The following is a 47,266-nucleotide window of genomic DNA, read 5'->3' on the forward strand; positions in this document are numbered from 1 at the left end:
CCCACATCCGCAAAGCCATCATCGCCCGCGACCAAGGCTGCGCCTTTCCCGACTGCACGATCCCCGCACCCTGGTGCGAAGCCCACCACAGCACCTACTGGTCACAAGACGGACCCACCGGAACAGACAACGGCATCCTCTTATGCAGCCACCACCACCACGTCATCCACAAAGAACAATGGACAATCACCACCGACTCCGGCACGCCATGGTACAAACCACCACCCCACATCGACCCGGACCAAACACCCCGACGCAACCACTACTTCAGACCCACCCGAAGATAAACGCCCGGACATAACCCACTCGGGGACATGAACAACAGGGAATGAAGCGCAGGCCAAGAAAGACAGGGGTTGACTGCCGGCCCGCCAGAAGCAGGGCCCGTCAAGGGGAGAATCGCCGATTAAGCGGGCGTACCGCCGTCGACGTCTGCCGTTGCCTGTTCGCGGACCGCAGCCATTCTTTGGACGACGGTGACAGCCGTTGCGGCGGCGAGAAGGACCAGGGTCACCAGCAAGACGACGGGAGGAAGGCCCAGTCCGGTCAGGCCGGTGACGAGGAGCACGGAGATAAGCCGCTCCGCGCGCTCGGCGATGCCCACATTGGCGTAGAAGCCCAGGGATTCAGCCTTGGCTCGGGCGTAGGACACCACCATCCCGAGCACCAGGCAGGCCAGGGACGCGATTGCGATCGCACTGTTCCCACCGCCCGTGAAGAACCAGATGGCGACGCCGGTGAAAATGGCGCCGTCCGCCAGCCGGTCCAGCGTGGAGTCGAGGAAGTTTCCCCACGGGCCGCTGCGTCCCTGCACCCTTGCCATGATGCCGTCCACGACGTCGGACAGCGCGAATACTGCGATCAGCAGCGAACCCCACCAGAGCTGCCCAAAGGGGTAAAGAATCAGGGCTCCGAGAATGACGCCCGCGGTGCCGACGACGGTAACGGCATCCGGCGACACCCCCATCTTGAGCAGGAACCGGGCCATGGGCGAGAACAGCCCGGTAAAGAATCCGCGGGCATGCCGGTTAAGCATCCGTCTCCCCGGACAGATCCGACTCTTCCGGCCAGGCGTCGGCCACTTGCTGGCGGACCTCGTCAAGGGTCTGGGTCACGGCCTTCGTCTGGGCGATGATGGGGAAGAAGTTACCGTCCCCACCCCAGCGCGGAACCACGTGCTGATGCAAGTGCGCGGCGATTCCCGCACCGCCGGCCACACCCTGGTTCATGCCCAGGTTGAAGCCGGCCGGATTGGCCACCTTTCGGAGCACCCGCATCGCGGTCTGCGTAAGCTCCGCCATTTCGGCGGTTTCCTGCACGGTGATGTCGGTGTAGTCCGGAACATGCCGGTAGGGGCACACCAGCAAATGACCGGGGTTGTAGGGGAACAAGTTGAGTACCACGTAGCAGGTCTTGCCGCGGCGCACGATGAGGGATTCCTTGTCCGTGCGGCTCGGGGCCACGCAGAACGGGCAATCGTCGTCGCTGAACTGGTTCTGCCCGCCCTTGATGTACGCCATGCGATGCGGAGTCCAGAGGCGTTGGAAGGCGTCAGGAACGCCTGCGAGGCCGAAGTCGTCGGTCACTTCGGCATCGCCCGGATAGTCAGCTGTCACGCCCGTGTTCTCCTGCACTTGTCCCCTGCCCCCGTAGTGTCCGGCTGTCAGCTCTCGCGGTTCTTCACGGCGTCCACGATCCTTCGGACGGCCTCGGCAACGGGGACACCGTTGTCTTGGCTGCCGTCGCGGAAGCGGAAGGACACCGCACCGGCCTCTGCGTCCTCTCCGCCGGCAATGAGGACGAAGGGAATCTTGTCCTTGCTCGCGGTGCGGATCTTCTTCGGGAAGCGGTCCGAGGAAATGTCCACCTCGGCACGGATGCCCGCGGCCTTGAGTTGGTCGACGACGTCGAACATGTAGTCGTTGAACGCCTCTGCCACCGGAATGCCCACCACCTGCACGGGTGAAAGCCACGCCGGGAAGGCGCCCGCATAGTGTTCGGTCAGCACGCCCATGAAACGCTCCACCGAGCCGAACAGGGCGCGGTGGATCATGACTGGACGCTGGCGGGTGCCGTCGGCGGCCTGGAACTCCAGTTCGAACCGTTCGGGCAGGTTGAAGTCGAGCTGGATGGTGGACATTTGCCAGGTCCGGCCCAACGCGTCCTTCGCCTGCACCGAGATCTTGGGACCGTAGAACGCGGCTCCACCCGGATCCGGAACCAGTTCCAGCCCGGAAGCCTCCGCTACCTCGGCGAGGGTGCGGGTGGCTTCCTCCCAAGTGGCGTCGTCGCCGACGAACTTGTCTTCGTTCTTGGTGGACAGTTCGAGGTAGAAGTCGTCCAGGCCGTAGTCCTTGAGCAAGCCCAGGACGAAGTTCAGGGTGGTGGTGAGCTCGTCCTTCATCTGCTCGCGGGTGCAGTAGATGTGGGCGTCGTCCTGTGTCATGCCGCGGACGCGGGTGAGTCCGTGGACCACGCCGGACTTCTCGTAGCGGTACACGGAACCGAACTCGAAGAGCCGCAAGGGCAGTTCCCTGTAGGAGCGGCCGCGCGAGCGGAAGATGAGGTTGTGCATGGGGCAGTTCATCGGCTTCAGGTAATAGTCCTGGCCGGGCTTGCGCACGGTGCCGTCCTCGTTGTGCTCCGCGTCGATGTGCATCGCCGGGAACATTCCGTCCTTGTACCAGTCCAGGTGGCCTGAGACTTCGTAGAGGTGGCCTTTGGTGATGTGCGGGGTGTACACGAACTCGTAGCCCGCGTCGACGTGCCGCTGGCGCGAGTAGTCTTCCATTGCCTTGCGGATGATTCCGCCCTTGGGGTGGAACACCGGCAGGCCGGAACCCAGCTCATCCGGGAAGGAGAACAGGTCCAGTTCCGCCCCGAGCTTGCGGTGATCGCGGCGCTCGGCCTCGGCAATGCGCTCCTGGTACGCCTTCAGCGCGTCCTTGGTGGGCCAGGCGGTGCCGTAGATACGCTGCAGCTGCTGGTTGTTCTGGTTGCCCAGCCAGTATGCCGCCGAGGAGCGGGTCAGGGCGAAGGCGTTAGAGATCAGTTTGGTGTTCGGCAGGTGCGGTCCGCGGCACAGATCGCACCAGACGCTTTCGCCGCTCTTGCGGTCCACGTTGTCGTAAATGGTGATGTCGCCGGCACCCACCTCGACATTGACGCCCTCACCGGCGTCGGAGGCGTCGTTCTTCTTGCCCAGCAGTTCGAGCTTGTAGGGCTCGCCCTTCATGGCTTCGCGGGCTTCGTCTTCAGTGACCACCCGGCGGACGAACTTCTGGTTCTGGTTGATGATCTTCTGCATCATCTTCTCGAGCTGCCGCAGGTCTTCAGGGGTGAAGGGCTCGGCGACGTCGAAGTCGAAGTAGAAGCCGTCGGTGATGTAAGGGCCGATTCCGAGTTTCGCGTCCGGGCGAAGCTGCTGCACAGCCTGGGCCATGACGTGCGCGGTGGAGTGGCGCAGGACGTTGAGTCCCTCGGGCGAGTCAATGGTGACGCCGTCAACCTGGGCGCCCTCGGGCAGCACTTGGTCAAGGTCCTTAAGTACGCCGTCGACCCGGGCCACGACAACATCGCGGCGTTCAAAGAAGAGTTCCGCGCCGGTGGTCCCCTCCGTCACCTTTGTCTCTTCGCCATCGACGATGAGGGTGATCTGCTGGGCATCTGACACGGGTGTCTCCTATTCATTGATAAGGCTTCATAGCTTGTGGCGTACGGGGACCACAGCCAGCCATCGTCCATCGTATCCGTTCGGGCTGGGGCAGCCAAAGCCCGCGCAGGCGCGCCGTTTTCCCCACGGAGCCTACGCCGTTTTCCTCATGAAGTTGGAGTGCATGCCCGCACTCGGGCGCCCCCGAGGGCGCCCGATCCAAGCAGCGGCGCCTGATCAAACGCAGCGGCGCCCGACATGCCAGGCGGTCAGCGAAGCCGCTTCAGCGGAGGGCTACTAGTGGCCTACCACGCTTCGCGTTTCGCGCTTCCGCCATGCGGGTTGGTGAAACAGGTGCAAGTGGTGTGCCTGGCGCTCAAGCGACGGGGTCCAGCGTCCGTGGCTTCTATCCTTGACGAGGGCCGTTCCGGCAATCTCCCGGAGTGCGGATATCCCGCGGACGGCCGACTGTTTGGTGGCAAAGGTCGTGGACATGGCAACTAGCTCGCCTTCGCCGTCGCGCAGCGCAATCCTGTACCCATCGTTGGGTCCGTCAACCAGCTCAAAGTATCCAGCCATTGTGTAGCCTCCTTTGAAACCCGAGATAGTAAGGGCACTTACTAGTGTAGCGAGCCAGGGTCCGTTTGGAAGGCCGTTCTTTGGGACTAGGGTGCCTGGCTAAGGCTTGGTTTCAAGCAATGCAAGCAGGGCACTGCCGTCCGGACTGCCCAGCCCGGTGCAGGGATCCCAGCCGGGTCCTGCCTGGTAGCTTCCATTGGAGCCTGAGGTGATGTCATGGAAGCCCGACGCCGGTTGCTTGCCGTATTGGTAAAGCAGCGGCTGGATCAGGCCGAAGCGCTTGTTGGTGGCCTGGGCGAGCCGGGCGACGAGCGCTGCCCACAGCGGTGCCACCGCACTTGTTCCGCCGATCACCATGTCTTTCCCGTCGACGCGCACTTTGTAGCCGGTCTGCGGGTCGGCAACGCCGCTGACGTCGGGAACTCCCCTTCCCCGGTTCTTGGGAGCATGTCCATGCTTGGCGTGCCCCGTGATGCCCGATTGCCAGGAGGGGACCGGAAAGACGTCGCTGAATCCTCCGCCGGTAGCCGAGTGGGGGCCGTCGTTCCAGACAGTTTCCGCGGTGATCACACCCGTTGCCGTGTCCGCTTGAAGCCGCGTTCCGCCACAGGCCAGCACATGCGGGCTCGACGCCGGAAAGTCGGCGTGGTCCTTGTTGTCCGTTGCGCCGTCCGTGCTGCCGTTGTCCCCTGCCGCAGCTGTCACCGTCACGCCGAGGGCGGCGGCGTCGGCCATGGCCTGGTCGAAGGCCGTCCGGGCCTGGCCGGTCCACGCGTCTTCGCTTTGGCCCCAGCTGATGCTGATCGCGGCGGGCGCCGGGGTTGCGTGGGAGGCTGCGACAATCGCATCCAGGAACCCCGCGTCAGTGTTGGGAGCGAAGTAGACCACGATGTTGGCCTTTGGCGCCAAGGCGCCCACCACTTCGATGTCCAGCAGGACTTCCCCGTCGGCGCCGGAGGGATCCTGCCCCGGCTGGTTCGCCCCGCCGTCGACTCCTACCGCGGTGACGCTTGGGGTGGGGATACCGAGACCCTGGAAGTACGTGTCAAGGTCTTGCTGCCCGTACCCGCCGCCCAGCTCGAGGATGGCGACCGTCTGGCCCGTCCCATCGGTTCCCGCAGGGAAGTTGTATATTTTTCCCAGCTGCGGAGGGGTGTAGCTTGTGGCGGCGGCGGCGAGGGGAATGGCGCGGAATTGGGCGCGTGCCTGCGGCCGGTCGTCCAGGCCGAGGACGGCCACGACGACGCCGTCGAGGGCTGCCGGTATTTGGAGGCCTCCGGTGCGATGCCGATGCGTGACAGCAGTACCGTCCGGACTTCGGCTGGTCAGTTCGTCGAGGGACGTCCCGAAGATACCGCTCATCTGCTCCACGGTTCCGGCCAGCCGGATCCTGCGGCTGGCCGCGTCCGACTCCACGACCTCGAGACCGAGATCTGCGAAAGTACGTACAGCGAGGTCCAGGTCCGCGGCCGATGCGCCGTACCGGGACGCCAGTTCCTCCCGCGAAAGGGGGGCGGACGGAATGTCGGCCATCTCTTCCTGGCGCCTCAGGACCACGATCACTTCGATCCGACGGGAAGGGTCAACGGGACCGAGAATTTCCCGGACGCCCGGAGCGGGATTCCTCTCCGATCCTGGCAGGGGAACGTTTTGCGTCTCCCCCGGGCGGCGATCTTCCGGATTGTCCTGCATCGACATTGGTGCCTCCTACGCTCGCGCTAATAGAGCTCCATCCCTGCGATTATGCACCAGGAGCCACTTTGGCACCACGGCACGGAAGGACCCAAGGTGGCGCCGACCCGATCGTCGACGGCTTGAAAAGCTTGGGCGCTGCGGCCACCCACGGTAGCGTGGGGCCTTGGCGGGCCGTGCGACTGCAGCGGCTCAGGCAGCGGCGACAAAGGAGCGAACCATCAGTAGGTCACACCGAACATCAGCCCACGAACCCGACACTGCAGTAGAGCTGAACCCGGTGTTCAGCCGTCCGGGAGAATCCACTATTTTTCCGCGTTTCACCATTCCGGACGGCGAGTCCCTTCCCTCGACCGCCTATCAGGTTGTCCACGACGAAGCCATGCTGGATGGCAATTCGCGCCTGAACCTGGCCACGTTCGTCGGCACGTGGATGGAACCGGAAGCGTCGAAACTGTACGCCGAGACGTTCGACAAAAACATGATCGACAAGGACGAGTACCCGCAGACGGCGTTGATCGAGACCCGCTGCTGGCGGATGCTCGCAGATTTGTGGAACGCTCCGGATCCAGCCAAGTCCGTCGGCACCTCAACGATCGGTTCGTCCGAGGCGTGCATGCTGGGCGGCCTGGCCCTGAAGCGTCGTTGGCAGCACGCACGGCGCGCGGCCGGCCTGTCCACCGACAAACCCAATCTGGTCCTCAGCTCCGCCGTCCAGGTGTGCTGGGAGAAGTTCTGCAATTACTGGGATGTGGAGGCCCGGTACGTTCCAGTATCGAAGGAACACCAGATGCTGGACGGCTACGAGTTGGACAAGTACGTCGACGAGAACACCATCGGCGTTGTGGCCATCATGGGCGTCACCTACACGGGAATCTACGAGCCCGTGGACCAAATCTCGGCAGCGCTGGACGAAATCCAGGAAAAGCATGGCTTTGATGTTCCGATCCACGTTGACGGCGCCTCCGGAGCCATGGTTGCGCCCTTCCTGCACGAGGAAACAGTCTGGGACTTCCGCCTTCCGCGCGTTGCCTCGATCAACACATCGGGTCACAAGTACGGCTTGGTCTATCCCGGCCTTGGCTGGATCATTTGGCGGGACGAAAAAGCGCTCCCGGAGGACTTGATCTTCCATGTCAGCTACCTCGGCGGGAACATGCCAAGCTTCGCGCTGAACTTCTCACGCCCGGGCGCTCAGGTGCTCCTCCAGTACTACCTGTTCCTCCGGCTTGGATTCGAGGGATACAGGTCTGTCCAGGCAACCTCCCGGGACGTGGCTCTGTACCTCTCAAGCGAAATAGGGGCGATGGACGCGTTTACCTTGTGGAGCGACGGATCCGACATTCCGGTCTTTGCTTGGCAACTCGCCGACGGCTACACGGAAAATTGGAACCTCCACCACTTGTCGGAACGGCTGCGGATGAATGGCTGGCTCGTCCCCGCTTACCCCATGCCGGAGGGATTGAGCGAAATCACCGTCCAACGGATCGTTGTCCGCAACGGTTTCACCCGGGACCTCGCCTCCAGCTTCCTGGCTGACCTCAAGAAAGAAGTCGCCTACTTGGACGCCCTCACAGCACCGATGCCCGCCGATGGGCAGACCAAAGCGTTCCACCACTAACCGGCAGCTTCGCCACCGGCCGACTCAGGGAACACCAGTCACTTCAAGGAAGGACGCTTGCCATGTGCCGATTGTTCGGCTTGCATGCAGGGTCGCAGGCAGTCCGGGCCACTTTCTGGCTTTTGGATGCCCCGGACAGCCTCGCTGACCAGAGCCGGCGCGAGCCCGACGGCGCCGGCATAGGCACCTTTGACGCGTCCGGTCGCGCGCATGTCGCCAAGCAGCCCCTCGCCGCATGGGAGGACCACGCCTTTGCGCGGGAGGCCCGGGTCCTGAAGAGCACCACCTTCCTGGCCCATGTCCGGTATGCCAGCACCGGCGCCCACACCATGGTCAACACGCACCCGTTCGAGCAGGACGGGAGGTTGTTTGCCCACAACGGATCCTTCGGCGATCTTGAACGGCTCGATCAGCGGCTGGCGGAGTTCGGGGTCGCGGACCTGGTCAAAGGCCAAACGGACAGTGAGCGCCTCTTCGCACTGATCACGGCCGAGACCAGGCGCGCAAACGGCGACGTCGGAGCGGGCATCACCCGCGCGATCAGCTGGATCGCCCAGGAATTGCCGGTGTTCAGCCTGAACCTCATCCTGACAACAGCGAGCGACATGTGGGCAGTCAGATATCCGGACACGCATGAACTCCACATTTTGGAGCGACCGGCTGCCCACTCGGCCGGGGCGCCGCCACTGGACGCACGCAGTTCCCGGATTCGAGCCCACAGCAAGGAGGCCTCGGGTGCCGGGCACGTCCTCATCGCCACCGAACCGATGGACGACAATGCCCAGTGGCGCGAGCTCCCCTCCGGCGCACTCGTCCACGTCACTCCGGATCTGGCCGTCACTGTCACCCGCCCCTTCCCGGGAGCGCCCGCACATCCCCTGACGCTGTCAGACCTTTCCCCTTCTGCAGCCGCCTCCCAGAAGCCGTGATTGCCGGGCACAAAACTGTGCTTGGCGACCTCCCGTGAAGCTCGCGTGTTCATCACGTCCGCGCGCCTTTGCCGCACATAAGATCGATCCATGACCGCTGAAGTCGAATCCGATACCGCCTTCGTCCCGGCCGTCCAACTCGACGGGCAACTGAGCATCAATGACGTCCTGCTCGAGTTGGGGTGGGAACCAGTGGTGTACCCGTCTGCCAACGCTGACGCCGGAGATTTCCGGATTTTCTAGCCCGACGCCGGACGCCTGATGCCGGGCAGCCGAAGCGTTCGTCCTGAAGGACCAGCGCCTAGGGCCTCGGCCCCCGGCGGCCGTCCTCGCCACCTCGGTCCTCGTCCCTGGCCCGGCGGTTGCCGTCGTTGTCCCGCTCCCGCCAGGTTTCGCCGTCGTGCCTGTCCCGGCGGTCCCCCGCGCCGTCCGGTTCCGAACGCCTGCCCGCATCGGGGTCCAGCTCTTCTGCCCGGCGAAGCCTGTTTTGCGATGCTTCGTTGGCGCGCTCGGCGGCGTTCTGCTTGTCGATTGCCTCGCGGTGCAGGCGTTCCGCCTCTTTCTCCGCCCGGGCTGCGTCGGCGGCCGCCCGGGCGGCCTCGGCGTTGCGCTCATGGGCTCCGATAGCGTCGGCCTGGGCTTTCTCGCGGAGGTCCGCAGCCCGCTTGCGGTTGGCGGCGATCTTCGCACGGCGCCCATAAACGACGACGGCGACGATCACCGCGATGACCACAATCGCCACCACGATCCAAATCCACAGTTGACCGTCCATTGCAGCTCTCCTCGAAAAGTTAATGTGCTTCCGCCGCGCGGATGCTGGTCCCTCGAGTCAATAGCCTTCAGTGAAGCAAGGCAAGTAGCTTGCACTCGTTTTCGCGCCGGCGGCGCCGGTGCGATGACGGAGTTGCGCTACTCCACGCCCGGTGACGGCGACCGAATGCCATAGGACAACGAGGGTTCGTCGGGAGTAGCGAGGGTAAGCACAGCTTCCTCGACGGTCTCTTCGCCTTCCAGTTCCCGCTCGACGCGACGCAGTGCAATCGCTACATCATGCTCCCGAAGGTCGCCCGTAATATCGACCGCCGCCACCAGGTACAGCTTGCGCGGACCGACAAATTCCAGGTGCAGATAGGTCAGGCGCTCGATCTCCCGGTGTTCCAAGACCAGCATCGCCATCGACTTCTCGAGGTCCGGAGTAACGCCCTGACCGACGAGGAAGCGACGATTGCGGTCGATCAGCACCACCGCGATCACACCGAGAAGGATCCCTACGAAAATGGATCCCAAGGCGTCGGGAAGCGGCGATCCTGTGAGCTGATGGAGGAAGATGCCCAGGAAGGCAATGACCAGGCCGATCAACGCTGCACTGTCTTCCGCGAAGACAGCACGCATGGTGGGATCTGAACTCTTGAGCACTTGCTCCAAGGTACGGCGTTCGAGTTCCCGCGCGGACTGACGCGCCTGCCGGAACGCCTGGACAAACGAACCCCCTTCGAGGACGAACGAAATAGCCAACACAACGTAGGCAACCGCGAAATCCCCGGCAGGCTCGGGCGCGAAAAACTGTTGGATGCCGTGCATCACCGAAACCACGGCGCCGGCTGTGAACAGGCCAAAGGCGGCGAACATGGACCACACGTATGCTTCCCTGCCGTAACCCATCGGATGGGCCTCGTCCCGTTCCTTCGCGGATCGCCGCTCCGCAACGAGCAGAAAGACTTGGTTTCCCGTGTCTGCCCAGGAGTGGGCGGCCTCGGCGATCATCGAAGCGGAGCCGCTCAGCACGGCGGCGACTGTCTTTGCCACGGCAACAAGAAGATTTGCGGCAAAGGCGAAGACCACGGTCTTAAGGGTTGAAAATGACTCCTTGACCTTCTGGGTTTCAGCCATGGAACCTACCGTATCCAACAACCACGGAGTGCACGCCTAGCGGTCGCCGACGAATGACCGGAGGGTGAGGGCGTTGCGGACCGCGTTGCCCTCACCGTCATTGTTGAAATAGGCGAAGACCTCCTTGCCCGCCGCCTCCCATTCAGCAATTCGGTCCGCCCACCAGCGCAGGTCCTGATCGGAGTATGAACCTCCGTAAAGGTGGTGGTGATCCGGCCCATGCATCCTGATGTAGACAAGCGGGGCTGTGGCCCTCAGCACGCAAGGAAGCTGCGCTCCGCTCATGACGCAATAGGCCGTTTGGTGCCGTTCAAGCAGCTCGTAGACTGGCTCCTCATGCCAGCTTGGATGGCGGAATTCGACGGCGACCTTAATCCACTCGGGGAGGAGGCCAAGGAAATAGGCCAGCCGCTCGTCGTCGCGCTCCATTCCCGGCGGCAACTGGACCAACAGCACTCCACGCCTGTCCCCTAGTTCATGCCATGCCGAAGTGATCCTGCTGATCCAGGATTCCGGGGCATACAGGCGCTTTCCGTGAGTGAGGCCACGGGGTGCTTTGGCGGAAAACACAAACCCTTCAGGCAGCCGGCGCCGCCAACTGGCGAATGACGTATCACGGGGCCACCGGTAGAAACTCGCGTTGAGTTCGACGGTCTCGAATTGCCGCACGTAGTACCCGAGCCGCTCGCGCGAAGGTGCGCCGGCCGGGTACAACACGTTCTCCCAGTGGTCATAACTCCACCCCGACGTGCCTACGTGTATTCCCATTCGCAGCCTATGGTTCGACGTCGCTAAATAAGTAAGCTGATGATATACGGGATTGATGAGAGGTTGGTCGAAGGCCATGCGCTTCGGGTCGATTTTCGGGCTGATCGTGGTGATCTGGCTTGTCATAGGAGCAATCGCCGCAGGACAGCGAGGCTACTTCAGCGCTGTTCCCGCGCAGTGTTCCCAGTTCGCAACCATCACCCTGAATATTGTTGCCGGCCCCTTGAACTACATGGGATTGAACCCTGTGGCGGGTTGCGAATTGCCGCGGCCGTCGTGAGCGGACCGGAAGATCCCCTGCCACCGGGGGCGGCTACCGACAGCAGGCATGAGTCCGAGGACCAACGGATGGACCGTAACTGGAACGAACTGCTCCAGGAAATACGCGTCCTGCAAACGGGCGTGCAAATAATCGGCGGTTTCCTTCTGACCCTTCCGTTCCAGCAGCGCTTTGGCACGCTCACAGAGATGCAAAGGTGGTGGTTCCTCCTGCTGGTCGTCCTGGCGACCATGACCACTGGCCTGATGCTGGTTCCCGTCAGCCTGCACCGGAGGCTCTTCCAGCACCACGTCAAGTACCGGCTGGTTGCTGCAGGCGACATCATCGTCAAGGCCGTCGTGGCGTGCGTGTCCCTGCTGATCGCAGGATGCGCCGGATTGATCTTCAGCGTTGCCGTGGCCCCCGAGGCCGGCCTCACCGCCGGAGGCAGCATCCTTGCCGCCCTCGTGGTGCTCGTGCTGCTGTACCCCCTGCTTTCCTGGTCCCCCCGCCGCCGTCGCCTAAGGCCAAAAACGGGACCGGGCACACCCCCTGAAAACCAGCAGCAGGACCGAAATTCGCCCTAGTCTAGGCCCTCCGGAGCAATATAGTAAGTTTGCTGATGAACTTCCTGAAAGCCATGGACAAGAGTCCGCCCGGCCTACTAGTTTCAAGAAGGAGGCAAGCTCACGCAACACGTCACAAGGCCGACGAAGAGGGTGATCATGAACCAGCCAGAACCGCAACAACACGAAGCGGAACAAACACCTAGTCCGCAGCCTTATCCGCCCAGGGATCCGCGTGCGGGCTATTACTCAGGATCCTTCCCCCAACAAGAGCAAAAGCAGCCGGGACTGACCGCGCCAATGGATCCCGTGCCCGACCATGGCGAACTCTCGTACACCGGCCATGGCCGGCTGACGGGCAGGGCAGCCCTCATCACCGGCGGCGACTCCGGGATCGGGGCAGCGGTCGGCATTGCCTTCGCCCGCGAGGGTGCCGACGTGGCTTTTACCCACCTTCCGGAAGAGTCCGAGGACGCCCGTACTACCTCCGGCTGGATCCAAGAGGCCGGCACCAAGGCCTTGACCTTGCCGGGCGACTGCCGCACAGAAGAGTTCTGCCAGCAGGCAGTGGAACGTACCGTCGCCGAATTCGGCCGGCTGGACACCCTGGTCCTGAACGCCGCATACCAAAAGAACCGCGAAGGACTCGAGACACTGCCCACCGAGGAGATGGACAGGGTCTTCAAGACGAACCTGTACTCCTTGATGTGGACGGCCCGGGCGGCCATCCCCCACCTCAAGCCGGGCGCATCCATCATCGTCACTGCCTCTATCCAGGCATTCAACCCCTCGCCCGAGCTCATCGACTACGCCATGACCAAGGCTGCGCAAGTGGCCTTCACCAAGGCTCTCGCCCAGGAGCTGGGACCCAAGGGCATCAGGGTCAACGCAGTGGCCCCGGGACCCATTTGGACGCCGCTCATACCTGCGACGGAGTGGCCGGACAAACTGCCGGACTTCGGGCAAAACACGCCGCTCGGCAGGGCCGGGCAACCGGCGGAGCTGGCTCCGGCCTACGTCCTGCTCGCCTCGGACGAGGGCTCGTACATCTCTGGAGCTGTTCTCCCGGTCACTGGCGGAAAGGGCCTTTAGAAGCCGCCCTCGATTTTCCATTCCCGATTTTCGATTCTCTTTCCATCAAAAAAGTCAACCAGCACGGAACGGACGGTATTGACATGGACAAGCAGCACGCAGCCGAGGAAGAGGAAGCCGGAGGCTACGGAACTCCGACGCCGGAACAAGAAACGGCAGGACGCGACGCCCAGCAGGCCAATCAGGGGGAATCCGACGGATCAGCCGCAGTGCCGTCGGCAGATGCCGAACTGGATGAGTCGAACGACGACGGAAACAAGCCAGGGAGCTCTTTCTCGTCCGAACCAAAGGGCGATGCAACAGGCCTTCCTCAGGATCAGTCCCCGAAGGACGACGACGGCGAAACCTTCGACGCCGGCTAAACCCGCCAAAAGTCCACAAACATCCACAGGAACGAGTGAAAGCAAGGAGCACGAATATGGCCACCGTTAATCGAACAATCGACGTAGAGGTTCCCGTGTCCGTTGCCTACAACCAATGGACCCAGTTCGAGTCTTTCCCGGAATTCATGAAGGGCGTCGAATCGGTGGAACAAATCGACGAGACCGCCCTGCATTTTTCCACCAACGTCGGCGGCGTCAAGCGCGAATTCAACGCCCAAATCCTTGAGCAGGTCCCGGATTCTCTGGTCAGTTGGGTCAGCATCGACGGACCGAGGAATGCCGGCACCGTAACCTTCGAACCACTTGGCGCTGACCGTACCCGCGTCAACGTCGAGATCGAATGGGAGCCCGAGACCATCACCGAAAAGGCCGGCTCGCTGGTGGGTATCGACGATATGCGGGTTTCAGCAGATCTCGACAAGTTCAAGAAATTCATCGAAGAGCGCGGCCACGAGACGGGCGGATGGCGGGGTTCGGTGGCCGCCGGCGACGTCGAGGACTCCGGCGAAGCAGCCTACCCTGCCGGGGCCGCATCGGAGCTTCCCGCCGTCGATCCTGATATGACGGCCCCCGCGGCCGCGGAAGCAGCCGACGACGGCGACCCGAACCGCGTCGGCCAGTACACCGAGGGCGACTACGGCACCGAGCGGGTCACGGATCTCCCCACCGAGCGGATCGAAGGCGACTACACCACGGAAGCCCGACCCGGCACGGAAAAAGGGCCGCGTCCGTCGGACCGCTGAGTCCCGGCGCATTCCGTGGGGTCGGCCACCAACAGGCCGGCCCCACGGAAGCCCCCGAAACATTAATGACGAATCGAGGTGCAACCAATGAGCGAGTTCCCTCCAGACCCCACACGCGACCCTAACGTCGACCCCACCCGCGAACCTGGTCCAAGCCCGACGCCGGAGCCGGTGCCGTTGCCGGAACCAGGGCCCACGCCTGTGCCCACCCCGGGTCCGGAACCTCAGCCCGGGCCCCGCCCGGGAACCCCCGAGCCGGTTCCACTGCCCGAGCCGGGACCTTCTCCCGTTCCGGAGCCGGGTCCGGATCTTCCCTTCCCGCCGTCGCGGCCCTTGGGAGAACCGCCCCTCACGCTTGAGTGAGGTCGCTGCCCACGAATTTTGACGTCCGGGATGGAGGTCCCAACCATGACGGTAAAACTCAACAAGAAGGCCTTCGATCATGCGAAAAGCCTGATCAAGGACAACAAGGTGGTTATCGATACCAGGGACGACTGGAGCGAACACGCTCCCTCGACGAAGGACGAGAGCGCCTTCCTGGACAAGAACGGCAGCGCCGAATATTCGAAATGGTTCCTCGGTGTGGACGATGAGCATCCCGAGGGACAGAAAGGGCGCTACAAGTTCCCCTATGGAGACTTCAAGAAAATCCATAGATGCGCCGTCATTTCAGGCGAAAGCCGCGCTGGCCAATACGACCATGACGACATTCGCGACGCCTTGGGGACGTTGCTCAAACGGTTGGACGAGCACTAAGCAGAGAGGGACCGGGCATGTCAGAGCAGAGGACAACTACCGAAGCCCCACGGGAAATCGAAGATACGGATTCCATTCGCGCCTTGGCGACGCAGTTGCGGGTGGACTCCATCAGGTGCAGCACCAACGCCGGCTCGGGTCACCCGACGTCGTCGTTGTCTGCCGCCGACCTCATGGCGGTCCTCCTCGCCCGGCACCTTCGCTACGACTGGGAACATCCGGAACTGCCGAACAATGACCACCTCATTTTCTCCAAGGGCCATGCCTCACCCCTGCTGTATTCCATGTACCGGGCTGTGGGCGTCGTCGGGGAAGATGAGCTGCTGAATACCTACCGCCAGTTCGGTGCCCGGCTTCAAGGCCACCCGACGCCGTTGCTGCCTTGGGTGGATGTGGCGACCGGCTCGCTGGGACAAGGGCTGCCCGTCGCCGTCGGCGTCAGCCTCGCGGGCCGTCACCTCGATAAGCTTCCCTTCCACACCTGGGTGTTGTGCGGCGACAGCGAACTGGCTGAGGGGTCCATCTGGGAAGCCATCGACAAGGCGGCCTACTACAAGCTCGGCAACCTCACCGCCGTCGTGGACGTCAACCGGCTCGGGCAGGACGGCCCCACCGAACTTCAATGGGACGTGGACGCCTACGCCAGGAGGGTCGAGGCGTTCGGGGCCCGACCGCTCATTATTGATGGCCATGACCTCGCCGAGATCGATGACGCCCTGCGCCAGGCCCGCAGCGAACACGATACGCCGACGGTCATCCTGGCCAAGACGATCAAGGGGAAAGGCGTCCCTGAGATCGAAGACCAGAACGGCTGGCACGGCAAAGCGCTGCCGGCGGACATGGCCGAGAAAGCCATAGCGGAACTCGGAGGGCCGAGCGACGTCCACGTGACCACCGGATCTCCCGAGCCCGGCACTCCGGCAATCACTCCGGACTCCCGCGTGTCCATCGCTCTTCCTGATTGGAAGATCGGCGACAAAGTCGCGACGAGGGCTGCCTTCGGCGCCGCCGTTTCCGCGCTTGCAGTCCGCCCCGAACTGGTGGTCCTCGACGGCGAGGTGGGGAATTCGACCCACGCCGGGGATTTCAAGGAGGTGGCCCCGGACCGGTATTTCGAAATCTTCATCGCCGAACAGCAGCTCGTCGCCGCCGCCACCGGCCTCTCGGTCCGTGGCTACGTGGCTTTCGCCTCGAGTTTCGCGGCTTTCCTCGTTTCGCGGCCATTCGACTTTATCCGCATGGCCGGAGTCTCGGAGGTGGACCTCCGGCTCGTCGGCACGCATGCCGGAGCTGAAATCGGACAAGATGGTCCTTCGCAAATGGCATTGGAGGACATTGCCGCCATGCGGGCGGTGCACACTTCCACAGTGCTTTACCCGGCCGACGCCCCGTCCACGGCGCAACTCGTTCGCACCATGGCCGACACGCCCGGAATCTCCTACCTGCGCGCCACACGGGGCGCCTATCCCGTGATCTACGGTCCGGACGAGCAGTTCCCCCTTGGCGGAAGCAAGGTGCACGGCGCCGGACCCGACGACCAGGCCTCATCGGCGCCGGAGTCACGCTCCACGAATGCCTCGCCGCTGCGGAGCAACTGGCCGAATCGGGGATCAAAGCCCGCGTCATCGACCTCTACTCCATCAAACCGATCGACGTCGACACTTTGCGCCGAACCTGCCTCGAAACCGATGGCCGGATCGTTGTCGCGGAAGACCACTACGCCCAAGGCGGCATCGGCTCAGCCGTCCTCGAAGCGCTCGCAAGCGCCAACACTCCCAAGCTCCATTTGGCGCTGCTCGCCGTGAGGGAACTTCCTGGTTCCGGCGAGCCCAAGGACCTGCTCAACGCAGCGGGTATTTCGGCACGCCACATCGCCGCCGCCGCCCGCGACCTTGTTGCGGAATAGAGTCAGACCCTCGCGGCGCGCGGCGCTGAGACCGAACCCCTCCGGACCAGCCGGGCGGAGAACTCGGGCCGGTCCGGCGCGGGTTTCCGACCCTCGATCTGCCGGATCAGTGCACTGGCAGCGGCCACGCCCATTTCGTAGACAGGTTGGGCGATGACAGTCAGCGGTGGGCTGGTCAGGCGGGTCCAGGAAAAGTCGTCATACATCAGGAACGAAACATCGTCCGGGATCGAGAGGCCAAGCTCTTGGATGGCTTCGACGACGCTGAGCGCTATGAGGCCGTCGGATGCCACAATGGCCGTGACGGGCTCGGGCCTGAGAAGGAGTTCGCGGGTGATGTTCCGGATGGAATCCGCGTCGCCCGCGTTGAGTCGCACTTGGTCCTCCGGGAGGGTCAGTCCGATGTCCGTGAAGGCCCGTTGCATCCCCTCCAAACGCTCCGAGATCTGCGAAGAATCCAGAACCATTCCGGCCCGGTACGCAGAGCCGGCCTTCAGCGTGGAGACAAAAGCGATACGACGGTGGCCGGACTCGAGAAGGTACCGGGTCGACTCGTAGGAAATGTCGGCCATGCTCACCGCGATCGTCTCCACGTCCAATCGTTCGGCCTTGCGGTCCAGGAGCACGAGGGGCCGTCCTGCTTCGTGCACGTGTTGCAAGTGTTTTGTTTCAACGGAGGACGCGGGGGCGACGATCAGCCCATCAACGCGCTTGTCCAGCAAGACCTGGACCGCTTCGATTTCCGCGGTGAGTTCTTCATCAGTGTTAATCAAAATAACGTTGTAGCCGCTCTTCTTGGCGATGTCCGTGATGCCCCGCGTCGCGAGTCCGAAGTGGGGGTTCTCGATGTCGCCGACGACCACCCCGATCGTGTTGGATTTGCCGGTGTTCATGCTGCGGGCCAGTTCGTTCGGCCGATAGGAAAGTTCCTCCGCCGCGGCTAGGACACGGCTCCGGACATCTTCGCTGACGGCCCCGTAATTTCCCAAGGCGCGGGCGGCCTGTGCCTTGGACACTTGTGCCGCTTTCGCGACGTCGGCCACGGTAATCTCGCGCCGCCTCGAACCATTGCTGCTCATGCATGCCTTCCGAACGGGCCTTGACGGCCAGTGTGCCTTGGGTTACATTTTTTGCAACCCCATGTGAGTCCGGTCTCAATCCTAGCCACTGAGACCGGACTCAACAAGGGAATTGCACAAGGCTTCAAGGCCGCTTCGCATCTCATGATTGGAAAATTCGCTGTGACTAATCGACTGAACCTCCGCCCCGGGGCGATCGTTGCGGCTGCTGTCGCAGCCCTCTTGGCGCTGAGCGGGTGTGGCGGATCGACCCCTGCCTCGTCGTCAACTGCTGGAAATCCCTATGGCCTGATCGAACCCGGTACCATCCGCGTGGCCAGCCTGGGAGACGCCAAGCCATATACGTTCACGGACGCCACCGGTAACTTCACGGGTTTCGACGTGGAACTGTTCAAGGATGTCGCCCACCGCGCCGGAGTGGACAAAGTGGTCTTCACCGGACAGGACTTCTCGGCGATCCTGCCAGCCGTTGCCAACGGCCAGTTCGACGTAGGGGTGGCTGCCATCGGCATCACGGAAAAGCGTAAGCAGACCGTGGACTTTTCCAACGGTTACCTCGCCGGTTACCTGACCGTCCTGACGAGCAAAACGTCGGGAATCAAGGACGTCAACGGCCTCGGCGGGAAGCGGCTGGGGGTGGTTCAGGGCACGCTGCAGGAGGCATACGCCGTCAAGAACTTCCCCACCGCAAACCTGGTGCGGTTCCCGGATAACAACTCCGCGATTTCCGCCGTGAACAGCGGCTCGGCCGACGCCCACTTCCTCGACTACGAGGCAGCAAAGTCCTACGAACAGCAGTTCGGCCTGGTCAGCGCCGCCGATATTCCCTCCTTTGACGCACCAGCCGGCTTCGCCCTGGCCAAGGACAAGACCGCCCTCAAGGATGCCCTGAACAAGGGACTGGCCGCCGCCATGGAAGACGGCACGTGGAAGAAGCTCTACCAGAAGTGGTTCCCGGGATCCCCGATGCCTACGCAGTACCTGCCCAAGGCTGAGCAGACCGCCAGCCCGGCGCCCAGCAAGTAGTCCAACCATCTTGCGGGCGGGCGGACCAACCGCGGTCCGCCCGCCCAACAGCCACCTAAGTCTGAGAGCAAACCATGGACTGGTTAAGCACCATCACACGAACCTTCTTCGATTTCGGCGCAATGGCCGAGGTCTTCCCGCAACTGATCGGCGTCGGACTCCTGAACACACTGATCATTTCGATCTCGGCGACGATCATCGGCGTCGCGCTCGGTATGGTCGTTGCCGTCATGGGGATCTCGTCCTCCGCTTGGCTGCGCGTCCCTGCCCGCGTGTACACCGATCTATTCCGGGGCCTTCCGGCCATCCTCACCATCCTGCTGATCGGCCAAGGCTTCGCCCGGCTCAGCCAGTCGATCTTCGGCCCCTCCCCGTATCCGCTCGGCATCATCGCGCTAAGCCTCATCGCCAGCGCTTACATCGGTGAGATCTTCCGTGCCGGCATCCAAAGCGTAGACAAGGGCCAAGGCGAAGCATGCCGTGCCCTGGGCATGAGCTACGCCAAGTCGATGCGGCTCGTGGTGGTGCCCCAGGGCATCCGCCGGGTCTTGCCGGCTTTGGTGAACCAGTTCATCGCCATCGTCAAGGACTCTTCACTGGTGTATTTCCTCGGCCTGCTGGTCGGCGAGCGCGAGCTCTTCCGGGTGGGCCAGGACGCCGCCGTGCTCTCCGGAAACCTCTCACCGCTGGTCATGGCCGGTGTCTTCTACCTTGTCATCACCGTCCCGCTGACCCACCTCGTGAACTACTTCGACAGCCGGTTCCGTACGGGACGCCGTCGGCCGAGCGCGCCCAGCAGCGGCCTGAAGGAAGTCACAGAACTCGACGCGGTTTCGCCGCAGATCACCGGGAGCAACACATGAGCGCCAGCACCAGCACAAACAGCACCGCCGCCAGTGTCCAGACATTCCACGGTTCCAGCCTGGAGCTGAGAAACCTGACCATGGCCTACGGGGACGTCGAGGTGCTGCGCAACGTCAGCCTGGACGTCGCACCCGGCACCACCACCTGCATCATCGGCCCTTCCGGGTCCGGCAAGTCGACTCTTCTCCGAGGCGTCAACCGGCTCCACGAACCCAAGAGCGGCGATGTCCTCCTGGCCGGCGAAAGCGCGCTCAAGGTCAAACCGGACATCCTGCGCAGCCGTATCGGCATGGTGTTCCAGCATTTCAATCTCTTCCCCGACCACACCGCCCTTGAGAACGTTGCCCTGGCACTGTGGAGCGTGAAAGGAATGTCCAAGGCAGCGGCCAGGGAACGCGCCCGCCGCAGCCTTGCCGAAGTCGGACTCGCCGAACGTGCCGACCACCGCCCCCGGGACCTGTCGGGAGGCCAGCAACAGCGCGTCGCCATCGCCCGGGCGCTCGCGATGGAACCCGAGGTCATGCTCTTCGACGAGGCAACGAGCGCCTTGGACCCCGAGCTCGTCAAGGGCGTATTGAACCTCATGGCCGGCCTGGGACGCCGCGGGATGACCATGCTGGTTGTTACCCACGAAATGGGGTTCGCCCGGAAGGTCGCCGACCAAGTGGTGTTCATGGATGAGGGTGAAGTCGTGGAGTCAGGCACCCCGGCCGAACTCTTCGACAACCCCCGCAGCAAGCGGCTCCAGCGATTCCTCTCGGAAGTGCTCTAATGGCGGGATCTGCAGAGGCACGCATCCGCACCGCCGTCGTTGGTTTCGGGATTTCCGGAAAGGTCTTCCACGCGCCTCTTATTGCGGCTGACCCCGGCTACTCCCTCGACGTCATCGTCACCGCGGACCCGGAACGCGCGGCGCAAGCGGCAAGGCTCTACCCCGGCGTGCGGATAGTCCCCACCCCGGAGGAACTGTTCGCGCTGGCCCCGGACCTGGACCTCGTGGTCCTCGGCACTCCCCCGCTCACCCACTTCGACCTTGCCGCCACCGCGATTGCCCACGGCCTCCACGTGGTAGTGGACAAGCCGTTCGTCACAACGTCGGCTCACGGAGAAGAGCTTATCGCCAGGGCGTCCGACGCCGGTGTGCGGCTGACGGTATTCCAGAACCGCCGGTGGGACGCCGATTTCCTGACCCTACGGAACGTCCTGCGGGAAGGAGGGCTGGGTGATGTCCGAACTTTCGAGTCACGGTTCGAGTGGTGGCGTCCGGAAGGCTTCGGCAATTGGCGTGACACGGCGTCGCTGGCTGAGGGCGGCGGCATCCTCCATGACCTCGGCGCCCACCTGATCGACCAGTCCATCCAGCTTTTCGGCGCCGTCGCGGATTGCTATGGCGAGACCGCCAACTATGGACCTTACCCGGATGGAGCAGACACTGAAGCATTCGTGTCCCTTCTCCATGTCTCAGGAGTGCGATCCAGGCTGTGGATGAACGGCATGGCTGCCCAGGCAGGACCGCGGTTCCATGTCCTGGGGTCCAAGGCCGGTTATACCAAGTGGGGACTGGATGGCCAGGAGGCGGCTCTCGCGGCCGGCCTGACGCCGTCGGATCCAGCCTTTGGTGTTGAGCCCCCGGCTACCTGGGGCGTTCTGGGGACCGATGGAGACGATCGTCCCGTGCCTGCCCAGACCGGGTCGTACCCCCGGTTCTATGCCGGGCTTGCGACGGCCATCCGTGGAGGTGGCCCCTTGCCGGTGGACCCCGCGGAATCCCTTGAAATCCTCAGGGTCATCGAAAGAATCCACGCTCTCGCGTAGGGCCGATCTTTCCAACTACGACACAGTCCGCCCCGCGCGGCCAACTACCCAAACCCAACGAAAGGGACAGCCATGTCCTCCATGCCCCCTACGAAAAATGTCGTCGTCATCGGCGGCGGCATCCTCGGAGTCTCCTCAGCCGTCAACCTGCTCCGCGAAGGCGCGTCAGTAGTCCTGCTCAGCGAAAAAGGCCTGGCCAGCGAAGCCAGCGGCCGCTCGCTCTCCTGGCTGAACTCCGCCGGGGAACGCTCCACGCCGTACCACCAGTTACGCCTCGCCGGCATCGACCGATACCGCACCCTGTTCGCCGCCGATCCCAGCCGGGAATGGCTGCAATTCGGTGGCGGCCTGATGTGGAACCGCGCGGGTGAGCATGACGCCACGGAAGCCCGCCACGCTTACGAGAAGTCTGTGGGGTATGACTCCAGGCTCCTGCAGGCTGAGGACATTGAACTCGCTACGCCCGGCGTCAATGCCGGCGCAGTGCCCGAGTGCGCCATTTTCAACCCGGGCGAAGGCTGGGTCAGCCTGCCGGATCTGATCGACTTCCTCATGGAGGAATTCCATGCACGCGGTGGCCGGCTCGTCCTCAACGCCGGCAAGGCTTCCGTCATGGTCGACGGCGGCCGTGCCACCGGCGTCGAGACAGCCGCCGGCGAGACGTACCGGGCCGACGCCGTTCTCGTGGCTTGCGGCGCAGCAACCCCTGCGGTCGTCGCGCCGCTCGGCGTCGTCATCCCGAACGGCTCCCCTGTCTCGATGCTGGTGCTGACCAAACCTGTTGACCACGAAGTAAGGGCAGTCATGAACACCCCGCGCGCGGCCGTCCGGCCGAATCCGGGGAACACCCTTGCGCTGGACCACGACTGGCACGAAAAGCACATCACCGAACACGAGGATGGTTCGTTCAGCATCCCGGACGGCATCGTCCAGGAGCTCGCCGACGAGGGGTCCAAGCTCATCGCAGGCAACCCCGAACTCAAGCCGGCGTCCTGGAAAATCGGCTATAAGCCCATTCCGGGCGACGGTGAGCCCGTTCTCGGCGAACTCGGCCAAGTGCCGGGCTGCTTTGTCGCCTTCACGCACTCCGGAGCGACGCTCGGCCTCATCGTGGGTGAACTGCTGGCGGGTGAAATCCTCACGGGAAGAAAACACCCCATGCTCTCCACCTTCCGCCCCGGGAGATTCTCCTAAGGCGACTTGGCAGGATGGCTGGCGCCCGGGAGAACGGGCCCAGCCATCCGGTGTCGGCTCCGCGTCACAAACGGCCGTTTCCGCGCCAAATTCGCTGTCCCGAATATCTAGGGGTGAACAATCCGGTCACCCTTATTATTATCTAGTGGATGGGGGCGAATCCGAACGTACGTGGGACTTGCCGGGATGAAACATCAGGAGCTGGCAGTGTCGGAACCTTTGGAGTCTCAAGACCCACTTGCCGAGCCGGAACCCGTGCTGGTTCCGGGTGACCGCATCGACAGCCTTGCGGCCCTTCGCGGGCAGGCTCAGGAAATCATCGACGAAGTCCTCAGCGGGACCGAGCCCAGTGGCGAACGCCTTCGCGCAAAACTGAGAGCAAGCATCGCCAGGCACCCCGGATTCCCGGAGCTGGCACTGCTTGAGCACCTCATGAACCGGGCGAGCGGCAGTTGACCCGCCGCGTCGCGGCATAAGAGACCGACGACAAGGGACCGACGGCGCACTGGGGGACTCACCTGGGTCTCAGCAGGCAAGATGCGCCGCCGGCCGTTTTGGTCCAGCTCCAATTGTTCCACTCATCGCCTGCCGGGGCCACCTTCCAGGCCTGTCAATCAGTCCTGCTTGCGCGCCCGGCTCGGCTGGACACGCATCGGCTCGCCCGGCATCTTCGGGTAGTCAGGCGGGAACGGCATCTCACCCAGCCCGGCACCGACGTCGCGCTCCCACCATTGAAGCAGGACGTCGATCTTCCCCGCTTCTGAGTTCATCGCACCCCACGGATCGCCAATGGCTTTCAACCTGTCCGGCACGGAGAGGATGGTCAAGCTTTTGGGATCGACCGTCCCAAGTTCGTCCCACGTGATCGGGCATGAAACAGGAGCATGGCCGAGGGCCCTCGGGCTGTAGGCGCCGGCTATGGTGCGGTCACGATTGGCTTGATTGAAATCGACGAACACCCGTTCACCGCGTTCTTCCTTCCACCATGCCGTGGTGACCTTGTCCGGCATCCGTCGTTCAAGCTCCCGTGCGGCGGCGATCACGGCGTGCCTTACGTCCAGGAACTCATGAGATGGCTCGATCGGGGCGTAGACGTGGAGGCCCCGGTTTCCGGACGTCTTGATGAAAGCGGTCAGCCCAGCCTCAGCCAAGACGTTCTTGAGTTCACGTGCCGCTGGAATTGCATCGTCAAAATCTGTGCCGGGTTGCGGGTCCAGGTCGATCCGCAGCTGGTCCGGGTTGTCCGTATTTTCTGCACGTGAAGGCCACGGGTGAAAGACCACGGTATTCATTTGGACCGCCCACACAGCGGCAGCAGGTTCATCGAGGACCAACTGGGGATGCGAGCGCGCACTCGGATAAATAACCTTCACGGAGCGGATGAACTCCGGCGTTCCTTTCGGCGGATTCTTGGAGAAGAACTGTTCGCCGTCAATATTGTCCGAAAAGCGCTGCAGCGAGACCGGGCGATCGCCGTTCGCAGCGATGAATGCGTCCCCGACATCGACGATATAGCGCGCGAGATCCAGCTTGGTCAGTCCCAGCTCGGGCCAGAGGACCCTGCTTGGACTGGAGATCCGCATCTCGCGGGGACCGTTCGGCCCGTCAACGGTGAGGGTGGTTGCTTCGGTAGCCATGGTCACAAGCTACCCCGGCTCCTCGCCCGGTGTCAGCAGCCTGGCGGGATTCCCTGCGCCACGGTCACCGCGACGGTTCGAGCACCATCGCCGAACCGCCGCCCCGCCTGACCGGCTCGGCGGCCGCGATCATCAGCCCGTCGTCCCTGAATTCGATGGCCGTCGCTGCACCGATCTCCGCTGCCGACGTGAACGCGTCACCGGATGGCGTGAACTTGTGGCCGTACGGCGTCAGTTGGCTCCCGTAGGTTGCGATGAAGTCCGGCTCGGCCGTGACCGAGGCCGTGTTCCGTTGGGATGCCCTCGGCGCGGCAATAGCGTCGGAGATGCTCATCCCCAAGTCCACCCTGTTCAGAATGGTCTGCAACACAGTGGTGATGATCGTCGATCCGCCAGGTGAACCCAAGGCGAGGAACGGCGCGCCATCCTTGAGGATGATGGTGGGCGACATCGACGAACGCGGGCGCTTCCCGGGATCAATCCGGTTGGGATCCGCTGCGTTGTAGACGGCCGAGAAATCGGTCAGTTCGTTATTGAGCAGGAACCCGCGCCCCGGCACCACAATGCCTGATCCGCCTGTCTGCTCGATGGTCAGCGTGTACTCAACCACGTTCCCCCACTTGTCGGCGACCGTCATGTTGGTGGTGGAGATGTTCTCGGTGTCCTTTTCGCGGGCGGGCGCAGCCGCCGACGCCGGGCACACGCCGTCGTAAGCGGACACGTCCCCCGGTGCGACGGGCTTCGTGGCCGCGTGAAGCGGGTCGATCCGGCACGCGCGCTCCTTGCCGAACAACGGGTCGGTGAGCGCGGCTGTGGGGACGTCAATGAACGCCGGGTCGCCCACGTACTTGGCACGGTCGGCGAAGGCGAGTGCGCTCGCCTCCAAGTAGTGGTGAAGGGCCGCCGGCTTCGACATCTCCGAAAGATTGAAGCCATCCAGGATATTGAGTGCCTCGCCCACCGTTGTGCCACCGCTGCTGGAAGGGGCCATGCCATAAACGTCGAGGCCACGGTAGTCGACGTGGGTGGGCGCCTGGTCAACGGTTTCGTATGCCGCCAGGTCCGCCGCAGTCATATGGCCCACCGGGACGGGCAGGGTGGTGCTGCTGGTCTTCGGCGGGGCTTGGACGGTTGCCGCTATTTCCTCTGCGAGTGGACCGCTATAGAAGGCGCTGGTGCCCTGCTTCGCGAGGAGCCGGTACGTCGCGGCGAGGTCGTGGTTCTGGAATATGCTGCCGACGGCGGGTGCGTCGCCACCGCGGAGGAACAGCTGGCTCGTGGAACTGAACGCCTGGAAGCGCAGCTTGTTGTCGAGTGTCTGTTGGCGGAACGTCGGATCGACCACGAAACCCCTTGTCGCGACTTTGATGGCCGGCTGGAGGGCGTCGCCGAGGCTCAGTGTGCCCCACCGCTCGAGGGCGCGTTCCCACGTGGCGGCGGTGCCGGGGACGCCGACGGAGACGCCGCTCGTGACGAGCTCCGGGGTGAAGTTGTAGGGCTTGCCGGTCTTCGGGTCGATGAACGCGTCATGGCTCATTGCCGCCGGGGCGGTCTCGCGGCCGTCAATCGTGCTGACCTTGCCGGTCTTCGCGTTGTAGAACACGAAATATCCGCCGCCGCCGATCCCCGCGCTGTACGGTTCGGTCACGCCCAGGGTCGCGGCCGCGGCGACGGCGGCATCAACGGCATTGCCGCCCTTGCGGAGGACCTCGATGGCCGCAGCGGATGCTTCAGGATCAACCGTACTTACGGCACCGTCGTAGCCGGTGGCGGTAGCCGTCTTGTCAATCTGGCGCGGGTCGGCGAAGGCCGGGTTGGCGATCGCGCCGCTCGTCACTCCGAGGGCGAGTACGGCCGTCATGGTGGCTAGTCGGAGTCTCAGGCGTGGCATGATATGTCCCCGATCGAAGTTGTACGAGTTGGCGGTGGGGCCACCCTACTCTTCACGGGTACGGCGCTCAATGGGTTCAGGAAACAGGGGCTGACACGCAAAAAGCGGGAGGGCCGGCTTGGCCCTCCCGCTCCTTGGAGACACGCGCTGGAGCCAGCCTTCAGGCTGGCTGGGAACCCCTAGCGCTTGCCGGCGTCCGACTTGTGCCCGGTGTGGGCAGCGCCGGCCTTGTGGTGATCCTCGCCTTTGGACTCGTGATCCTCGCCCTTGGATTCGTGGTCCACTTTCTTGTGGTCGGCGTCGTTGTCGCTGGCTTCCTTCGTTTCGTCGTCGTCACCGGCGGTTTCAACCGCGTGGGTTTCGAGTGAAGGGGCGGCCTGGCTGGGCGCCGGTGCCGGCGAGCTCGGAGCGGGGACGGGAGCCGGAGCGCTGGGCTCCTGTTCCTTCGGCTCCTCGGTGGCGGGAGCGGGGGACGATGGCGCCGGGGCCTTCGTCTCGGGTGCCGACACAGGGGGCACCGCCGTCGTCGGGGCCGTAGTCGTCGGAGCGGCCGGGGTTGTCGGAGCGGCCGGGGTAACCGGAGCGGACGACGGCGACTGGCTGGCGGATGCGGTGGACGCCGGGGCCGGCACTTCTGCCGTGGTGATGCTGGTGAAGGCGGCGGCGCCGCCTCCCGCTGCGATGGCGCCCGCGGTGATCATGGTGATCACGGCTTTACTGGCTGCAAAGCTGGTCAGAATAGGCATTGGAGACCTCCGGAATTCTCTTCTTGATTGCTCATTGGATATTTCACGGACTGGGTTGCGGTTGCCTCACCGCGCGCTCCGGTAACCGGAGCTCCCGACACCAACGTAGGCACAGGAGCGGGCCAATTTCAGCCCTTTGGGGGGAAGGTCGGGCGTTTGTTCACCGGTTATTCACTTCATAAGGCTACTTTCTATTAATTCGTACCTTTCCCTCGGCCGCGGACGATTACCCTATGGGGAGGAATGTCCATCGTCCCGGCAAAGGGCCCGGAGTGTACGGACTCCGTCGGTTCTAAGAATGCGAGGTGAAACCGTGCCGGAAGGCCTTAGCACTGGCGACAGCGACGCCCTCATAGCGGGCCGATACAGGCTGGGAACGCTGATCGGCCGCGGCGCTACCGCATCGGTGTACCGGGCGCAGGACGAGAGGCTGGGCCGCGACGTGGCGCTCAAGCTCTTCGCTCCCCTGCTGGGCCGGCCGGACGAGCTTGCCCGCCATGAAAACGAGATGCGGCTCCTTGCGACGTTCGATCATCCGTCGCTCGTGACCCTCTTCGACGCCGGCACAGACCATCGGGACCCGGAGAATGCCCGGACCTTCCTGACCATGGAACTGATTGATGGTCCGGACCTGTACGCGAGATTGCGGGACCGGCCGCTGACGCCCCAGGAGGTAGCGCACATAGGGGCGGAGCTGGCGTCTGCCCTGGAATACGTCCACGGGCGGGGGATCATCCATCGGGATATCAAACCCGCGAATATCCTCCTGCCTGGGGTGCCCCTCGGATTCCCCATCCGGGCCAAGCTGACCGATTTCGGAATCGCGCGCATCATCGAGGAAACCCGCCTGACCGCTACAGGCACCATGGTGGGCACCGCCGCCTACCTGAGCCCGGAACAAGCCACCGGCTCTGCCGTTGGACCGGCCAGCGATATCTATTCCCTCGGTCTTGTGCTCCTCGAATGCCTCACCGGAAAGCTCGAGTATCCGGGAACCAGCATGGAATCGGCCGCTGCCCGGCTCCACCGGCCTCCCCGCGTGCCGGCGGCCCTCGGGCCGCGATGGGTTGATCTCCTCGCTGCCATGACCGCCACTGAGCCCTCCGCACGGCCCGGCGGGCTGGAGGTTGAGCGAGCACTGCGGAATGCCTTCAGTTCGGGCGTTCCCGCGGCGACGGGGATGGCTGCACCCACGCAGAACCTTCCCCGTATGCCCGATCGCCCGCCCCGCACAGCCAAGGCAGCCGAGGTGGAAACGGGCCCGTCAGGGCCGAAACCGCCCCGCCGGGCGCGCCGAAGGGCCTGGGCCGGTGGCGCAGCACTTCTCACCGCTGCGTTGGTGATCGTTGGCGTGAGCGCAATCCAGCCGGCCGCTCCTGCCGCCCCGGCCCCGTCGGTCTCGGACACGCCGACGCCCAGCACCACCCCGACGCCGAGCAGCACCCCCACGCAAACGCCGCCACCAAGCGTTGAACCACCGACGCCCGTGGTCCCGGTCGCGCCGGTTCCTGTAGCGCCGGCGCCGCCAGCGCACCATAAAGGAAACGGGAAGGGAAATGGCGGCTAGGACATCAAAAAAGGGAGGGCCGGCATGTGAATGCCGGCCCTCCCTTTTTCTTGCTTTCCTAGATACCGCCGTCGCGGGTATCCCTTGTGACGATGCGGTCTCCCGTCACGGGGTCCACTGTGGCGCGGCTTTCGCTGATTCGACGGGTCCGGCGCGGGCCGAACACGAAGAGGGAAACGATCAAGCCGATGATGCCGACAACAATAAGGATGTAACCGACCATATGGAGGTCGATGAATGACACGACATCTCCCGGGATCGCGAAGGCCAGAATGGCGCCCACGGCGATAAGGAAGATGGATGATCCGATACCCACTGGTGTACCTCCTGCTTAACCGCGGACCCGGCGGTGGCGGGTATTGCTAAGCGTGCTTTGCATAGCCGAAATTACACGTCCAACCCCTGTCCGGCAACCACATGCCGCGGAATCCAGCCCGGCGTGTCGCAAAGCCTCCTGGCCTCTTTATGTCTTCACGGCTTCCGGCGGTTGCGTGGTCCATTCTGTCTCGGTTGCCCGCATCCAGGGATAAGGCAAGAGTTCCGCCAGACCGACTGTTCCGACCTCTCCCCCGGCATCAACCAGCACAGTCGCCTCGGCTCCGTAGTTCCGCAGCAGCTCCCGGCAGACGCCGCAGGGGTTGGTAACCTGCGGTTCCCCTTGTTCGTCCATGCTGACGGCAACCGTGGACTCAATCGAGGTTTCCTGTGCCATGCGGGCGTTGGCGAGGGCGCTGGATTCGGCGCACACGTTGATTCGTTTGGAGCCGATGTGAAGGCCAAGGTAGATCGCCCCCGACGCACCCCGCATCGCGGCGGCGACGCGATGATTCTGGCTGTGGTGCGCGGTGAGGAGCAATTGGCGGGCCGCGTTGTAGAGCTCCACGTCGGACCGGCTCAGGTCAAACGAGATGCCGTTCCTAGCTTCCAATGAAGATGCCGCTCTTCCGTCGCGCCAGCACGTAGAACACAATGCTCAACACCGACAGCACCGCCACGTAGACCGGGAAGATCCATGCTGCGTTCAGGGATTGGAGCCAGACCAAGAGGTAGGAAGCCGTTCCGCCGAACACGGCCACGCCGATCCCGTAACCCAGGGAAGTACCCGCGCCGCGGCAGGATTTGGGCATCAGGGAGCTGCTGACGACGTTGTACAGGGTCATGTTCAGGACCAGGACAACCGAACCGCCCAGAAGGACCGCCGCGAATCCGCCGACGCCCGGACGGACGTACATCAGCATCAGGAAGACCGACGGAATGGACAGCGCGCGCGTGATCAGGAACCACTTGGAAAGCGACTTTCCGTCGGCGAACTTGCCGACCGCAAGGCTGCCCACAACCAGGACCACGCCAAGGACGGTGGTGAGGGCGAAGACAGCGGTGGCGTCTTCCTTGAACGCACTGCGTGCCGCGGTGGGCAGGCCGGTGTTCCAGGCGTAGTTGTAGGCCTGCGCTGCACCGACCACGAAGGTGATTGCCAGCACGCTCAGCCAATGCTTGCGCACGCCGCCCCAAACCGCTTGGGACGAGTTCTCCGCAAGCTCCTCAGGGCGCATGGTCTCCGGAAGGGTCCGGCGAAGGTAGACGACTACGAAACCGAAAACCGCTCCCACAACGAACGGAACACGCCAGCCCCAGTCGCCCATGACGGCCCCGCTGAGCATCAGGCTGCACAGATAGCTGACCAGCGAGGCCAGGAGAATGCCCGAGTTGACGAAGAAAGAGATGATGCCTGCGACGAACCCTTCACGTCCCGCGGGAACCAGCTCGACGGCGTGCGCAGTGGAAAGCGGAGCTTCAACACCCGTGGAGATGCCCTGCACGATGCGGCAGAGCAGGAGGATCATGCCGGCCGCGCCACCGATCTGCTGGTAGGTCGGACAGAGGGCGATGATGAGGGTGGTGATTGCCATCATCATGGTGGACCAGAGCATCACCCTTCGACGGCCGATCCGGTCTGCGAAAGTGCCGAGCAGGACGCCGCCCAGCGGACGGAAGGCGAACCCGACGGCGAAGACCGCCAAGGCGTTGAGCGTGGCCGCAGTGGGATCCTGCGACGGGAAGAACTTTGGCCCGATGAAAGCCGACAGGAGTCCGAAGACCATCCAGTCATACCACTCAAGGGTGTTCCCGAGTCCAAGGCCCAGCAGCCCACGGCGTATTTCCGGGGAAAGCCGGGATTTCCGGGCGCTCTCCGGGCCCTTCTTGACGACTGTGTCAGTCATGATTCTTTCCTTCCTCCGCACCATTGCGGTGCGTGAGGGTACGGATCACCGTTAGCATCCAAGGGAATGGACGATGATCGAAACTATCATTTTGGCTTGGTCCGGCAGGGCCGGACCAGCTCACCTCATGGGAAGCGAGTTAGCCCAGATAGCTACGCGTGCCTCTTCGTAGCGCTTTGAAGCAAACGGAGACACCCAGCCCGGTAAGCGGGAGCGTGGATGGCTTGCTTGGGTGCCGCAGGATCAGTAAGGGAAACACGAGAGTGGACGTGGGGCCGGGTTGGACCTTCCGCCAGAAGGCTGAGGCTCCAACGTCCGTGATCGTGTTGCAACCTTCCCCACGTGATGCGACTCACATAACTATATTGAAGATATTCACCAGGTCAATGCTTTTTGATAAATAGCCTGGCCGCGCCGAAGAGGCCGCCGCCCCGCCGGCGTCACCAAAGGCCGGCGCCGAGAAAATTTCACCAAACCATTGATCCGCTAAATTTTTTCACTATAGTTATGTGGGTCAGCTCACCGAGAGAAAGCTGGGATCATGACAAACGAGATCGTTACGGCGTCCACACCCGCCGGCACGAGCGCGCTCCTGGCAACTGTCGGCAACAAGGTCCGCACGATGCGCAAGGACAAGGGGATGACCCTGTCCAAACTCTCGGAAATCACCGGCCTCAGTCCGGCGATCGTCAGCCAGATCGAACGTGGGTTGGCCAACCCGTCATTCACCACCTTGGCGCAACTGGCCCATGGCCTGGACATTCCTGTGGGGAAGTTCTTCCTCGGCCAGGAAGAAACCAGATCGCCGGTTGTCCGCAAGTCCGAGCGGCGAAACCTCAAAGGCGTCACCAAAAAGTCCGTGGGAGAGGCAGTCTATGAACTCCTGACCCCGGATCTCAATGGCGCGTTGGAGGCCCAATGGATCGTGAGTCCGCCAGGCCACGACACCAGCGCCACCCCTTTCCGCCACAGCGGCGAGGAGTTCGGCATCATCCTGCAGGGAAGGAAGGACATCTTCCTCGACGGTGAGTGCTACACGCTTGAGGCGGGCGATTCGATCACTTTCTCCTCGGATACGCCTCACTGGTACAAAAACAGCTACGAAGAGGTATGCGTAGCAATCTGGGTCAACGCCCCCCACGTATGGTGACCAGCTCGCGCTAGCCGCCGCGCGCTCCCATGCACGTACGGACCCTGGGACGTCCGTGCGCAAACATCCCGATTTCGCGGGTCCCCCGGGACCCCTACTCGTCATGCCCTCCGCCAGGCCCGAACGGCTGCGTACGTCGCTGCGGTTCCACCTGGGCACTCCGTCTATACCCCGGCAACCGTACCAACGGCGTGCCTGCCGGGAAGTAAGGATCCTCGACCATGAACTCCTTTGCCACCCCGTCGTCAGTGGAACTCAGTACGACCACGGCGGACCTCACCGCACCCGTCATCTCCCGCTCCGACGTCCTCGTGGTGGGTGGTGGGCCCGCCGGCGTGTCCGCCGCCGTTACCGCAGCACGGTCCGGCGTCTCCGTCACGCTCCTGGAGCGCTACTCTTCCCTCGGTGGACTTGCCTCCGGAGGCATGGTCCTGGTGCTCGATGACATGATCAACGGCCAGGAAATCACGGTCACAGGCATCGTGTCGGAGTACGTGGAACGGTTGCAGAAGCTCGGCTTGGCGATAGTTCCGCCTGCTGATGACCGCCGGACCTCCGAAGAGCTCTGGAACAAATGGGGCCGCTTCGGCACCTTCGACTTCCACTCCCACACCAACCCCAAGCCGATTTGCTATGCCGCAGCCTTCGATCCCGACGGCTGGAAGCGCGTCTCCAACGACCTGGTCCGCGAAGCCGGGGTCAACCTCCGCCTCCACTCATGGTTCTCCCGCCCGATCGTGGACAACGGCGTCATCAAGGGCGTCATTTGCGAGACCAAGTCCGGCCCGCAGGCGTTCATGGCGGACATCGTCATCGACACCACCGGAGACATCGACGTCGCCTCCCGTGCGGGCGCAAGCCACATCAAGGACAGCTACCTCACCACCCTCGTCTTCCGCCTCGGAAACGTAGACACGGCCGCCGCGGAGGCTTTCGAACAGGCCAACCCGAAGGAAGCCCGCGCCATCAACCGCACCATCAAGCGCCTCCTCGGCGGCGCTTGGGAACTATGGTGGCTCAAGACACCCATCGACGGCGTGGTCTGGTGCAACGCTCCCCACATGACCGGGTACGACGGCGTGGACCCGGCAGACATGACGGCCGCCGAGTTCGCCGCGCGGGACCGCATCACTGAGGCCGTGGAGTACGTCCGCGCCCACCTGCCGGGCTTCGAGAACTGCTACATGCTCGACGTCGCCTCCCAGATGGGCGTTCGGCAGACCCGCCTGCTCGAGGGCGAATACGTGATGACGAAGGACGACGTTACGTCCCGCCGGCACTTCGCGGACACCGTGGCCCGCGGCCGCGACTACTACTACCCGTACCGCTCGCTGCTTCCCAAGGAAGTGGACCAGCTGCTGGTGGCCGGCCGCCACTACTCGGCCACCCCGGAAGCGCAGAAGATGTCCCGCGAGATTCCGCCCTGCATGGCCATGGGCCAGGCAGTCGGCGTCGCTGCGGCGCTGGCCGTCGGGAACGGCACGCTTGTCCGCGACGTCTCCGCGCTGGACATCCAGCAGGGCATGCGGCGGCACGGTGCCGACCCGGGCGACGTCCCGTCGTCGAACGCTACGGTCGACAGCGAAGTAGTGGTGGGGGCATGAACACCGACACCCTTCTCGACGAGTTCGAGGAAACCACGACGGCGGCCGCCTCGCCCTTGCCCCTCCCCCTCGACGGCATCAAGATCGTGGACTTCACCCAGGTGTTCATGGGTCCGTCCTGCACGCAGCTTTTGGGCGACTATGGCGCGGACATCATCAAGGTGGAACGCCCCGGCGCCGGGGACATCTCGCGCAACTCGTTCCCCGACAAGGATGGCCAGGACAACCCCATCTTCCTGTCCATCAACCGGAACAAGCGCAGCGTTTCCGTGGACACCCGCACCGACGAGGGCAAGGCCGTCCTCCGTCGCCTGATGGCCGACGCGGACGTTGTGGTCAGCAACTTCCGCTCCGGCGTCATGGAACGGATGGGCTTCGGCTACGAGGAACTCAAGGCCGAAAATCCCGGCATCATCTGGGCGTCCGGGACGGGCTTCGGCCCGGTGGGGCCCTACTCCCACAAGGGCGGCCAGGATGCCATCGCGCAGGCCTACTCGGGCGTCATGTGGCGGCGCGAGTCGGACGACATCAAACCGTCCATCTACCCCACCACGCTGTGCGACTACATCACGGGCATGCACCTCATGCAGGGCATCCTGCTCGCTTTGCGCACCCGGGAGGCGTCCGGCGTCGGACAAAAGGTCGAGGTGACGATGTACGACTCGATGCTCCACCTGCAAATGCAAGAAGCCTGCATGCAGCTCAACCGCGGCTACGAAGTCAATTGGGGCGCCATGCCGCTGAGCGGCGTCTTTGAAACCACCGACGGCGCCGTCTGCATGGTGGGCGGGTTCACCCCCGACCCGCTCGCCCGCATTTCCGAAGCGCTCGATCTGGACGAGGACCTCACCCGGAGGCCGGAGTTCGCCAATCTTGAACAGCAGTTCAAGCACAAGCCGGCCCTCCAGGCCATCTTCCGGGAGCGGTTCGCCACCAACACCACCGAGTTCTGGACCAACCAGCTGGAAAGCCACGGCCTCCTCAACGCGCCGGTCCACACCTTGGAACAGGCACTGGCCGATGCGCAGACAGAAGCGAACGGCATGATCGTGGAAGCCGAGCACCCGGGCGTCGGCACCGTAAAGATGCTCAACGCCCCCATCCGCTTGTCCGCTACCCCGCCCTCCGTCCGCCGCGTGGCGCCCCGTCTCGGCGAACACAACGTGGAGGTCCTCCTGGAGAACGGCTTCGACGCCGAAACCATCGAGCGGTTGCAGCAATTGGGGGTGCTCCGGTGAGCGCTGTTGCCGAAAAGAAGGTCGACCAGGTCACCCTGACCATCGAAAACCACGTCGCCACAGTGGTGATCGACCGCCAGCACGTCCTCAACGCCGTCGATGGAACCACCCAGGAACGGCTCAACGGGATCTGGACCCGGCTCGAGGCGGATCCCGACGTGCGCGCCGTCGTCATCACGGGCGCCGGAACCCGGGCGTTTTGCGTCGGAGCCGACATGTCAGCCTCGGCGGTGGATAAGACCGGGCTGCAGTACTGGACGGAACTTGACCCCAATGGCTTCGGCGGGCTGAGCCTGCGGACGAGCCTGGACATTCCGGTCATCGCCCGCGTGAACGGCTATGCGCTGGGCGGCGGAATGGAGATCGTCCTCGGCGCCGACATCGTGATCGCTGCGGACACGGCCCGCTTCGGCCTCACGGAACCGCGCGTCGGACGCTTGGCGCTCGACGGCGGCATCCACCAACTGGTGCGCCGCGTCCCCTACACCCAAGCGATGGGCATGCTCCTTACGGGCCGCAAGGCCGAAGCCGCGGAAATGCAAGCGATGGGCCTGGTGAACGAAGTAGTTCCCGCAGAGGAGCTCGACGCCGCGGTGCAGCGCTGGCTGGACCAGATCCTCGCCTGCGCACCCAGCTCCGTCCGCGCAGTCAAACAAATGGTCAGCAGGACCAGCCACCTGAGCGCCGCGGAAGCCCGCGGCCTCAGGCTGCCGGCACTCATGGCCGCGCTCGACAGCGAAGACTCCGCCGAAGGCGTACGCGCCTTCCAGGAAAAGCGCGCGCCCGTCTGGCCCGGACGCTAACCACAGCACGAAGCCATGCAAGACACCGAATTTCAGCACGAACGGAAGGACAATCCAATGCGGGAAGCACTAGCACCCGGCGTGTGGGGCGTCGTCGCAACACCATTCCAGGGCAGCAGCCTCGACGTCGACACCGACAGCCTCGCCCGTTTGGTGGAGCACTATGAAGCCATCGGCGCCACCGGGCTGACCGTCCTGGGTGTCTTCGGCGAGGCCGCCGCCCTGACAGCGGCGGAGCGCAGCCTGGCGCTGGAAGTGGCCGTCGAAGAAACCAGGTTGCCGCTCGTGGTAGGCGTAACCTCGCTTTTCACGGGCACGGCAGTCGAAGAAATCCGCGCTGCCCAGGCCGTGGCCGGAGACCGCCTCGCAGCAGTCATGGTGCAGGTCAATTCGGCCCGCCCGGAGGTGGTCGTCGCGCACCTTAACGCGATCCATCAGTCCACCGGGGCCAAGATCGTCCTGCAGGACTACCCGGTGGCCAGCGGTGTCACCATCAGCACGGAAGCACTCACCTACGTGGTCCAGGCCTGCAAGTTCGTTGTCGCGGTGAAGGCCGAGGCTCCGCCCACCAGTGTGGCCATCGCCGAGCTGTCGGCCGCCGTCGATGTCTCCGTGTTCGGCGGGCTCGGAGGCCAGGGACTGCTTGACGAGCTGGCGGCGGGCGCAGCCGGCGCCATGACGGGCTTCTCCTACCCGGAAGCGCTCGTAGCCTGCGTCCGCGCCTGGCACTCGGGCGGTTACGACGCCGCCCGGGACGCGCTGTTGCCCTACCTGCCGCTTATCAACTTCGAACAGCAGGCCCGGATTGCGTTGGCGGTCCGGAAGGAGTGCTTCCGCGAGCGGGGCTTGATCAAGGACTCCGGCGTCCGATCGCCCGCGGCCCCATTCCCCGAGGTCCTCAGGGACGGAATGCTCACGCACCTGGCTGAAGCCGTCCGCGCTTTGGACCTCTCCTTTACCCACGCCGTACACGCAGCAGGAAGGCCCTAATGGACTTCGGAATCAGCGGCAAGACCGCCTTCGTTGCCGCATCCACAGGAGGGCTGGGACTGGCCGTCGCCCGGGGGCTCGCGGCGGAAGGCGCCCGGGTTGCCATCACCGGCCGCCGGGGCGAGCTGGCCCGGAAGATTGCGGCGGAGCTTCAGGCAGACGGCCAGGACGCAGTGGCTGTCGAGGCCGACTTGAGTACCGAGGCCGGCGTGGCCGCCGCCGTCGAACGTGCCGTGGAACTGCTCGGACCCATCGAGATCCTGGTACTCAACGGTCCGGGTCCCAAGCCCGGGGCGGCCGCGGGCCTCGGCGCCGACGACATCGCGGCCGCGTTCGAGCTGCTGGTGAAGCCGCACCACGCGCTTGTCTCGAAAATCCTGCCGGGGATGCGGCAACGGCGCTGGGGACGGATCCTGGCCATCGGATCCAGCGGTGTTGCGGCTCCGCTGCCCAACCTGGCCGTTTCCAACACTGGCCGCGCGGCCTTGGCCGGCTACCTCAAGACCCTCGCGGCGGAGGTGGCCCTCGACGCCGTTACGGTCAACATGCTCTTGCCCGGACGCATCGCCACCGACCGCGTCGCCGAGTTGGACCGGGCGGCGGCCAAACGGCGCGGCACCACCCCGGAGGAAATCCAACTCGAATCGCGCAAGACCATCCCGGCCCGTCGCTATGGCGAGCCGGCGGAGTTCGGCGCCGCCGCTTCCTTCCTCTGCAGCGCCCCCGCTTCCTACATCACCGGCGTGGCACTTCGCTGCGACGGGGGCCTGATCCGGAGCCTTTAGGCCCTGACCGCCCCCCCAAACCAACCGCTAAGCCAAAGGACTACCATGACTTCCACCGCCACTGAATTCCCGACTTCGGCCCGCCAGCAGGCTGCCGCAGCGCAGCACCTGATCAACGGCGAATGGACCGGAGAGCCCGAAATCCAGCGGGTCAACCCGGCCCGCCCGGATGAACTCGCTGCCCTGTCCCCGCGCGGCACCGCCGACGACGTCGACGCGGCCATCACCGCCGCTGCCGCCGCCCAGCCGGCCTGGGCAACCCTGCCCGCCCCCGCCCGCGGCGCCATCCTGTTGACCGCCGGCAACCTGCTCGCAGAACGCCAAAATGCGATCGCCGAGGACCTCGTCCGCGAGGAAGGCAAGACCCTCGCCGAAGCAAAGGGAGAGGTCAAACGCGCCTCGGACGTCCTGCGCTTCTTCGGTTCCCTCGGCTGGGCCGCCACGGGCGAAGTCCTTCCCAGCGGGCTCCCGGACACCACCATCACCACCCGGCGCGAGCCGCTCGGCGTCGTCGGACTCATCACCCCGTGGAACTTCCCCATCGCCATCCCGGCATGGAAGGCGGCTCCCGCACTCATCAGCGGCAACGCGGTGGTGATCAAGCCGGCCGAACTCACCCCGCTCTCCGCGACCCACCTCGCCCGCGCACTTCAGGACGCCGGGCTTCCCGCCGGGGTCTTCAACGTGGTCCACGGAAAGGGCCGCGTGGTGGGAGACGCGCTGGCACGCGATCCCCGCATCGCCGGGCTGTCTTTTACCGGATCCACCGCGGTAGGGCTCGGACTCCAGGAAATCCTGAACGCCCGCCGCGCCCGCGTCCAGCTTGAAATGGGCGGCAAGAACGGCGTTCTGGTCCTCGACGATGCCGATCCGCTGAAGGCCGCCGCAGTTGTCGCGGCCGGCGCGTTCGGACTCACGGGCCAGGCATGCACCGCAACGTCCCGCGTCTATGTCACCCCGGGCATCCGCGACGCGTTCCTCGAAGCCCTCGTCGCGGAGGCCGCCAGCTATACCGCCGGTGACGGACTCGACGGCGCCAAAATGGGCGCTGTGGTGAGCAGCCAGCAGTTCGAGCAGGACCAGGCCGCGGTGCGCACCGCCGTCGAACGCGGCGCAACCCTCCTTCACGGAGAGTACGACGGCGACGCCTCTGGTGCGCTGCTCTTCCCGGCCGCCGTGCTCACCGACATTGCGTTTGACGACGCTGCCGTCACCGAGGAGATCTTCGGGCCGGTCGTCGCGGTCCTGGAGGTCCCCGATTACGAGGCCGGACTCGCCGCGATCAACGATTCGCGCTACGGCCTCACCGCGGGCATCTGCACCGATTCGCTGGCCATGGCCACGGATTTCGCCGCGCGGGCGCAAGCGGGAGTGGTCAAGGTCAACCGTCCCACCGCCGGCTTGGACCTGAACGTGCCGTTTGGCGGTGTGAAGGACTCCTCCACCAACACCTTCCGCGAACAAGGCAAGTCCGCACTGGACTTCTTCACGTGGGGTAAAACCGTTTACAGCGGCGTGTAGGGCGCCATGACCTACGTGATCGCGCAGCCCTGCGTGGACGTCAAGGACAAAGCCTGCATCGACGAATGCCCCGTGGACTGCATCTACGAAGGCGAACGGTCACTCTATATCCATCCGTCCGAATGCGTGGACTGCGGCGCCTGTGACCCCGTCTGCCCGGTAGAGGCGATCTACTATTCGGACGATGTCCCCGATGAGTGGTCGGACTATGTCCGGGCCAACGCCGAGTTCTTCGAGGAACTCGGATCCCCGCAAGGAGCAGCTGCGCTGGGGAATCTCGGACGGGACCATCCGGTGGTCCTGGCGGCGCGCATGACGGCCTGATGCTGGGCGGGCTGCGTGGTCAGGTCCAGAAGTCGTCTGCCTTGGCCGTGTCCTCGAAGAATTCCCGGCCTTCCACCACCTTGCCGTCGCGGAGCACGAAGGAAATGGCCGTTGCCATGTCCAGGGTTTTTCCGTCTCTCTGGGCGCGGCTCTGCTGGAGCCCGACTGTATGGGTTTCTCCACCAACGACGTCCTCAAGCGTCGCTTGGAAGGTTCCTTCGGAACGCGTCGCCAGCTCACCGAAATACGCCAGGATGGCGTCGCGTCCCTGCTTGGTCCCGGACAGTAAGCCGCTTCCGGCTGCGTACCAGACTGCGTCCTCAGCGAATAGATCGCGTAGTGCCACCGGATCTCCTGCGTTGAAGGCCTCATATCCCCGCCGGATCAATTCGGCGTTTTCTGTAGCTCCCATGTCGGACACCTCTCCGTCATCCTCGTCGGTCAATGGGACGGCTTAAGGCTATTCCTGGCCGGGGTGCCTGTCGATGGGAAAGCTCAGCTTGCGGGACCCGGAAAGGCGGTTACCGGCACGAGGCCGGCCCTCTTGAGACAGGTCCGGGCCGGTGGGACGATGAAGCGGTGAATCCCTTCCTCGAATTTCTCAGCCACACCTGGTGGCTGATCTTTCCGCTGAGCGGACTCGCGGGCGGGTGGGCCCGGTCGTGGTCCAGGGCCAGCGCGCGGCGGCACCGCCGTCGGGTGGAGATTTATCAGCTCAAGAACCGGGCTGCGGAAGCGGAGCAGGCCAGCCAGGCCGAGGTCCTGCGGGTGCGGGAGGCACACGACGCAGTGAACCGGCGTTGGCTCGACTACGAACTCGACGTCGCCAAGCTCATCGACTTTCCCGTGATGTCGGATGTCCGCGAACCGCTCACCGTTGCGTTTCTTCGGGCCAAGCGGGAGGCAGACGGCTTGCGCCCGGCAACCCCGGGGGAAATCACGACGGCGGCCCGGCTGGCGGAGTATCGCGCGGCCGTCGTCGGCTACGAGGTGGCGTTCGATGTGGCGGAGCGGGAAGCGCGGCGCATCAAGGACAGCAATTTCACGGGACCCGAGCGTGAGCGGCTGGCGACCGCCCGGAAGCTGCTGCGGATCGCGTCGGACAATGCGGCGACTCCTGCCGAACGGCAGACGGCGTACAAGCGCGCCCGGCGCGAATTGGATGGCCTGATTGTCCTGCCGGAAGCGACCATTGCGGCGTTGGAAGAGAAGATCTCGGGAATCCTCGATGCTCCGAAGGCGCCGGACTTCCATCAAGGCTGACAGGAAGGCACCTCAATGCCGGACACGATGAATGATGACGTACCTGTGATGCTTCCGGCGCCGGGTCCTACGATGTGGAGTCACCCCCAGCGGAGGCAACCCCAGCGCTTTGCGCCTGGCCGACAAGCGGATATTTGCATAAATCAGAAAGAAGAAGAAGCCCAGTGACGGGATGAGCAGCACCAACATCCACGGTAAATTACCCACGGCACGCCTCCTACGCCAAGTTTCCGACCCCGCGTAACGGGCGTCAAGAGTGCGGGTCCCTCTGCGGCGGCTACCCGCCTCTCCGGAGCCAGGGGCTATCCACGGGACCGTAGTGAGCGTAGGTTTTTTCCATCCCGGCACGTGCCCATCGGCCGGTAGCCGGCTACCAACAGGAGGTCATCATGGACAACCTTTTCGGACGCGGCGGACTCGAAGTCCCGGAACCCGTCCGGCGCTTTCTTCAAGGCCAATCGGACTCTTCGCTCCGCGTCGAGCAATACCAAGAGGGGAACACTCTCGTCGTCAGGGTGGAGCTGCCGGGAATCGACCCGGAGACCGACGTAGACATCAGCATTGCCGACGACAGACTGCACATCGATGCGCGGCGCTATGAGGATGACGACCGCGTTGGCAAGATCGGCTACCGCACAGAGTTCCACTACGGCGAACGGTCCCGCAGCATCCCGTTGCCGCGGGGAGTGGACCAGGACGGCATCGTCGCAACGTATGAGGATGGCATCCTGGAAATCCGCATCCAAGTCCCCGAACAGTCGGAGCCGCAGTCCACGAGGATCCGCGTTGTCCGGACGGGAGGCCGCGAGGCAACCTAGCTCCTGGGAGCCTGCAACGGAATCGGCTTAAGGCGCTGCGTCCCGCCCGTTGACCCGCCGTACCTTCTGGAGGCGGCGGGCGGGTTGTTTGTGCTCGGACGCCGTGGTTGTCGGAGCTGTCGCAGGCATGGCGAGGACGGCGACCACGGTGAGCGCAGCACTCACAAGCACTGCGAGGAATACTGCCCCGGACGCCAGGACGACTGCTTGCGAATTCTTCCCGCCTCCTGGGCTGCCGGCATAGATTCCATTGGCCACAGCGCCGAATACGGCGACGCCCAGTGAGCTGCCGATGGATCGTGCAAAAAGGTTGGTGCCCGTCACCACTCCGCGCTCGTGCCATTCGACACTGGACTGGGCGGCGATCAGGCTCGGGGTTGCAAGCAGCCCGAGTCCGAGTCCCGCGACAAAGCAGCTTGCCGCCACGAGCACGAGGTTCGGAGTGTAGGCCGTCACGGCCAGGACCGCGGAACCGATGACGGTGATCGTGATTCCGATCAGCGCAGTTGCCCGGAACCCGATCCGCAGGTAGAAGCGGCCCGCCTGCGAGGCGCTGATCGGCCAGCCGATTGTCAATGCCGCCAATGAGAGGCCGGCACCCAAGGGCGACACAGCAAGCGCGCCTTGAAGGAACGTCGGAACGTACGAAGTCAGGCCAAGCACGATCGCACCGGCGCCGAAGGAGATCAGGGCGGTGGTGGCGAGGAGGCGCCTCGAAACAACCCACGGCGGAAGGACAGGCTCAGCTGCCCGGCGCTCAACCAGGACGAAGGCGACGAACAAAGCTGCGCCAACCGCGAACGCCGCGATGCTGATCGGAGAATCCCATGCCCACGCCTGGCCGCCCTCCAGTGCGCCGAGGATGGTCAAGGTCAACGTGACAGTGAGAAGAGCGGCTCCAAGATAGTCAACGCGGTGCTTTATCCGTTCGACGTTCTCCTGGAACCGTTGAACCAGCATCCAGGCAGCCACGAGGCACAGCGGAATGTTGACCAGGAAGATTCCGCGCCAGGCTCCAATCGAAGAGAACACCCCGCCCAGCGTGGGGCCGACAACGGAGGACGTTGCCCACACGCTTGCGAGGTAGCCTTGCACCTTCGCGCGTTCGGCGACTGTATAGATATCGCCTGCGATGGTAATGGCGACGGGCAACACCGCGCCGGCGCCCAAGCCCTGCACCACGCGGAAGGCAATCAGCGCCGGCATGCTCCACGCCAGCCCGCAAAGGACCGATCCTAGCAGGAAGAGTCCGATGCCAGTGAGGATGATGGGCTTCCGGCCCGCCATGTCGGAGAGCTTCGCGTAGACCGGAACCGAGACGGCCTGTGCGAGCAAGTAGGCCGAAAAGAGCCACGGGAATGAGGAAAACCCGCCGATTTCATGGACGATCGAAGGGACCGCAGTGGCCACGATCGTGGCATCAATCGCCACAAGGCCGCTCGAGACCATCAGCGCTACCAAGATCGGCCCCCGTTTGGAACGGAAGCCTACGCCATCGCTTTCAGTTGCCATATCCGGGCCTGTCCTTCCCGTATTCCGCGGCGTATCCTAAATACGTTTCAGGGGCCGGCCCCGCCGGCCTTTCTCCTCTGCACCCACCATTTATCCCTGCACCGACTCAGATAGGCGTCATCATGGAGATGAACATCAGGGACCACTGGGACAAGCTCAGCCCCGAAACGCAGCATTGGCTCATCGACAACCCGGGGTGCGTGGTCTTGCCGCGGACCCTCACGGAGATAATCCACAAGGAAACCGGCATTGTCCCGGATGCCGACCAGCACAGCCAGGTCAGCCTCTCCCCCGAGGATCTGAACTTCATCCGGGCCAAGGCTGAAGAAAACACGGTTCGGCCGACTTAAGCTGCCGGGCATGATCCTGCCTTTCGCGCCACCACCTTTGCGTCTCTCCGGCGCTCCTCAAGTTTATCTACGCGCTTTGAGGCACAACAGGCAGGCCCTCCTTCAATTCGCCTAGTTCCCGCTCGAGCGCTCCATTGCACCAGTTCCGCCGCGAGATAGTAGCATTCGGAATGCAGGAATAAGCTTTGCGGGAGCGTCCGACGGACGGCGAACAATTGGGGGCAAGCAAAGGCGATGGATTCGGAATCGGTAAAGCCGGAGGTAACACCGCGGTTCAGCAACACCCGGAAGCAGAATATCGAGCTTGCGGTCCATCAACTCCGGGCCGGCGGATTCACCAACAGCCAGGTGGATGAATTCCTCGAGACGCTGCACCGCATGGAAGCCGACCAATCGATACTTGCACCGCTGACGAACGCCCTACTTGCCATGGATGTCTCGGTCCAGTGGCTGATGTAGCGACGGCCAGTGTGCGCCCGCGACCGCGCGCACCCCTTTTGCACGCCGCCGCCCGGTGGGACGATTCTCATATGAGCGAAAACGAAGACCAAGAGCTCGCGTCCCCCGCTGTCGGCCACGAAAACCCGACCACCCATCAGATGCGTATCGTCGGTCAGCGGCGGACCGAAGCGGAAGCCAAGCTTGAACGCCAACAACGCGAGGCACGGGAAAAACTCCACGAAGAATGAGGCCCCCGAAAGGCAAAGCGATCAAGCCGGGGCCGAAGCCATGCGGGGGCTACCGGTCAGTACAAGACCGTGGGGGCCGGGGATAGACTCGTTTCGAGCCCATCAACCACCATTCGAGGAGCCCCCATGCGCGCCACCATCATCCACGGTCCTGGCGACATCCGTGTCGAAGACCGCAACTACCCGACGGTCCAGCTGCCCACCGACGTCGTTGTCAAAGTTTCCGCCTCCTGCGTCTGCGGATCCGACCTGTGGCCGTATCGGGGCGTCAAGCCCACCCGCCAGCCTTCGGCCATCGGACACGAATTCATCGGCACGGTGGAAAGCATCGGCGACAAGATCACGGCCCTGGCGGTCGGCGACTTCGTCATTGCGCCCTTCGTGGTCAGCTGCGGGGCCTGTCCGCAATGCGTGAACGGCGTCACCGTTGCTTGCGATCATTTGGCAGGGTGGGGCGGTAAAGACGACAGCGGGCACGCGATCGACGGCGGCCAGGGCCAGGCCGTGCGGGTACCGCTCGCCGAGTCCACGCTCGTCAAGGTCCCCGGCGTCACGGAGCCCGACGACGCCCTCCGCGCGAGCCTGCTGACCCTCTCCGACGTGATGGCCACCGGGCACCATGCCGCCCTCGCGGCGAAGGTCGGCCCCGGCAGGACGGTCGTCGTCGTCGGCGATGGCGCCGTCGGGCTGTGCGGCGTACTCGCGGCCAAGCGGCTCGGGGCCGAACGGATCATCGCGATGTCCCGGCACGCCGACCGCCAGGCGATTGCCCTCGAGTTCGGCGCAACGGACATTGTCGAAGAAAGAGGCGAGGACGGCGTCGCCAAGGTCCGCGAGTTGTTGGGAGGCGTTTTGGCCGACTCGGTGTTGGAGTGTGTCGGGACCAAGGAATCCATGGAGCAGGCCCTTCACAGTGTCCGCCCGGGCGGCGCCCTGGGTTTTGTCGGCGTCCCGACAGGGGGAGCCGAAGCCCCGCTGCGCTACTTGTTCGACACGAACGTTTCGATTGCCGGCGGGATGGCCCCTGCACGCACGTACATCCCTGAACTGCTCGCGGACGTGCTCGACGGAAAGATCAATCCGGGCCGGGTCTTCGACACCGTGATGCCGCTCGAAGAAGCGCCCGAAGCCTACCGCGCCATGGATGAACGGCGCTCCATCAAGGTCCTGCTCACTCCCTGAGGCCAGGACAGCACCGGACGCGTGTTGCGTGTAAAGGGGCAAACTATGGCGTGCGCGCGGGAACGGCGGGAGAATCCATAGGTGCGTGCATGGTGGGTCCGGGAACCAGGTCCGATTGAATCCGGGCCGCTTGTTTGGGGCGAACGGCCCGATCCCCGGCCGGGGCGGCGGGAACTCCTGGTCAGTGTCCGGACCTGCGGGGTGTGCCGCACGGACCTGCATCTGGCCGAGGGTGATCTCGCCCCCCGGAGGCCCAATGTGGTCCCGGGCCACGAAGCGGTAGGAATAGTCAGCGAAGCGGGCGCGGACTGCGTCAGGTTCCGGAACGGTGACAGGGTCGGAGTGGCCTGGCTGGGCGGCACCTGCGGGAGCTGCGCGTTTTGCCGCCGCGGCGACGAAAACCTCTGCCTCTCCCCCGTGTTCACAGGGTGGGACCGGGACGGCGGCTATGCCGAGCACCTGACGGTGCATGAGGATTTCGCGTATGCCATCCCGCCCCGCTTTGCGGACGAACAGGCAGCTCCCCTGTTGTGCTCGGGCATCATCGGGTACCGGGCGCTCAAACGGGCCGCCGTTCCGCCGGGCGGCCGGCTGGGCATTTATGGTTTCGGAGGATCCGCCCATCTCACGGCCCAGATGGCGCGCCACCAAGGGGCACAGGTTTATGTGATGACCCGTTCGGAGCCGGCCCGCGAACTGGCGCGCAGACTGGGCGCCGTGTTCGTAGGCGACGCGGACGAATCTCCCCCAGACCCACTCGACTCGGCCATTCTTTTCGCCCCCGTCGGCGACCTCGTCCCCTCCGCCCTCAGGGCATTGGACCGGGGCGGGACCCTGGCCATTGCCGGCATCCACCTCAGCGACATACCCCCGTTGAACTATTCCGCCGATCTGTTCTATGAGCGCCAGCTCCGCAGCGTCACCGCCAATACCCGGGCGGACGGCGAAGAATTCTGGTCCTTGGCCGCGGAGATCCCGCTGGTTCCTACCAACACGGCGTATCCATTGGCCGAGGCTGATCAGGCGCTCCGGGATTTGGCCGCCAACCGGGTTACGGGGGCGGCCGTCCTGACAGTCTGAGGCCGTCGTCAGACTCTGAACTACGCAGCCCGGCGTCCCGGATGAGGTCTGGACTTGGATTATCAGCAGGCTTAACGTTCAAGAGTGGCTGGTTACCGGAGGGCAGTCCCCGCGGCCGGCACAAGCAAGCGAGCGAGGAGGAAAGATGCAAAAGTTTGAAGAAGTTGAAGAAGCCATTGACGTGGACGTCCCCGTCCGCACGGCTTACAACCAATGGACGCAGTTTGAGTCATTTCCCCGATTCATGTCCGGGGTGGAATCCGTCACCCAGTTGAGCGAGACGACCAATCATTGGGTCACCAAGGTAGGAGGCGTGGAACGGGCCTTCGATACGGAGATCGTCGACCAGGTACCTGACGACAGGATTGCTTGGCGCAGCATTGACGGCAAATCGCACGCCGGCATTGTGAGGTTTTCCCCGCTGGACGCCAACCACACGCACGTCAAGGTCCATTTCGAATGGGCGCCCGAAACCGCCGTCGAAAAGGCCGGAGCCGCGCTCCAAGTCGACGAGATGCAGGTGAAGGCCGACCTGAAGAAGTTCAAGGAGTTCATCGAGTCGCGCGGCAGCGAAACCGGAGGGTGGCGCGGCGAGGTTGAGTAGCTCCTAGCCCACGGCGGGCAGCGCGTCGGGGATGCGCGGTTTGGTGTTGCCCTCGAAGGTGAACTTGGCGTCGTCGCCTTCGCCGTCCACGCCGACCACCACGATGTCGCCGGGGTGCAGCTCGCCGAAGAGGATCTTCTCGGAGAGCTGGTCCTCGATCTCGCGCTGGATGGTGCGGCGCAGCGGCCTGGCACCCATGGCGGGATTGTAGCAACGGGTGGCCAGGAGGACCTTTGCCGCGTCCGTGAGCTCGATCCCCATGTCCTTGTCAGCCAGATGCTGTTCCAAACGACGGATCATGAGGTCAACGATCTCGATGATCTCGTCCTGCGTGAGCTGCGGGAAGACAATGACGTCGTCGACGCGGTTGAGGAACTCGGGACGGAACTGCTGCTTGAGTTCTTCCGTGACCCGCGCCCGCATCCGGTTGTAGCTGGTGGTGGTGTCCGTGCCGGACTGGAAGCCCGTTGCCACGC

General features: G+C 64.2%; 52 protein-coding genes and 1 pseudogene. 35 read left to right on the top strand and 18 right to left on the bottom strand.

The annotated features are described in order from the left end of the window. Positions 1 to 287, top strand: a 287-nt coding sequence (locus tag L0B83_RS17440; protein ID WP_234759818.1) for an HNH endonuclease signature motif containing protein, incomplete at its 5' end; no start/stop codon positions are given. Positions 288 to 406: 119 nt separating this feature from the next. On the opposite strand, the gene pgsA is transcribed toward L0B83_RS17440, so the two are convergent. The 5 genes from pgsA to L0B83_RS17465 all read right to left on the bottom strand — a co-directional run bounded on the left by pgsA (position 407) and on the right by L0B83_RS17465 (position 5,929). Then, complete coding sequence (gene pgsA / locus L0B83_RS17445) at positions 407 to 1,036, bottom strand: phosphatidylinositol phosphate synthase (RefSeq protein ID WP_234759819.1); 630 nt, start codon at positions 1,034 to 1,036, stop codon at positions 407 to 409. Next, positions 1,029 to 1,634 (bottom strand): HIT family protein, encoded by a 606-nt coding sequence (locus L0B83_RS17450; protein WP_234759820.1) that lies wholly within the window; start codon positions 1,632 to 1,634, stop codon positions 1,029 to 1,031. The genes pgsA and L0B83_RS17450 overlap by 8 nt, the downstream gene beginning before the upstream one ends. A gap of 29 nt (positions 1,635 to 1,663) precedes the next feature. Continuing rightward, on the bottom strand, positions 1,664 to 3,673 hold the full coding sequence (gene thrS, locus L0B83_RS17455; RefSeq protein WP_234759821.1) for a threonine--tRNA ligase: 2,010 nt from the start codon (positions 3,671 to 3,673) through the stop codon (positions 1,664 to 1,666). Positions 3,674 to 3,949: 276 nt separating this feature from the next. After that, on the bottom strand, positions 3,950 to 4,231 hold the full coding sequence (locus L0B83_RS17460) for a YegP family protein (RefSeq protein ID WP_234759822.1): 282 nt from the start codon (positions 4,229 to 4,231) through the stop codon (positions 3,950 to 3,952). A 99-nt stretch (positions 4,232 to 4,330) separates the two neighbouring features. After that, positions 4,331 to 5,929, bottom strand: coding sequence for a S53 family peptidase (locus tag L0B83_RS17465; RefSeq protein ID WP_234759823.1), 1,599 nt, complete (start codon positions 5,927 to 5,929; stop codon positions 4,331 to 4,333). A gap of 214 nt (positions 5,930 to 6,143) precedes the next feature. Here L0B83_RS17465 and gad point away from each other — a divergent pair, with 214 nt between their 5' ends. The 3 genes from gad (at position 6,144) to L0B83_RS17480 (ending at position 8,716) form a co-directional block, all read left to right on the top strand. After that, entirely contained in the window at positions 6,144 to 7,544 is a 1,401-nt protein-coding gene (gad, locus tag L0B83_RS17470) for a glutamate decarboxylase (protein ID WP_234759864.1), read from the top strand. Between the two features lie 62 nt (positions 7,545 to 7,606). After that, positions 7,607 to 8,473 carry a class II glutamine amidotransferase gene (locus L0B83_RS17475; protein ID WP_234759824.1) on the top strand — a complete coding sequence of 289 codons (867 nt, stop codon included), beginning with the start codon at positions 7,607 to 7,609 and terminating at the stop codon, positions 8,471 to 8,473. Between the two features lie 90 nt (positions 8,474 to 8,563). Beyond that, positions 8,564 to 8,716 carry a hypothetical protein gene (locus L0B83_RS17480; protein WP_234759825.1) on the top strand — a complete coding sequence of 51 codons (153 nt, stop codon included), beginning with the start codon at positions 8,564 to 8,566 and terminating at the stop codon, positions 8,714 to 8,716. A gap of 58 nt (positions 8,717 to 8,774) precedes the next feature. Here the strand turns inward: L0B83_RS17480 and L0B83_RS17485 are convergent, their stop codons facing one another. The 3 genes from L0B83_RS17485 to L0B83_RS17495 all read right to left on the bottom strand — a co-directional run bounded on the left by L0B83_RS17485 (position 8,775) and on the right by L0B83_RS17495 (position 11,131). Continuing rightward, positions 8,775 to 9,245 (bottom strand): hypothetical protein, encoded by a 471-nt coding sequence (locus tag L0B83_RS17485; protein ID WP_234759826.1) that lies wholly within the window; start codon positions 9,243 to 9,245, stop codon positions 8,775 to 8,777. 137 nt (positions 9,246 to 9,382) lie between these two features. Beyond that, positions 9,383 to 10,363: a cation diffusion facilitator family transporter gene (locus tag L0B83_RS17490; RefSeq protein WP_234759827.1), complete on the bottom strand. Its 981-nt coding sequence runs from the start codon at positions 10,361 to 10,363 to the stop codon at positions 9,383 to 9,385. A gap of 36 nt (positions 10,364 to 10,399) precedes the next feature. Further along, the gene (locus L0B83_RS17495) at positions 10,400 to 11,131 is read right to left on the bottom strand and encodes a DUF72 domain-containing protein (RefSeq protein ID WP_234759828.1); all 732 of its coding nucleotides are present in this window, start codon (positions 11,129 to 11,131) and stop codon (positions 10,400 to 10,402) included. A 55-nt stretch (positions 11,132 to 11,186) separates the two neighbouring features. On the opposite strand from L0B83_RS17495, the gene L0B83_RS17500 reads away from it, so the two are divergent. From L0B83_RS17500 to L0B83_RS17535, 8 genes and pseudogenes are all read left to right on the top strand, one after another. Next, positions 11,187 to 11,411 (top strand): hypothetical protein, encoded by a 225-nt coding sequence (locus L0B83_RS17500; RefSeq protein ID WP_234759829.1) that lies wholly within the window; start codon positions 11,187 to 11,189, stop codon positions 11,409 to 11,411. Beyond that, positions 11,408 to 11,977, top strand: a complete 570-nt coding sequence (locus L0B83_RS17505; RefSeq protein ID WP_308194018.1) for a DUF6328 family protein — start codon at positions 11,408 to 11,410, stop codon at positions 11,975 to 11,977. Before L0B83_RS17500 ends, L0B83_RS17505 begins: the two co-directional genes overlap by 4 nt. Positions 11,978 to 12,115: 138 nt before the next feature. After that, a complete protein-coding gene (locus L0B83_RS17510; RefSeq protein WP_234759831.1) occupies positions 12,116 to 13,048 on the top strand; it encodes an SDR family oxidoreductase in 933 nt (310 codons plus the stop codon). An 83-nt stretch (positions 13,049 to 13,131) separates the two neighbouring features. Next, positions 13,132 to 13,410 carry a hypothetical protein gene (locus tag L0B83_RS17515; RefSeq protein WP_268821072.1) on the top strand — a complete coding sequence of 93 codons (279 nt, stop codon included), beginning with the start codon at positions 13,132 to 13,134 and terminating at the stop codon, positions 13,408 to 13,410. A gap of 56 nt (positions 13,411 to 13,466) precedes the next feature. Further along, positions 13,467 to 14,174 carry an SRPBCC family protein gene (locus L0B83_RS17520; protein WP_234759832.1) on the top strand — a complete coding sequence of 236 codons (708 nt, stop codon included), beginning with the start codon at positions 13,467 to 13,469 and terminating at the stop codon, positions 14,172 to 14,174. Between the two features lie 408 nt (positions 14,175 to 14,582). Beyond that, on the top strand, positions 14,583 to 14,930 hold the full coding sequence (locus L0B83_RS17525) for a hypothetical protein (RefSeq protein WP_234759833.1): 348 nt from the start codon (positions 14,583 to 14,585) through the stop codon (positions 14,928 to 14,930). A 17-nt stretch (positions 14,931 to 14,947) separates the two neighbouring features. Beyond that, positions 14,948 to 16,411, top strand: a pseudogene (locus L0B83_RS17530) (transketolase); the annotation flags it as partial. A gap of 113 nt (positions 16,412 to 16,524) precedes the next feature. Further along, positions 16,525 to 16,836: a transketolase C-terminal domain-containing protein gene (locus L0B83_RS17535; RefSeq protein ID WP_234759866.1), complete on the top strand. Its 312-nt coding sequence runs from the start codon at positions 16,525 to 16,527 to the stop codon at positions 16,834 to 16,836. 2 nt (positions 16,837 to 16,838) lie between these two features. Here the strand turns inward: L0B83_RS17535 and L0B83_RS17540 are convergent, their stop codons facing one another. Then, positions 16,839 to 17,915 carry a LacI family DNA-binding transcriptional regulator gene (locus L0B83_RS17540; protein ID WP_234759834.1) on the bottom strand — a complete coding sequence of 359 codons (1,077 nt, stop codon included), beginning with the start codon at positions 17,913 to 17,915 and terminating at the stop codon, positions 16,839 to 16,841. Between the two features lie 144 nt (positions 17,916 to 18,059). Between L0B83_RS17540 and L0B83_RS17545 the strand changes: the two genes are divergently transcribed. The 6 genes from L0B83_RS17545 (at position 18,060) to L0B83_RS17570 (ending at position 23,270) form a co-directional block, all read left to right on the top strand. Beyond that, positions 18,060 to 18,941, top strand: coding sequence for an ABC transporter substrate-binding protein (locus L0B83_RS17545; RefSeq protein WP_234759867.1), 882 nt, complete (start codon positions 18,060 to 18,062; stop codon positions 18,939 to 18,941). 74 nt (positions 18,942 to 19,015) lie between these two features. Beyond that, positions 19,016 to 19,804, top strand: a complete 789-nt coding sequence (locus L0B83_RS17550; RefSeq protein ID WP_234759835.1) for an amino acid ABC transporter permease — start codon at positions 19,016 to 19,018, stop codon at positions 19,802 to 19,804. Next, a complete protein-coding gene (locus L0B83_RS17555) occupies positions 19,801 to 20,577 on the top strand; it encodes an amino acid ABC transporter ATP-binding protein (protein WP_308194020.1) in 777 nt (258 codons plus the stop codon). The genes L0B83_RS17550 and L0B83_RS17555 overlap by 4 nt, the downstream gene beginning before the upstream one ends. Beyond that, positions 20,577 to 21,620, top strand: coding sequence for a Gfo/Idh/MocA family protein (locus L0B83_RS17560; RefSeq protein WP_234759836.1), 1,044 nt, complete (start codon positions 20,577 to 20,579; stop codon positions 21,618 to 21,620). The genes L0B83_RS17555 and L0B83_RS17560 overlap by 1 nt, the downstream gene beginning before the upstream one ends. A gap of 72 nt (positions 21,621 to 21,692) precedes the next feature. Beyond that, positions 21,693 to 22,814, top strand: coding sequence for an NAD(P)/FAD-dependent oxidoreductase (locus L0B83_RS17565; RefSeq protein WP_234759837.1), 1,122 nt, complete (start codon positions 21,693 to 21,695; stop codon positions 22,812 to 22,814). A gap of 207 nt (positions 22,815 to 23,021) precedes the next feature. Beyond that, entirely contained in the window at positions 23,022 to 23,270 is a 249-nt protein-coding gene (locus L0B83_RS17570) for a hypothetical protein (protein WP_234759838.1), read from the top strand. 158 nt (positions 23,271 to 23,428) lie between these two features. On the opposite strand, the gene ligD is transcribed toward L0B83_RS17570, so the two are convergent. The 3 genes from ligD to L0B83_RS17585 form a co-directional block, all read right to left on the bottom strand. Then, the gene (ligD, locus tag L0B83_RS17575; RefSeq protein ID WP_234759839.1) at positions 23,429 to 24,451 is read right to left on the bottom strand and encodes a non-homologous end-joining DNA ligase; all 1,023 of its coding nucleotides are present in this window, start codon (positions 24,449 to 24,451) and stop codon (positions 23,429 to 23,431) included. 64 nt (positions 24,452 to 24,515) lie between these two features. After that, positions 24,516 to 26,342, bottom strand: a complete 1,827-nt coding sequence (gene ggt / locus L0B83_RS17580; protein ID WP_234759840.1) for a gamma-glutamyltransferase — start codon at positions 26,340 to 26,342, stop codon at positions 24,516 to 24,518. A 179-nt stretch (positions 26,343 to 26,521) separates the two neighbouring features. Next, positions 26,522 to 27,088: a hypothetical protein gene (locus tag L0B83_RS17585; protein ID WP_234759841.1), complete on the bottom strand. Its 567-nt coding sequence runs from the start codon at positions 27,086 to 27,088 to the stop codon at positions 26,522 to 26,524. Positions 27,089 to 27,401: 313 nt separating this feature from the next. Between L0B83_RS17585 and L0B83_RS17590 the strand changes: the two genes are divergently transcribed. After that, on the top strand, positions 27,402 to 28,655 hold the full coding sequence (locus L0B83_RS17590; RefSeq protein WP_234759842.1) for a serine/threonine-protein kinase: 1,254 nt from the start codon (positions 27,402 to 27,404) through the stop codon (positions 28,653 to 28,655). Positions 28,656 to 28,713: 58 nt separating this feature from the next. Here L0B83_RS17590 and L0B83_RS17595 read toward each other — a convergent pair whose 3' ends face one another. The 3 genes from L0B83_RS17595 to L0B83_RS17605 all read right to left on the bottom strand — a co-directional run bounded on the left by L0B83_RS17595 (position 28,714) and on the right by L0B83_RS17605 (position 30,877). Beyond that, a complete protein-coding gene (locus L0B83_RS17595) occupies positions 28,714 to 28,971 on the bottom strand; it encodes a DUF6458 family protein (RefSeq protein WP_234759843.1) in 258 nt (85 codons plus the stop codon). Positions 28,972 to 29,118: 147 nt separating this feature from the next. Next, positions 29,119 to 29,583, bottom strand: coding sequence for a cytidine/deoxycytidylate deaminase family protein (locus tag L0B83_RS17600; RefSeq protein ID WP_234759844.1), 465 nt, complete (start codon positions 29,581 to 29,583; stop codon positions 29,119 to 29,121). Next, the gene (locus tag L0B83_RS17605; protein ID WP_234759845.1) at positions 29,573 to 30,877 is read right to left on the bottom strand and encodes an MFS transporter; all 1,305 of its coding nucleotides are present in this window, start codon (positions 30,875 to 30,877) and stop codon (positions 29,573 to 29,575) included. Before L0B83_RS17605 ends, L0B83_RS17600 begins: the two co-directional genes overlap by 11 nt. 541 nt (positions 30,878 to 31,418) lie before the next feature. Here L0B83_RS17605 and L0B83_RS17610 point away from each other — a divergent pair. The 8 genes from L0B83_RS17610 to fdxA all read left to right on the top strand — a co-directional run bounded on the left by L0B83_RS17610 (position 31,419) and on the right by fdxA (position 39,292). After that, the gene (locus L0B83_RS17610) at positions 31,419 to 32,027 is read left to right on the top strand and encodes a helix-turn-helix domain-containing protein (protein WP_234759846.1); all 609 of its coding nucleotides are present in this window, start codon (positions 31,419 to 31,421) and stop codon (positions 32,025 to 32,027) included. Positions 32,028 to 32,248: 221 nt separating this feature from the next. Then, a complete protein-coding gene (locus L0B83_RS17615; RefSeq protein WP_234759847.1) occupies positions 32,249 to 33,631 on the top strand; it encodes an FAD-dependent oxidoreductase in 1,383 nt (460 codons plus the stop codon). Further along, a complete protein-coding gene (locus L0B83_RS17620) occupies positions 33,628 to 34,869 on the top strand; it encodes a CaiB/BaiF CoA transferase family protein (protein WP_234759848.1) in 1,242 nt (413 codons plus the stop codon). Before L0B83_RS17615 ends, L0B83_RS17620 begins: the two co-directional genes overlap by 4 nt. Next, positions 34,866 to 35,672, top strand: a complete 807-nt coding sequence (locus L0B83_RS17625; protein ID WP_234759849.1) for an enoyl-CoA hydratase-related protein — start codon at positions 34,866 to 34,868, stop codon at positions 35,670 to 35,672. Before L0B83_RS17620 ends, L0B83_RS17625 begins: the two co-directional genes overlap by 4 nt. Before the next feature lie 57 nt (positions 35,673 to 35,729). Beyond that, entirely contained in the window at positions 35,730 to 36,662 is a 933-nt protein-coding gene (locus L0B83_RS17630; RefSeq protein ID WP_234759850.1) for a dihydrodipicolinate synthase family protein, read from the top strand. Further along, the gene (locus L0B83_RS17635) at positions 36,662 to 37,447 is read left to right on the top strand and encodes an SDR family oxidoreductase (protein WP_234759851.1); all 786 of its coding nucleotides are present in this window, start codon (positions 36,662 to 36,664) and stop codon (positions 37,445 to 37,447) included. Before L0B83_RS17630 ends, L0B83_RS17635 begins: the two co-directional genes overlap by 1 nt. A gap of 45 nt (positions 37,448 to 37,492) precedes the next feature. Further along, positions 37,493 to 38,968, top strand: coding sequence for an aldehyde dehydrogenase family protein (locus tag L0B83_RS17640; protein WP_234759852.1), 1,476 nt, complete (start codon positions 37,493 to 37,495; stop codon positions 38,966 to 38,968). Positions 38,969 to 38,974: 6 nt separating this feature from the next. Beyond that, positions 38,975 to 39,292: a ferredoxin gene (gene fdxA, locus L0B83_RS17645; RefSeq protein WP_234759853.1), complete on the top strand. Its 318-nt coding sequence runs from the start codon at positions 38,975 to 38,977 to the stop codon at positions 39,290 to 39,292. A gap of 19 nt (positions 39,293 to 39,311) precedes the next feature. On the opposite strand, the gene L0B83_RS17650 is transcribed toward fdxA, so the two are convergent. After that, positions 39,312 to 39,704 (bottom strand): nuclear transport factor 2 family protein, encoded by a 393-nt coding sequence (locus L0B83_RS17650; protein ID WP_234759854.1) that lies wholly within the window; start codon positions 39,702 to 39,704, stop codon positions 39,312 to 39,314. Between the two features lie 167 nt (positions 39,705 to 39,871). Between L0B83_RS17650 and L0B83_RS17655 the strand changes: the two genes are divergently transcribed. Further along, positions 39,872 to 40,555 (top strand): hypothetical protein, encoded by a 684-nt coding sequence (locus L0B83_RS17655; protein WP_234759855.1) that lies wholly within the window; start codon positions 39,872 to 39,874, stop codon positions 40,553 to 40,555. 389 nt (positions 40,556 to 40,944) lie between these two features. Then, complete coding sequence (locus L0B83_RS17660) at positions 40,945 to 41,373, top strand: Hsp20/alpha crystallin family protein (protein ID WP_234759856.1); 429 nt, start codon at positions 40,945 to 40,947, stop codon at positions 41,371 to 41,373. A gap of 27 nt (positions 41,374 to 41,400) precedes the next feature. Here L0B83_RS17660 and L0B83_RS17665 read toward each other — a convergent pair whose 3' ends face one another. Continuing rightward, positions 41,401 to 42,885: an MFS transporter gene (locus L0B83_RS17665; RefSeq protein ID WP_234759857.1), complete on the bottom strand. Its 1,485-nt coding sequence runs from the start codon at positions 42,883 to 42,885 to the stop codon at positions 41,401 to 41,403. Between the two features lie 122 nt (positions 42,886 to 43,007). On the opposite strand from L0B83_RS17665, the gene L0B83_RS17670 reads away from it, so the two are divergent. The 6 genes from L0B83_RS17670 (at position 43,008) to L0B83_RS17695 (ending at position 46,790) form a co-directional block, all read left to right on the top strand. Next, the gene (locus L0B83_RS17670; protein ID WP_234759858.1) at positions 43,008 to 43,235 is read left to right on the top strand and encodes a hypothetical protein; all 228 of its coding nucleotides are present in this window, start codon (positions 43,008 to 43,010) and stop codon (positions 43,233 to 43,235) included. Between the two features lie 234 nt (positions 43,236 to 43,469). Beyond that, positions 43,470 to 43,694, top strand: a complete 225-nt coding sequence (locus tag L0B83_RS17675) for a hypothetical protein (protein WP_234759859.1) — start codon at positions 43,470 to 43,472, stop codon at positions 43,692 to 43,694. A gap of 71 nt (positions 43,695 to 43,765) precedes the next feature. Then, positions 43,766 to 43,924 (top strand): hypothetical protein, encoded by a 159-nt coding sequence (locus L0B83_RS17680; protein ID WP_234759860.1) that lies wholly within the window; start codon positions 43,766 to 43,768, stop codon positions 43,922 to 43,924. Positions 43,925 to 44,050: 126 nt separating this feature from the next. Then, positions 44,051 to 45,106, top strand: coding sequence for a zinc-dependent alcohol dehydrogenase family protein (locus L0B83_RS17685; RefSeq protein WP_234759861.1), 1,056 nt, complete (start codon positions 44,051 to 44,053; stop codon positions 45,104 to 45,106). 81 nt (positions 45,107 to 45,187) lie between these two features. Continuing rightward, positions 45,188 to 46,186, top strand: coding sequence for a zinc-dependent alcohol dehydrogenase family protein (locus tag L0B83_RS17690; RefSeq protein ID WP_234759862.1), 999 nt, complete (start codon positions 45,188 to 45,190; stop codon positions 46,184 to 46,186). A gap of 145 nt (positions 46,187 to 46,331) precedes the next feature. After that, on the top strand, positions 46,332 to 46,790 hold the full coding sequence (locus L0B83_RS17695; RefSeq protein WP_234759863.1) for an SRPBCC family protein: 459 nt from the start codon (positions 46,332 to 46,334) through the stop codon (positions 46,788 to 46,790). 3 nt (positions 46,791 to 46,793) lie between these two features. Here L0B83_RS17695 and L0B83_RS17700 read toward each other — a convergent pair. Beyond that, the coding region (locus L0B83_RS17700) for a ClpB D2-like domain containing protein (protein ID WP_504745248.1) at positions 46,794 to 47,266 on the bottom strand (473 nt) is incomplete at its 5' end.

The sequence above is a fragment of the Arthrobacter alkaliphilus genome (genome assembly GCF_021483235.1).
Lineage (GTDB): Bacteria > Actinomycetota > Actinomycetes > Actinomycetales > Micrococcaceae > Arthrobacter > Arthrobacter alkaliphilus.

Bases quoted from the DNA above. Each gene is read 5' to 3' on its own strand.
- L0B83_RS17510 (WP_234759831.1), top strand. From the start codon at position 12,116: ATGAACCAGCCAGAACCGCAACAACACGAAGCGGAACAAACACCTAGT.
- L0B83_RS17500 (WP_234759829.1), top strand. From the start codon at position 11,187: ATGAGAGGTTGGTCGAAGGCCATGCGCTTCGGGTCGATTTTCGGGCTG.
- ggt (WP_234759840.1), bottom strand. From the start codon at position 26,342: ATGCCACGCCTGAGACTCCGACTAGCCACCATGACGGCCGTACTCGCC.
- L0B83_RS17525 (WP_234759833.1), top strand. From the start codon at position 14,583: ATGACGGTAAAACTCAACAAGAAGGCCTTCGATCATGCGAAAAGCCTG.
- L0B83_RS17675 (WP_234759859.1), top strand. From the start codon at position 43,470: ATGGATTCGGAATCGGTAAAGCCGGAGGTAACACCGCGGTTCAGCAAC.
- L0B83_RS17495 (WP_234759828.1), bottom strand. From the start codon at position 11,131: ATGGGAATACACGTAGGCACGTCGGGGTGGAGTTATGACCACTGGGAG.
- L0B83_RS17550 (WP_234759835.1), top strand. From the start codon at position 19,016: ATGGACTGGTTAAGCACCATCACACGAACCTTCTTCGATTTCGGCGCA.
- L0B83_RS17605 (WP_234759845.1), bottom strand. From the start codon at position 30,877: ATGACTGACACAGTCGTCAAGAAGGGCCCGGAGAGCGCCCGGAAATCC.
- L0B83_RS17610 (WP_234759846.1), top strand. From the start codon at position 31,419: ATGACAAACGAGATCGTTACGGCGTCCACACCCGCCGGCACGAGCGCG.
- L0B83_RS17635 (WP_234759851.1), top strand. From the start codon at position 36,662: ATGGACTTCGGAATCAGCGGCAAGACCGCCTTCGTTGCCGCATCCACA.
- L0B83_RS17555 (WP_308194020.1), top strand. From the start codon at position 19,801: ATGAGCGCCAGCACCAGCACAAACAGCACCGCCGCCAGTGTCCAGACA.
- L0B83_RS17695 (WP_234759863.1), top strand. From the start codon at position 46,332: ATGCAAAAGTTTGAAGAAGTTGAAGAAGCCATTGACGTGGACGTCCCC.
- L0B83_RS17585 (WP_234759841.1), bottom strand. From the start codon at position 27,088: ATGCCTATTCTGACCAGCTTTGCAGCCAGTAAAGCCGTGATCACCATG.
- L0B83_RS17465 (WP_234759823.1), bottom strand. From the start codon at position 5,929: ATGTCGATGCAGGACAATCCGGAAGATCGCCGCCCGGGGGAGACGCAA.
- L0B83_RS17665 (WP_234759857.1), bottom strand. From the start codon at position 42,885: ATGGCAACTGAAAGCGATGGCGTAGGCTTCCGTTCCAAACGGGGGCCG.
- pgsA (WP_234759819.1), bottom strand. From the start codon at position 1,036: ATGCTTAACCGGCATGCCCGCGGATTCTTTACCGGGCTGTTCTCGCCC.
- L0B83_RS17475 (WP_234759824.1), top strand. From the start codon at position 7,607: ATGTGCCGATTGTTCGGCTTGCATGCAGGGTCGCAGGCAGTCCGGGCC.
- L0B83_RS17680 (WP_234759860.1), top strand. From the start codon at position 43,766: ATGAGCGAAAACGAAGACCAAGAGCTCGCGTCCCCCGCTGTCGGCCAC.
- fdxA (WP_234759853.1), top strand. From the start codon at position 38,975: ATGACCTACGTGATCGCGCAGCCCTGCGTGGACGTCAAGGACAAAGCC.
- L0B83_RS17540 (WP_234759834.1), bottom strand. From the start codon at position 17,915: ATGAGCAGCAATGGTTCGAGGCGGCGCGAGATTACCGTGGCCGACGTC.
- ligD (WP_234759839.1), bottom strand. From the start codon at position 24,451: ATGGCTACCGAAGCAACCACCCTCACCGTTGACGGGCCGAACGGTCCC.
- L0B83_RS17565 (WP_234759837.1), top strand. From the start codon at position 21,693: ATGTCCTCCATGCCCCCTACGAAAAATGTCGTCGTCATCGGCGGCGGC.
- L0B83_RS17615 (WP_234759847.1), top strand. From the start codon at position 32,249: ATGAACTCCTTTGCCACCCCGTCGTCAGTGGAACTCAGTACGACCACG.
- L0B83_RS17685 (WP_234759861.1), top strand. From the start codon at position 44,051: ATGCGCGCCACCATCATCCACGGTCCTGGCGACATCCGTGTCGAAGAC.
- L0B83_RS17545 (WP_234759867.1), top strand. From the start codon at position 18,060: ATGATTGGAAAATTCGCTGTGACTAATCGACTGAACCTCCGCCCCGGG.
- L0B83_RS17460 (WP_234759822.1), bottom strand. From the start codon at position 4,231: ATGGCTGGATACTTTGAGCTGGTTGACGGACCCAACGATGGGTACAGG.
- L0B83_RS17620 (WP_234759848.1), top strand. From the start codon at position 33,628: ATGAACACCGACACCCTTCTCGACGAGTTCGAGGAAACCACGACGGCG.
- L0B83_RS17560 (WP_234759836.1), top strand. From the start codon at position 20,577: ATGGCGGGATCTGCAGAGGCACGCATCCGCACCGCCGTCGTTGGTTTC.
- L0B83_RS17490 (WP_234759827.1), bottom strand. From the start codon at position 10,363: ATGGCTGAAACCCAGAAGGTCAAGGAGTCATTTTCAACCCTTAAGACC.
- L0B83_RS17660 (WP_234759856.1), top strand. From the start codon at position 40,945: ATGGACAACCTTTTCGGACGCGGCGGACTCGAAGTCCCGGAACCCGTC.
- L0B83_RS17630 (WP_234759850.1), top strand. From the start codon at position 35,730: ATGCGGGAAGCACTAGCACCCGGCGTGTGGGGCGTCGTCGCAACACCA.
- L0B83_RS17515 (WP_268821072.1), top strand. From the start codon at position 13,132: ATGGACAAGCAGCACGCAGCCGAGGAAGAGGAAGCCGGAGGCTACGGA.
- L0B83_RS17485 (WP_234759826.1), bottom strand. From the start codon at position 9,245: ATGGACGGTCAACTGTGGATTTGGATCGTGGTGGCGATTGTGGTCATC.
- L0B83_RS17650 (WP_234759854.1), bottom strand. From the start codon at position 39,704: ATGGGAGCTACAGAAAACGCCGAATTGATCCGGCGGGGATATGAGGCC.
- L0B83_RS17640 (WP_234759852.1), top strand. From the start codon at position 37,493: ATGACTTCCACCGCCACTGAATTCCCGACTTCGGCCCGCCAGCAGGCT.
- L0B83_RS17670 (WP_234759858.1), top strand. From the start codon at position 43,008: ATGGAGATGAACATCAGGGACCACTGGGACAAGCTCAGCCCCGAAACG.
- L0B83_RS17480 (WP_234759825.1), top strand. From the start codon at position 8,564: ATGACCGCTGAAGTCGAATCCGATACCGCCTTCGTCCCGGCCGTCCAA.
- L0B83_RS17520 (WP_234759832.1), top strand. From the start codon at position 13,467: ATGGCCACCGTTAATCGAACAATCGACGTAGAGGTTCCCGTGTCCGTT.